This is a genomic window from Acidovorax soli, from assembly GCF_900107605.1.
Classification (GTDB): domain Bacteria; phylum Pseudomonadota; class Gammaproteobacteria; order Burkholderiales; family Burkholderiaceae_C; genus Acidovorax; species Acidovorax soli.
Genome location: NZ_FNQJ01000022.1, coordinates 1 through 57418 on the forward strand (window position 1 = coordinate 1; position 57418 = coordinate 57418).

The window sequence follows — 57418 nt, forward strand, 5'->3', positions numbered from 1 at the left end:
ATGATAGTGCGGGTTCCCGTGTGAAAGTAGGTCATCGTCAGGCTCTTACAGCCCAGTAACGCCCCGCTCAACATTTGAGTGGGGCGTTTCTGCTTTCAGCGCCGCTATCGCCGCCCGCCGCGAATCAATTCAAACCTTCTGTGCATGCCCAGTCCGGCAAAGGGGCAGCGGCCAGCAACAAGTGGGTTCTGTATTCGATGAGCGTGGCGTGGAAAAGCTAGCCCCTGCCCGCCTCGCTTCCCCCCGCAAATACCTTCAGTTCTCCCGAGCCGAACGCCTTCCATTCCTCATTGACCGTCAACGGCTCCGTCGCCAGCAATTGCACCTTGTCGGATGGTGTGGTGAGGGGGGCAAAATCAATGCAGAGATCTTCATCCGATAGCTGCGCAATGGCAAAAGGATGCCGCCTCTGCAGGTGATAAAGGTGGGTGGAGGCATGGGCCCACAGGGCTTCGCCATTGGACAACAGAAAATTGAAGGTGCCGTGCGCGGCAATTTGCGGTGTCAGCTCCCGCAGCGTGCGGGTGAGTTCGTCAATGCTGGGCATGCCCGCGTGCGATTTGGCAAGCTCTTGCAGCAACCAGCAAAACGCATGCTCGCTGTCGGTATTGCCCACCGGGTGAAAGTGCGCGTGCAGGCGCGGGCGAAACTCCTTCAGATCGCCGTTGTGCGCAAAAACCCAGTAGCGACCCCACAGTTCACGCACAAAAGGATGGCAGTTCTGGAGGCTGACAGGCCCCTGCGTAGCCTTGCGGATATGGGCAATGACGTTGAGGCTCTTGATGGGGTAGTGCCGGATGAGCTCGGCAATGGGTGAATCGGCCGCGCGCAGATGGTCCACGAAATGGCGCAGGCCCCGGTCTTCGAAGAACGCAATGCCCCACCCATCGGCGTGATCGGCGGTATTGCCGCCACGTTGCGCAAATCCCCGAAAGCTGAAGGTGATGTCCGTGGGGGTATTGCTGTTCATTCCAAGCAGCTGGCACATGAGAGGACCCGGTGATGATGTGAAGGCATGCGGTCAGGGTTGCTGAGCCGCGGTGGCCTGGCCTGGCGCACCGCGCAATTGCCATGCCGCAATAAGCGCCAGCAGGCAGAGTCCTGCCAGCATCAGGAAGGTTTCGCCAAACGCTGCGATGCGTGCGGGGCTCGTGGCTGCGGTCGTCAATGAGTCTCCATGCACGCCCAGGCGCCATTCGAGCACGATTCCGCAAAGACCGACTCCTGCAGCGCCCCCCAGCATGCGCACGAAGCCGATGATGCTCGATCCCTGGGAAATGAGCGTCTTGTCCAGCGGCCGCATGGCGCCCAGATTGAGCGAGGGCAGGATGAAGCCCAGCCCGATGCGGCCCAGCACGGCAAACAGCACCAGCGTCCACAGTGCAGACTGCAGCCCCACCAGCTTCATCAGCACAAAGGAAATGCCCAGCAGCGCCAGGCCGGTGCCGACCAGCCAGTGGGTGGGAGCCCTGTCGGCCAGCCGACCGACCAGAGGAATGGTGACCGCCAGCACGAGGCCAGAGGGCAGCATGATGGTGCCCACATGCGAGGCAGAAAGCTGCAACCCCAGTTGCATGAAAACCGGTAGCAGATACGTGGAGCCAAAGAGCGCAGTGCCGTAGATGAAGGCCACCACACTGCCCATGGCGAACTGCCGGTATTCAAAGACCCTCAGGTCCATCAGGGGCTTGTGGCCGCGCCGCGCAATGCGCCGTTGCCACCACAGGAACAGCACCACGAACAGCATGGCAGTGCCCAGCAGCAGGGTCGCCTGGGCGTAAGGCCCGCTGTGCAGCGCCACCAGGCCATTGAGCAGGCACAGCGTGCCCAGGGTACCCAGCGCCAGCCCGCGCCAGTCCAGTGGTTCGCCGCTGCGGTTCGCCGGCATTCCGCCGGGGGCGGTGGTGGGCACGAATTTGTAGGCCAGTGTGATGGAGGCCAGGCAAAATGGCACGACCATGAAAAAAATCGAGCGCCAGCCAAACCAGTCCACCAGCAGGCCTCCCAGGCTGGGCCCGATGGCGGGCGCCAGTACGACCCCCATGCCGAAAATGCCGCTGGCGCGCCCCTGTTCATGGGGTTGAAAAGCATAGAGGATGATCACTGCGGGAATCGGCTGTACCACCCCGGCGGCCAGCCCCTCGGCCACACGGGCGGCGAGCACCAGTCCGAAATCCCCGGCGATGCCGCCGCCAATGCCCCCTGCGAGCAGCAGCACCATGGCGCCTACGTAAGTGGCCCGGTAGCCATACCGCGACAGCAGCCACGGTGTGGTGAGCATCGACACTGTGGTGGCCACCATGAAGCCCGACGTGACCCATTGGGCGCGTTCCTGGCCGAGCGCGAAATAGTGGCTCATGTCCGGAATCGCCACATTGACGATGGTGGACGACATGATGGACGCCATGGTCCCCACCATCACCGAAAGCAGCACCAGCCAGCGGTACCGCTCGCCATGGCGCTCGCGCAGCATGGAGGGCGAGCCGCAGGGCTGTGTCATGGTGCGGTGCTCAGGAGCGTTCGGTCCAGAGTGTGCCGCCGGTGGCCCAGTTTTCGCGCTTGACGTCGGTGATGAGGATGTCCACCGATTCGGGCGAGCCGCCCAGGATCTCCACAGAAACACGCGTGATCTCGGCGACCAGCTTTTTCTTCTGCTCGATGGTGCGGCCTTCCATCATTTCAATGTGGTACGTTGGCATGTTCAATGGCTCCTTGCAATGCAATGCCTGATCATATCGGCGCCGCGGGTGGCGGCTGATCGGGGTTCTGTAGGGGCAAGGCCGCGCAAACCGGGCAGATGCACGCACGCCTTCGCAGCGCGTCCGGAACGGCCGCCAGGGCAGCGGCGGACAGGTGCGCCGACATGCACCAGCAGGTTTCGGCTGCTTGCCCGGCCACCACGGCGCACTGGTTGCCTTGCCCGCACAAAGGGCAGATGCTGGTATCAAGGGGTGGCTGGGACATAGGCAGATCATCAGGGCACGGGCCCGAAGGCAAGAAGACCAGTGTAAAGGTGCCGATCCCAAACGAAAGGCACCCCGCAGGGTGCCCATGTGCATAGAAAATGCAGACTATCGCTTGTCCATAAAGCGCTGGAAGCTATGAATTAACTAGCGAAAACGTGCCAATGCTGCCGGCGCTCTTATGCGGCTGCCTTGAGCTTCAGGCGCCAGGCGTGCAGCAGCGGCTCGGTATAGCCGCTGGGCTGCTCGGTGCCCTTGGTCACCAGCTCCACCGCGGCGCGGTAGGCGTAAGAGGTCTCGAAGTGGCCCGCCATGGGCTGGTACAGCGGGTCGCCGGCATTTTGCTGGTCGACCACCGCGGCCATGCGGCGGAAGGTTTCCTGCACCTGCGCCTCGGTCACCACGCCATGCAGCAGCCAGTTGGCCATGTGCTGGCTGCTGATGCGCAGCGTGGCGCGGTCTTCCATCAGGCCCACGTTGTGGATGTCGGGCACCTTGGAGCAACCCACGCCCTGGTCCACCCAGCGTACCACGTAGCCCAGGATGCCCTGGGCGTTGTTGTCCAGCTCCTGCTGCTTCTCGGCGTCGCTCCAGTTGGGGGCGGAGGCCACAGGCACGGTGAGCAGGCCGGTCAGCAGGTTGTCGCGCTCGGCATTGGCGTCGATCTTTTCCAGCGCGATCTGGATGTCGCTCACCTTCACCTGGAGGTAATGCAGCGCATGCAGCGTGGCGCCGGTGGGGCTGGGTACCCAGGCGGTGTTGGCGCCGGCCTGGGGGTGGGCGATCTTTTGCTTGAGCATGTCGGCCATCAGGTCGGGCATGGCCCACATGCCCTTGCCGATCTGTGCCTTGCCGCGCAGGCCGCACGACAGGCCGACCAGCACATTGCTGCGTTCGTAGGCGGGCAGCCAGGCGCTGGTTTTCATGTCGCCCTTGCGCACCATGGGGCCAGCGTGCATGGCGGTGTGCATTTCGTCGCCGGTACGGTCGAGGAAGCCGGTGTTGATGAAGGCCACGCGGCTGCTGGCGGCGGCGATGCAGGCCTTGAGGTTGACGCTGGTGCGGCGCTCCTCGTCCATGATGCCCAGCTTGACGGTGCTGTCAGGCAGGCCCAGCAACTGCTCCACGCGGCCGAACAATTCGGCGGCAAAGCCCACTTCGGCCGGGCCGTGCATCTTGGGCTTGACGATGTAGACCGAGCCCTTGCGCGAGTTGCGGATGCCGTTCTTGCCGTGGCCTTGCAGGTCGTGCAGTGCGATCGCGGTGGTCACCACCGCGTCCATGATGCCTTCGGGAATCTCGCGCTGCTGGCCCTGGGCGTCGGTCCACAGGATGGCCGGGTTGGTCATCAGGTGGCCCACGTTGCGCAGGAACATGAGCGAGCGGCCATGCAGGCGCACTTCGCCCTGGCCGCTGGCGGCCGTGTAGATGCGGTCCGGGTTCAGGCCGCGGGTCACGGTCTTGCCGCCCTTGTCGAACGACTCGGTCAGCGTGGCCTGCAGGATGCCCAGCCAGTTGGCGTAGCCCAGCACCTTGTCGTCGGCATCGACGGCGGCCACCGAGTCTTCGAGGTCGAGGATGGTGGACAGCGCCGCTTCCAGCACCAGGTCGCTCACGCCGGCGGCATCGGTCTGGCCGATGGGCGTGGCGCGGTTGATCTGGATATCGAGGTGCAGGCCGTTGTGCTGCAGCAGCACCGACGAGGGCTGGGCCGAGCTGCCCTGGTAGCCGGTGAACTGGGCCGGGTTCTTCAGGCCCGTGGTGCTGCCGTTCTTCAGGGCCACGACCAGCTGCCCACCCTCCACGCGGTAGCCCGTGGCGTCCTTGTGCGAGCCGGTGGCCAGCGGCGTGCTCTGGTCGAGCACATTGCGGGCGAACTCGATCACCCTGGCGCCGCGCACGGGGTTGTAGCCCTTGCCCTTTTCGGCGCCGTCGGTCTCGGGGATGGCATCGGTGCCATAGAGCGCGTCGTACAGGCTGCCCCAGCGGGCGTTGGCGGCGTTCAGCGCGTAGCGGGCGTTCAGGATGGGCACCACCAGCTGGGGACCGGCCTGGATGGCGAGCTCGTCGTCCACCTGGGTGGTGGTGGCCTGCACGTCGGCGGGCTGGGGCACCAGGTAGCCGATGGCTTCAAGAAACTTGCGGTAGGCCGCCATGTCGGTGATGGGGCCAGGGTGGGCCTTGTGCCAGGTGTCCAGCTCGGTCTGCAGGCGGTCGCGCTCGGCCAGCAGGGCGATGTTGCGCGGGGCCAGGTCGGACACGATGGCGTCAAAGCCTTTCCAGAAGGCGCTGCTCTGCACGCCGGTGCCGGGCAAGACCTTGTCTTCCACGAAGCGGAACAGGGAGGTGGCCACTTGCAGGCCGTGGACAGAGGTGCGTGCGGTCATGGTGCGATGCCTAAGGTAGAGAAATAAAGGGGAAAACCAGCCACTGGGCTCGCTGGCGCGAACCATGGAGAGACTGTATTGCAATTGTTTGGTGGCATAAAGCCTTTGAATATCTCGAAACCAATGACTTTTTTGCAAAAATAGCGTGACTGTCTCATGCAAAAACAATAGCTATTAACGCCTGTTGAATAGGCGATAGAGGCATTTTTGATGGAAATTTCTCGATCGCCACCACCCGGTGGCGCGGTCGCTACTTGTCTCCATAATCAGCGCCATGGACAAACTCAAGGCCTTCGAATCCTTTGTGTCGGTGGCCACGCGCGGCAGCCTCACCGCTGCTGCCAAGGCCGAAGGCGTGGCGCCCGCCATCATGGGGCGCCGGCTGGATGCGCTGGAAGAACACCTGGGCGTGAAGCTTCTGGTGCGCACCACGCGGCGCATCAGCCTCACGCACGAGGGCAGCGCCTTTCTGGAGGACTGCCAGCGCCTGCTGTCCGACGTGGCCAATGCCGAGGCCAGCGTGTCGGAAGGTGGGGTGAAGGCCACGGGCCACCTGCGCATCACCGCCCCCGCCGGCTTTGGCCGCCGCCATGTGGCGCCGCTGGTGCCGCGTTTTCGCACGGCGCATCCCGACGTGACGATCTCGCTCAACCTCAGCGACCGCGTGGTGGACCTGGCCGGCGAGGGTTTCGATTGCGCCGTGCGCGTGGGGGACTTGCCCGATTCGTCGCTGGTGAGCGTGCGCATCGCCGACAACCGCCGCCTGTGTGTGGCCACGCCCGCCTATCTGCAGCGCCATGGCACGCCGCGCCACCCCAGCGAGCTGGCGCAGCACGATTGCCTCACGCTGTCGAGCGAGGCCTCGCAGACGCGCGGCTGGGCGTTTCGCATGCCCGCCGAGGGGGGCGGCAGCGAGGTGGTGCACCTCAAGCCGGGCGGGCCGCTCGATTGTTCGGACGGCCAGGTGCTCCACGACTGGTGCCTGGCGGGCTATGGCCTGGCCTGGCGCAGCACCTGGGAGGTGGAGGCGGAAATCGCCGCGGGCCGTCTGGTGGAAGTGCTGGAGGAGTTTGCCGCGCCGCCCAATGGCATCTACGTGGTGTTTCCCCAGCGCAAGCACATGCCGCTGCGGGTGCGCCTGTGGATCGATTTCCTCAAGCACAATTACAGCCAGCCCGGTTTCTGGACGGCCGCGTAGCCCCCGCGCCGCCTTTTCTCTGAATCTGCAAGGCTTTCACAAGGAACTGACCCCATGACTCTCGAAGCCGTCCTGGCCGCCCTGCACCTGGTGGCCATACTGACCTTTGTGGTCTTTCTCTCGAGCCAGGCTGCGCTGTGCCGCATTGAATGGCTCAATGCCGCCGTGGTCGAGCGCCTGGTCCGGCTGGATGTGATCTATGCCGTGGCGGGGACGGTGATGATAGCCAGCGGCCTGGCGCGCCTCATCTGGGGCGTCAAGGGCGCGTCGTGGTATCTGTCGCAACCGCTGTTTCACCTCAAGATCACCCTCGTTGTGGCCATGGTCGTGTTGTCGTTTGTGCCTTCGCTGGCGTTTCGCCGCTGGCACCGGACGCTCCGCAGCACCGGCGCCCTGCCGGATGCCACGGAAGTCGCGCGGGTGCGCCGCCTCGTGATGATCCAGTCCCATGTGCTGCCGGTGGTGGCGGTGATTGCCGTCTTCTGGGCGCGCGGCTGGTAGGCTCGCCCGGCACCGGGCGGTGCAGTTCCTGGTTTCAAAAACTGGTGCGCAGCCGGCGTCCTCTGGAGCGTGCGTTACTTCATTCAACCAAGGTTTTGCTGTGAATCGATCCTATCTGGATGGCCGTGTGGGCACATCCATGGCCCCAGTGCGCAGGGGGCCGCAATTGCCACTGGCCATGGCCATGCTTTTGCTCCTGTTCGGCGCGGTGTGGCTGTGGCATCTGGACAGTGTTGCCCTGAGTCCGCCTGCGGACAACATTGAGCAGCTGACCTGGATGCGGTCGCTGGAGTGGGGGTACTACAAGCACCCTCCGCTGCCCACCTGGATCATGTGGGCGTTTGTGCAGTTGGCGGGCTGGTCCGCGTGGTCCAGCTATCTGCTGGGGAGCTTGTTCACGCTGGTCAGCCTCGCCATTTTCAGCGCGCTGCTGCATGAAATCCATGGTCGCCACTATGCCTGGGTGGGCCTGTTGGCCGCCCTGGGAATCACGTTCTACAACGGGCGGATGAACTACTACAACCACAACATCGTGCTCATGCTCTGGGTCGCGTTGAGCGCATGGCTGTGGTGGCGCATCCTCACCCGGCCGCAGCGGCGCTGGTGGCTGGCGCTGGGGGTGGTTGCCGGGCTGGGAATGCTCAGCAAATACCAGTATGCCGTGGCGGCGGTGTGCGGGCTGTGGCTGTTCGTGCGGCACGGACTGTGGCGCAGTCCGGCCCAGCGCCAGGGATTGCTGATGGCGCTGGCCATTGCGTTGGTGATCTTTTTGCCGCATGCGCTGTGGTTGCTGGAGCAGGAACGTGGGCCGATTGCCTACGCCATGCAGTCATCCCTGGGGGCTCAGTTCGGGCCCGGCCAGCGGCTGACCGCCACGGCCCGGTGGCTGCTGGACTGGCTGTTCAACCGGTGCTTGCCCGCCGTCCTGCTGTTGCTGCTGGTGTGGTGGGCGCAGCGCCGCGCGCGCCGTCAATTGCCTTCACCGTCGGGGCCGCAAGAGCCGCATGGGGCCGCGGTGCTGGGGCAGTCGCTGCTGTGGTGCTGGGGCCTGTTGCCGCCGGCGTTCATGGCGGCCATGGGGGTGCTGTGGGGGGTGGACCTGCAACTGCAGTGGGGCACGGCGTTTGCTCTCTGGACGGTACCGGCCTGCATGGCCGTTTTGGGTTTGCGCGAGGCGACTTTGCGCGCAGGATGGACATTGCCCGTGGCGGGCGTGGCGTTTGTGGCGCTGCAGGGCCTGCTGGTATGGCAGTCGTACGACACCTCCGCTTTTGGCCGCCATCCCCCGCGCTCGGCGCACTGGCGCGAATTTCGGTCCCAGGCGCTGGCGGAGGCGGTGGCACAGCCCGCGCGGCAGGAACTGGGCGGCCCCGTGCGCATCATCAGCGGGCCGGCAGCCGCCAGCGGCGCAGTGGCGCTGTGGCTGCCGGAGCAGCCACGGGTGCTCATTTATGGCGATCCGGCGTTGAGTCCGTGGATCACACCGCGCGAACTGGAGCGCGGGGGCATCCTGGAACTGTGGCCTCCCGGCGAGGGGCCGGCGGATGCGCACCGGGTGCTCGACGGCTGGGGCTGGCGGGTGCGGCCGCCGGCCGCTGCCAGTGGGGGTGGCGCCTGACATGGCGGCGCCCGGGGCGCCTTGCCCGCCAGCCTCTGGCAGACCCTGCCGGTGCGCTCGTTCACCAGGCAGGCCGGGCGGCGCTTGACCTCTTCGTGGGTGCGTCCCACGTACTCTGGTGGAATCTCGATCCGACTGCACCAATGGATGAGCCGGTAAAACACGCGTGTCCACCGGGCTTGCAGGCGCGAGTGGTCGTCGCGGGTAAGCCGCGCGGCGTACACCGGGTCGCTGTCTGGCGGCTATTCTGGTAGCGTTTCGGACAGCCTGGAGAAGGAGTGCGGGCCGTCGGCATCCATCACACCACCTTGCCACGCGCGGCCTCCTTTCGCGGCTGCCATCGTTGACCAGAACTGCCTCAACCTTGGGCGACAGGGCCTGCAGCGCCGCCAGCCCCTATGGCACGACAGTGGCCAGCTTGCGGCCCTCGTTGTAGGCCGGCATGACGCAGGAGACGGATGGTGTCTGGGCGGCGCGGGCAGCCATGGGAATCCAGCAAGGGTTTGGTGCGCATCGCCGGTAGGGCATGGAGATGCGAGGTGGAAACATAAAAAAACCCCGCCATGCTGGGCTGGCGGGGTTTGGGGCCGATGGCCGTGAGATCTTATTTCTTGAGGCATTCACTCATGAAGGCCTTGCGTTCATCGCCCTTCTTGCCGGCCGCTTCGGCGTTGCAGGTTTTCATCTTGCCTTGCTGCGTGGCCGGTTTGTTGCTCAGGCAGGTCTTCATGAAGGCCTTGCGTTCATCGCCCTTCATCTCGCCGGCATCCTTGTTGCAGGTCGCCATCTTGGATTGCTGCTTGGTGGGGGCAGGGGTGTTCTCTGCAGCGTGGGCGCTGAAACCCAGCGACAGGGCCAGACCGAGTGCAGTCAGGGAAAGAAGCTTTTGCATGGAATCTCCTGGTGTGAATGCGTTATGGGGGGTCCCGGCGGCATTGCACCATAAAACGTGCTGCGCGACAACGCGGACAAGCCATGAAAGCAACCGCGCGAACTGCGACGGAGGGCTGTGCACGTTGATTTCTCGGCGCACGCGGGGTCTTGGAACCGCTCTGCCCAGCGCCCCGGCGATACAAACCGCCACCAAAGCAGCGCACAAAAAGAATGCTGTGAAACAGGCTGCATCAGCCGCGTGCAAGGTACCTGAAACACCAGGGTCCAGCGGCGTGGGTACAGCCCGATGGGCTGGGGCGGCCTCCGCCAAATCTCCTCGGCAATGGGGGTGGGGCGCCATTCGGCCTGGGGCACCGCCAGCCTGCGCGCATGCCCGCCGGGGTGTGCTGGCGTGGGTGTTCGATGGTCTGTGCCGGCCGCCCCGTAAAATCTGCCGATGCTCACAGCCAAAAATGAATTGCTCGCAGCGCTTGCTGCCGAGCTGGAAATCCTGTCGCCCGGCGCTGGCGCCAAGGCGGCGTTTGAATCCCCCAAGGTCGCGGCCCATGGCGACTTCGCCTGTACCGCCGCCATGCAGCTGGCCAAGCCGCTCAAGCTCAACCCGCGTGCTCTGGGCGAGCAGCTCAAGACCGCGCTGGAGGCCACGCCTGCCTTCCAGCGCTGGGTGGCCGCCATCGAGATCGCCGGCCCCGGTTTTCTGAACATCCGCCTGCAACCCGCGGCCAAGCAGGAGGTGGTGCGCGAGGTGCTGGCCGCTGGAGCGCGCTTTGGTTACCAGGCCGATCGGGGCGAAAAGGTGCTGGTCGAGTTCGTCTCGGCCAACCCCACCGGCCCGCTGCATGTGGGCCATGGCCGCCAGGCGGCTTTGGGCGATGCCATCTGCAACCTGTTCGGCACGCAGGGCTGGAAGGTGCACCGTGAGTTCTATTACAACGACGCGGGCGTGCAGATCGACACGCTGACCAAGAGCACGCAGCTGCGCGCCAAGGGCTTCCAGCCGGGCGATGACTGCTGGCCCACCGACAGCGACAACCCACTGGCCAAGAACTTCTACAACGGCGACTACATCGCCGATATCGCCGAGGCCTTCAAGGCCCGGGCCACCGTGAAGGCCGATGACCGCGAGTTCACCGCCAACGGTGATGTGGAGGACTACGACAACATCCGCCAGTTCGCCGTGGCCTACCTGCGCAACGAACAGGACAAGGACCTGCAGGCTTTCGCCCTGCACTTCGACGAGTATTACCTCGAATCGAGCCTGTACACCAGCGGCCGCGTCGAGGCCACGGTGAACAAGCTCGTCGCCAACGGCAAGACCTACGAGCAGGACGGCGCGCTGTGGCTCAAGAGCACCGACTACGGCGACGACAAGGACCGCGTCATGCGCAAGCAGGACGGCACCTTCACCTACTTCGTGCCCGACGTGGCCTACCACATCGCCAAGTGGGAGCGCGGCTTTACCAAAGTCGTCAACATCCAGGGCACGGACCACCACGGCACCATCGCCCGCGTGCGCGCCGGCCTGCAGGCGGCCGATGTCGGCATTCCCCAGGGCTACCCCGACTATGTGCTGCACACCATGGTGCGCGTGGTCAAGGGCGGCGAGGAGGTCAAGATCAGCAAACGCGCGGGCAGCTACGTCACGCTGCGCGACCTGATCGAGTGGACCAGCAAGGACGCCGTGCGTTTCTTCCTGCTCAGCCGCAAGCCAGACACCGAGTACACCTTCGATGTGGACCTGGCCGTGGCGCAGAACAACGACAACCCGGTGTACTACGTGCAGTACGCGCATGCGCGCATCTGCTCGGTGCTGCGCGCCTGGCAGGAGGCGGGCGGTGGTGATGTGGCTGCGCTCAAGGATGTGGACTTGTCGGCGCTGGAAGGCCCGCAGGCCCAGGCGCTGATGCTGCAGCTGGCCAAGTACCCCGAGATGCTCACGGCCGCTGCCGAGGGCGAGGCGCCGCACGACGTGACCTTCTACCTGCGCGACCTGGCCGCCAGCTACCACAGCTATTACGATGCCGAGCGCATCCTGGTGGACGACGAGGCCGTGAAGAAGGCGCGCCTGGCCCTCGTCGCCGCCACCGCGCAGGTGTTGCACAATGGCCTGGCCGTGCTGGGCGTATCGGCTCCAGCCAGAATGTAAGCAGTTACTACCATGAAGAAAAAACAGACGGGTGGCACCATCATCGGGTTCATCGTCGGGGTTGTCGTGGGCCTGGGTGCCGCGCTGGCCGTGGCCGTGTATGTGACCAAGGTGCCTGTGCCTTTCCTGAACAAGGGCGGCCTGCGCGGCGTGGACCAGGATGCCGCCGAGGCCCAGAAGAACAAGAACTGGGACCCGAACTCGCCGCTCTACGGCAAGAACCCCGCGCGCCCGCCTGCTCCGGCCGCAGCCGCGTCGGTCAGTGCCAACGGCACGGCCCCGGCCGCTGAGGCCACCGCTGCGCGCACACCGGCCAGCAAGCCTGCAACGGCCGAGGCCAAGTCCGCCACGAAAGCTGACGCCAAGCCTGCCGCCTCGGCGGACCCGCTGGGCGACCTGGCCAAGGCCAAGTCGGCGGCGGTCGATCCGTTTGACTATTTCGTGCAGGCCGGGGCGTTCCCTACCCAGTCGGGGGCCGATGCGCAGCGCGCCAAACTGGCCATGCTGGGCTGGGAAGCCCGCGTGAGCGAGCGCGAACAGAATGGCCGCACCATGTACCGCGTGCGCGTGGGCCCGTTTGCCAAGCGCGACGATGCCGAGCAGCTGAAGGAAAAGCTGGAAGGCGCCGGCGTCGAGTCCGCGATGGTGCGTGTCCAGCGCTAGGATGTCCATCGCCATCGTCTGAACTTTTTCGTGGGGGCGTTCTCACACCCCCAGACCAGAACAAGGAGTGTCCACGTCATGAAACGCCGCGAGTTTTCCCTGTCCACCGCTTCGGTGGTTGCCGCTTCCGCCCTGACCCTGCCGCTGGCCACGCCAGCCATGGCGCAGGCGCGCCAGTTCAAGGAGGGCAAGGACTACACCAGGCTCGCCAAACCCCTGACGCCGGATGCCCCCGCCGGCAAGGTCGATGTGATCGAGTTCTTCTGGTACAGCTGCCCGCACTGCAACTCCTTTGAGCCGGCGCTCGATGCCTGGGTCAAGGCAGCCCCCAAGGATCTGAGCATCCGCCGCATTCCCGTGGCTTTCAATGCCAGCTTCGTACCCCAGCAAAAGCTGTATTTCACGCTCGAAGGCATGGGCAAGCTCGACACCTTGCACGCCAAGGTGTTCCGCGCCATTCACGTCGAAAAACTCAAGCTGGCCAAGGACGAGGACATCTTCGCCTGGGTGGCCCAGCAGGGTGTGGACGCCGCCAAGTTCAAGGAGGTCTACACCTCCTTCACGGTGTCCAGCCAGGTGCGCCGCGCCTCGGCGCTGCAGGAGGGTTATGGCGTGGAAGGCGTTCCTTCGATGGGCGTGGCCGGCCGGTTCTATACCGATGGCACCATGGCCGGCAGCATGCAGACCGTGCTGCAGGTGGTGGAGTATCTGGCGGGCGTGGCGCGCAAGGGCTGATGCCGCATTCGCCCCCGTGCGAGAGGCCCGCGTTTGCGGGCTTTTTCATGGGCGCTGGCGCTGTGCGTGGCTACAATGAAGGCAAGATTTGTGCCTCATGAAAAAAAGATACCTCCCGATCCTGCTGCTCTCGGCCCTGGCCTGTGCCCCTGGCGTGGGCCATGCCGAAAAGGCTGATCGCAACAAGCCCATGAACATCGAGTCCGATGCGCTGCGCCACGATGAGCTCAAGCAGACCAGCGTGTTCACGGGCCGGGTGGTCATGACCAAGGGCACCATCGTGCTGCGCGGTGCACAACTGGATGTACGCCAGGATGCCGATGGCTACCAGTACGGCGTGGTGACGGCAGAGCCCGGCAAGCGCGCGTTCTTCCGGCAAAAACGCGACAGCTTGGCCGGCGCCCCGGACGAGTTCATCGAAGGGGAGGGCGAGGTCATCGAATACGACGGCCGTGCCGACAATGTGCGCTTCATCACCCGTGCCGAAATGCGCCGCTACCGGGAATCGGTGGTGACCGATGAGGTCTCGGGCGCCGTCATCGTCTACAACAACCTCACCGATGTGTTCACCGTCGATGGGCAAAAGAAATCGCCCGCCAGCACAGCGGGGGATGCACCCGCCCCCGGCGGGCGCGTGCGCGCCGTGCTGTCGCCCAAGGAGCAACCTCCTGCCGCTGCCCCAGCCCCTGCTGCCAGCGGGCCGGTGCTGCGCCCCAGCAACACCCTCGGCGGCGCAAGCAAGTGAGTGCAGCGACCGTGAACACAAGCCCTGACACCCAGGCGGGCAGCCGCCTGGAAGTTGCGCACCTCGAAAAGTCCTATGGCAGCCGCAAGGTCGTCAAGGATGTGTCGCTGGTCGTGCAAAAGGGCGAGGTGGTGGGCTTGCTCGGTCCCAATGGCGCGGGCAAGACCACTTCGTTCTACATGATCGTGGGCCTGGTGCGCTGCGATGGCGGTGACATCCGCATCGATGGCCACTCGGTCGCGGACATGCCCATCCACCGGCGTTCGCGTCTGGGGCTGTCCTATCTGCCGCAAGAGGCGTCGATCTTTCGCAAGCTGAACGTCGAGGAAAACGTGCGCGCCGTGCTGGAGCTGCAACGGGGTGACGACGGCAAGCCGCTCGCCCGGAAGGAGATCGAAGCACGCCTCACCGCCTTGCTGCAGGAGTTGCGCGTGGACCATCTGCGCGATTCGCCGGCCCTGGCCCTGTCGGGCGGCGAGCGCCGCCGGGTCGAGATCGCCCGCGCGCTGGCCACCCAGCCGCGCTTCATCCTGCTCGACGAGCCCTTCGCTGGTATCGACCCGATTGCCGTCATCGAGATCCAGCGCATCATCGGTTTCCTGAAGGCACGCGGCATCGGTGTGCTGATCACCGACCACAACGTGCGCGAAACGCTGGGCATCTGCGACCACGCCTTCATCATCAGCGACGGCCATGTCCTGGCCCAGGGCACGCCGTCCGAAATCGTTGACAACGCCGAGGTGCGTCGCGTCTATCTCGGCGAGCACTTCCGGATGTGAGCATGGACCCCACGTTTCCTCGCTTCGTGTGGTCGCTGCCCCCCCAGAGGCACCAGCCCGCCTTCGGGCGGCCGGGCGACGGGCTGATTGGTGCCCTTGCGTTGGCAGTGGCATGAAGCCCGGCCTTTCGCTGCGCGTTTCGCAGCACCTGTCGCTCACGCCGCAGTTGCAGCAATCGATCCGGTTGTTGCAGCTGTCGACGCTGGAGCTGTCGCAGGAAGTCGAGCAGATGCTCGACGAGAACCCCTTTCTGGAGCGCACGGCCGATGAAGCGCCGCGCGAGGAGTTTGGCCTGGAAGCCGCCGACACGCCCGCACAGGCCGACGACTACAGCGCGGACGACGCTCTTTTTTCAGGGGCTGCCAGCGCAGGCAATACAAGCGCTGAAAACCCAAATGATGCTGAAACGGCCAGCGCCGGTGCGGACGAGCCCGACTGGAGCGGCGACGGCACGGTGGAAATGGCGCCCAATGACGCCGAGTGGGGCGGCGATGCGCCCGCCCGCAACCGCAACGACGCCGAAGGCGACGAGGCCGACGCCACCGAACTGGCCCGCTCGCACGAATCACTGACCGCCTTCCTGCACCGCCAGGCGCTGGCGCTGCGCCTGTCCGAGCTCGACCGCGCCGCGCTGCGCTTTCTCATCGAATCGCTCAATGATGACGGCTACCTCGAAGAGCTCGCCATCGGCCTGGCCGGGCCCGACGACCTGGAGCAGATCGAAGAACTGGTGCACCGCTTCACGGTGGCCCAGCACCTGCTGCAAAGCCTGGAGCCTGTGGGCGTGGGCGCGCGCGGCCTGGCCGAGTGCCTGACCTTGCAGCTCAAGGCCCTGGCCGCCGACGAAGACAGCGAGATCGACCCCGATACCGTGCAGACCGCGCTGCGCATCTGCCAGCAGCCGCTGGAGATGCTGGCCCGCCGCGACATCCGGCGCCTGACGCAGCTGTGCGGCGATGGCGAAGAGCGCACGCGTGCCGCCATGGCGCTGATCGCCCGCCTGGAGCCGCGCCCCGGCCGCCGCTTTGCCGATGTGGAGCGCAACATCATCGTGCCCGACGTCATCGTGCGCAAATCCGGGCGCGCCAATGGCGGGGGCCAGCAGAACTTCATCGTGCAGCTCAATCCCGACGTCATGCCCCGCCTGCGCGTGCACGACATCTACGCTGGCGCCCTGCGCGGCCACAAGGGTGGCGAGGGCCACCAGGGCATGCAGCAGCGCCTGCAGGAGGCGCGCTGGTTCATCAAGAACATCCAGCAGCGCTTCGACACCATTCTGCGCGTCTCGCGCGCCATCGTGGAGCGGCAGAAGAACTTCTTCACCCATGGCGAGCTGGCCATGCGCCCGCTGGTGCTGCGCGACATCGCCGACGAGCTGGGGCTGCACGAGTCCACCATCAGCCGCGTGACCACCGCCAAGTACATGGCGACGCCGATCGGCACCTACGAGCTCAAATACTTCTTTGGCTCGGGCCTGGGCACCGAAACCGGCGGCAACGCATCGAGCACGGCGGTGCGCGCGCTGATCAAGCAGTTCGTGGCGGCCGAAAGCCCCGCCAAGCCGCTGTCCGACAGCCAGATCGCCGAAATGCTCAAGGAGCAGGGCATCGAGTGCGCGCGCCGCACCGTGGCCAAGTACCGCGAGGCGCTCAAGATCGCGCCGGCCAATCTGCGCAAGGCGCTGTAGCCTTTGTGGGCGCGCGCGCCTGCCGCAGCGTGCCCTGTTGGCTGTTTTTTCACCCATCACCCCGCTTTCCACGCCATGGCCCGCATCGTCTTCGACCTTCCCGCGCATTTCGGCTTTGCCACCGAGCTGCAGATCTACATCAGCCACGTCAACCAGGGCGGTCACCTGGACAACGCGCAGTTGCTCACCCTGGTGTCCGAAGCGCGGGTGCGCTTTTTTCAGTCCTTGGGCTACCCCGAGGCGGATGTGGGTGGCCTGTCCATCGTGGTGGGCGATATCGTGGCGCAGTACAAGTCCGAAGGTTTCCATGGCGAAACCATGCGCGTGGAGATGGCGCCGGCGGACTTCAACCGCTACGGCTTCGACCTGGTGTTCTGCATGACCGAGACCACCTCGGGCCGCGAAGTGGCGCGCGGCAAGATCGGCATCGTCTTCATCGGCACGGCCGATCGCAAGGTGGCGGTTATCCCTGAATCCATCCGCCAGCTGCTGCTGGCCCGCGCGGGTGAGCCCGGTTCCCCCGCCGTGCCCGAGCGCGTATCCTCCCCATCGACATGAACCACCTCCAACTTTTTCTCCCTTGCGCCGCTGGCGTCGAGGGCTACCTGGCCGACGAGGTGCACGCCATCACCGGCCTCACCGGGCAAGACCTGCTGGTGGGCCGGGGCGGTGTGCTGCTGCGCGCCTCGTGGCGCCATGCGCTGCTGCTCAACCTGCACAGCCGCCTGGCCCAGCGTGTGCTGGTACAGCTGGCGCACCGGCCCTACCGTTCCGAGAACGACCTCTATGGCATGGCCAGCGACGTGGCCTGGGAGATCTGGTTCACCACGCGCCAGACCTTCAAGGTCGAGGTGACGGCGCAGCACAGCCCGCTGCAAAGCCTCAATTTTGCGGGCCTCAAGGTCAAGGATGCCGTGGCCGACCGCTTCCGCGCCAAGAGCGGCGTGCGGCCCGACGTGAATACGCAGTGGCCCGACGTGCGCATCCACCTGCACCTGACCACCGACGAGGCCACGATCTACATCGACACCTCGGGCGAGCCGCTGTTCAAGCGCGGCTGGCGCGAGGACAAGGGCGACGCTCCGCTGAAGGAAACCCTGGCCGCCGCCATGATCGCCGCCAGCGGCTGGGACCCGCTGGGCGACAACCCCCAGCCCCTGTACGACCCCTGCTGCGGCAGCGGCACCATCGTGGTCGAGGCCGCGCAGATCGCCTGCCGCATCCCGGCCGGCATGCTGCGCCGCTTTGCGTTCGAGAAACTGCTGCCGTTCCAGGCCCATGTCTGGACTGCTATCAAAAACGAGGCTGAAGGCGCCATACAGAAAAGCGCTGTGCCCATTTTTGGCAGTGATGTCGCCTTCCGCATGGTCGATTTTGCCCAGCGCAATGCCGAGCGCGCCGGCGTGGCCGATGCCGTGCAGCTGCGCGGTGGCGATGCCCTGCAGCGCATGCCGCCCTGCGAGCAGCCCGGCGTGATGCTGCTGAACCCGCCCTACGGCGAGCGCATCGCTGCCGCCGGCACGGCGGGCCGCAACGCCAGTGAGCGCGCGGCCGACCGCGCCCAGGGCCTGGCCGTGGGCCGCGAAGAGGCGCACACCGACGATGGTGGCGAGTTCTTCAGCCAGCTCGCCGCGCACTGGAAGAAGAACTACGCCGGCTGGCAGGCCTGGATGCTCACACCCGACCTCAAGCTGCCCGGCAAGATGCGCCTGAAGGAATCGCGCCGCGTGCCCATGTGGAACGGCCCCATCGAATGCCGGCTGTTCCGCTTCGACATGGTCAAAGGATCGGTGCGCGCGCCGCGTGCCGTCGATGGCGCAGCCCCCAAGGCCCATGGCGGCTAAGCCTCATCGCTGCGTGCTGCAGTGGCCCGAACGCGGGCAGAGTGATGCTGACGCGCGCCCGCTGGTGCTGGACACCAACATCGTGCTCGACCTGCTGGTGTTTGCCGACGCCGCCGTGGCGCCCGTGCGCCAGCTGCTGGACGCGCAGCGGCTGTGCTGGGTGGCCACACCGCCCATGCGCGACGAGCTGGCGCGGGTGCTGGCCTATCCGCAGATCGTGCCGCGGCTGGCTTTTTATGGGCTCACCGCCGGCCAGCTGTTGCAGACCTACGAAGCCCAGGTGCGCTGGGTTCAAGTCGCACCGCGCGTGTCCGCCGTGTGCAAGGATGCCGACGACCAGCATTTCATCGACCTGGCCGTGGCCCACCGCGCCATCCTGCTCAGCAAGGACAAGGCCGTTCTTTGCATGCAAAAACGGCTGCTGGCGCTGGGTGCGCATGCGGCGACAGCGATTGTTTTTGAAGCAGACGAGCTGCTGGAAATTGCGCCGGGGAGCGCCGCCGCCACGCCTGCTGCCGTGCAGATGGCTTGACTTGCCGCACCGGCTGGCGGCTACACTGGCCGCCTTTGCCCGGGGCCGCGGGCAGCATCCCAGCCCCGAGGCCCCGCCGACTGGAGCCCTGCCATGAACAACACCCCCCACCCAGCACCCGCGGACGCCGCCGCCGCATTGGCCGCCCCGGCCCTGGGCCCCGATGAACTCGACGAGATCGACACCCTGCTGGACGACCTGCGCACGCGCGGCGAGGAGATCCCGCAGTGGGAGTTCTGTGATGGCTTCCTCACGGCGCTGATCTGCAGCCGCCGCCCCATTCCGCCCTCGGAATACCTGCCCATGCTGCTGGGCGACGGCGCGGCCATCGACCTGGCCGAGGGTGAACCCCTGCCGCTGCTGCCGGCGTTTGCCGATGCGGCCCAGCAGGCGCGGTTCCTGGAGCTGTGGATGCTGCGCTGGAACGAGGTCGAGGCGCAGCTGGACGCCCCGGTAGAGTCGCTGGACGACGACCGCACCTTCCAGCCCGAGGCCATGGACATGCGCGGCGCCGTGGCCAGCCTGCCCGAAGACCAGCGCGCCGAAATGGCCGGCCAGGAGATCCCCTCGTTTGGTCAGGTGTGGGCGCTGGGCTTCATGTTCGCTGTCGAAAACTGGCCCGAGGACTGGGCCGCCCCGCGCGACAAGGAAGCCGCCAAGTGGCTCGACGATGCGCTGGACAGCATCGTCGCCCTGACCGAGGACGATACCGGCAAGCCCGAGGTCTGCATGTTCAGCGAGGACGGCCCGCCCAGCACCAGCCAGGCCCGCGTGGAAACCTTCGGCGAAGCCATCTGGGCCGTGTACGACCTGCGCCAGCTCTGGAAAAGCCTGGGCCCGCGCATCGAAACCGTGCGCAAGGTGGCCGAACCCGGCCGCAACGATCCCTGCTGGTGCGGCAGCGGCAAGAAATTCAAGAAGTGCCACGGGGCCTGACGCGGCGCTGCCGTGCCGTGCGCGGGTCTCCCTGCGGCGCGAGCACGGCCCTGTTGCGCCCGCCATCCTGGGCTTGGTAGAGGGCCGCGTCGGCACATCGGACCCGTGTTGTGGGGCCGCCATGTGCGGGTGCCGATGCGCACCGTCCTGCGCCCCGGGCCGGGGAAGACTGCCTCATCAGCGATCGTGGGGCGAATCTTCTGGTCCGCGGCCAGGGCGCCTTCACCGTCTGGCGTATGCGGTAGCAGCATGGCGGATTCCTCGCCGCATAGCATGCCATGCAATCGACCGAGCGCGTGTCGGCCGCGCAGACTCCGCAAGAGGGATACGCCGCGAGCGGCCATACGCTACCCCTTCCTCAGCAGCTGGATCAGTCGTGTCAGTGCATGCCGTGCCGTGGCCGTACGCACGGCGGCGCGGTGGCCCGGAAAGTGCCGCAGCTCGCTGTATATCTGTCCATCCACGCCCCAGGCCAGCCACACGGTGCCCACGGGCTTCTCGGCGCTGCCGCCCGTGGGCCCGGCCACGCCGGTCACGGCGACGCTGACCTGCGCGCGCGAATGCGCCACGGCGCCCTCGGCCATGGCGCGTGCCACGGGTTCGCTCACGGCGCCATGCGCTTCGATCAGCGCGGCGGGCACGCCCAGCATCTCGGTCTTGGCAGCGTTGGAATAGGTGACGAAACCGCGTTCAAACCACTGGCTGGAGCCCGCCAGGTCGGTGCAGGCGGCGGCGATCATGCCGCCGGTGCAGCTCTCGGCGGTGGCCAGCATCCAGCCGCGCGCCAGCAGCTGGGCGGAAATTTGAGTCAAAGTAGCCTCTGGCGCTTGTGCATCAGGCGCTGGCAGCGCATCTGTGGATCGTGATGACGGGCTCACCAGAAGAACCTCCACAGCGCGATCACCAGCAGGGTGCAGAACGCCGCCACGAAGTCGTCGAACAGGATGCCCCAGCCGCCGCGCCAGCCGAAGCCCTTGAACAGCTGGTCGGCCCAGCCCACGGGCCCGGGCTTGGCGGCATCAAAGTAGCGGAACAGGGCAAACGCCACGGCCTGGCCCCAGAAACCCATGGGCATGGCCAGCCACAGCACCAGCCAGAAGGCCACGACCTCGTCCCAGACGATGCTGCCGGGATCGGACACGCCCATGTGCCGCGCCGTGACGGTGCAGGCCCACCAGCCGACCAGCGTGCCCGCGCCGATCAGCAGGCCGATCTGCTGCGTGCCCAGCCAGTGCTGCAGGACCAGAAAGGCCAGCCAGGCCCACAGGGTGCCCACGGTGCCCGGCGCCTTGGGGCTCAGGCCAGCGCCAAAGCCCAGCGCAATGCAGTGCGCCGGGTGCTGCAGCATGAAAGTGGCGCTGGGCCGCCGTGGCGGCGGTGGCGTGCCGGGGGGGCGCGGCGTGGCATCGGTCACGTCGACCGGGTCAACCGGATCGCGCGGGGCGCCAGGGGGGGAGGGAATCACGCGGGGGCTCCGGGGCGTTGCATCAGGGGTGAGAATGCTAGCAGCCTGCCCCGCAGTCGCCTGTCTGCACGACTGCAGCGCCAGGAGCGTTCTCAGGCGGATGGGGCAGGCGCGGCCTCGGGCAGGCGCACCAGCAGCACCGGCACGGGGGAGGTGCGGGCGATCTGCTCGGCATCGCTGCCCAGGAACATGCGCGCCAGGCCGCGCCGTCCCTGGGTGCCCAGCACGATCAGGCGGGCGTCCCATTGCCGGGCCTCGTCGATCACCAGCGTGGCCACCTGGGCGTCCATGGCTTCCAGCAACCGGGTCTCGGCCTGGATGCCTTGCGCGGTGAGCTGCTCGCAGGCCTTGCGCAGCATGGTGTCAGCACCCTTCAGGGCCACGGGCAGGAAGTCGGTGCGATACACCTCGGGGCGCACGAAGCCAACCGCATGCGTCAGCGGATCGATGATGTGCAGCAGGCGCACCTGCGCACCCACCTTCAGCGCCAGGCCGGCGGCTTCTTTCAGCGCTTGTTCCGAGGTGGGGCTGCCGTCGAAGGGGACCAGGATTTTTTCGTACATGGAGAACTCTTTGTAAAAGTGGAAGGGTGAACTCAGTGGCCTGGCACGCTGACCAGCGCGAGGGCGCGCCAGGCGGCAATCCACTCTTCGTTGGTGGGCTCCACCGCCACGGGCACGTGGCTGGCGGCGTGGGAGATGAGGGGGGCGTTGCGTGCATTGGCATCGCCGTCGAGTGCCACGCCCAGGAAGGCCAGGTCGCGGCAAATGCGCTCGCGGATGGCGGCGTTGTGCTCGCCAATGCCGGCGGTGAAGACCAGCATGTCCAGCCCGCCCAGCACGGCGACCATGGCGCCGATCTCGCGCACGATGCGCCGCACATACAGCGCCAGCGCGGCCTGCACGCGTGCGTTGCCCGCCTCCTGCCGCAGCAGCACGCGCGGGTCGGACGACACGCCCGACAGGCCCAGCAGGCCCGACCCGTGGTACAGCACATGGCCCACCTGTTCGAGCGTGAGCTTTTCGATCTCCATCAGGTACAGCACCGCGCCGGGATCGAGCGCGCCGCAGCGCGTGCCCATCATCAGCCCGTCGAGCGCCGAAAACCCCATGGTGGTGGCCATGCTGCGCAGGCCCTGCATGGCGCACAGGCTGGCACCGCTGCCCAGGTGGGCCACGATGGTGCGCCCGCGTGCGGCATCGCCATGGCGCTCGGCCAGCGCGACCGACATGAATTCATACGACAGGCCGTGAAAGCCGTAGCGGCGCAGGCCGCGTTCCCAGGCGCCGTAGGGCAGGGGCAGCATTTTTTCGACATCGGGCAGCGTGTGGTGGAACGCCGTGTCAAAGCAGGCCACCTGGGGCAGGCCGGGTGCCGTGGAAAGCAGCGCCTCGATGGCTTCGAGCGCAAACGGCTGGTGCAGTGGCGCCAGCGGGATGTAGGTTTGCAGGTCGGCCAGCACGGCGGCGTCCACGCGCACCGGGTCGAAGTACTTGGCGCCGCCGTGCACCACGCGGTGCGCCACGGCGGCGATGCGGTGGCCGCCCAGCCGGGCCAGCACGCGGGCGCGGATGTGCTCCAGTGCCGCGTGGTAGGGCTGGGCGGCGTCCAGCGCTATCGGGCCGGGCGCGCTGCCCGTCTCGCCAAAGGTGGGTGCGGGGCCGGTGATGCCATCGACCTTGCCGTTCCACAGGGGCTTGCGTGGCAGTGGGCGGGTGCTGGCATCGAACAGCGCGAATTTGATGCTCGACGAGCCGCAGTTGAGCACCAGGATGAGGTCGCTCATGGCGGCAGCACCTTGTAGCGGTGCGCCAGCAGCACGGCCACGGCGCACGAGGCGATGCGGGTTTCGCGCGAGTCGGCGCGGCTGGTGAGCACGATGGGCACGCGCGCGCCCAGCACGATGCCGGCGCTGGCCGCGCTGCCCATGAATTCGAGCTGCTTGGCCAGCATGTTGCCGCTTTCCAGGTCGGGCACCACCAGAATGTCGGCCCGGCCCGCCACCTCGGAGACGATGCCCTTGGTGTGCGCGGCCGCCATCGACACGGCATTGTCGAAGGCCAGCGGCCCGTCGAGCAGGGCGCCGGTGATCTGGCCGCGATCGGCCATCTTGCACAGGGCCGCCGCATCCAGCGTGGCGGGCATGTGCGGGTTGACGGTTTCCACCGCCGCCAGGACGGCCACGCGCGGCTCGGCCACGCCGATGGCATGGGCCAGGTCGATGGCGTTGCGCACGATGTCGGCCTTGTCGTCCAGCGTGGGCGCGATGTTGATGGCGGCGTCGGTGATGATGAAGGGGCGCGGGTAGGCCGGTGTCTGCATCAGGTAGCAGTGGCTGATGCGCCGCTTGGTGCGCAGGCCGGTGCCGCTGGCCACCACGGCAGCCATGAGCTCGTCGGTGTGCAGGCTGCCTTTCATGAGGGCCTCCACACGCCCTTTCGCCACCAGCTCCACCGCGCGTGCGGCGGCCGCATGGCTGTGGGGCACGTCTTCGATGGCGATGCCGGCAATGTCCAGCCCGCTCTCTTGCGCCACCGCCAGGATGCGCGCGCGCGGGCCAATGAGCACGGGCGTGATCAGCCCGGCCGCGCGCGCATCCAGCGCACCCGAAAGGCTGAGCGCGTCGCAGGGGTGCACCACCGCCATGGGGCTTGCGCCCAGCGGGCGCACATGGTCCAGCAGCCGGTGCAGGCCGTCGCCGTTGACGGTCAGGCGCACCTCGGGCAGCGTGGTGCGCGCGCGTTCGATGCGCTCGGTGGGGGCGATCACATCGGCTTCGCCGCTGATCACGGCCACGCCGTCCTGGTTGGTGCAGCTGCAGGCAAGCTTCAGGCGTTTCTTGGCCTCGTCGCGTGCGGTTACCGTCACGCCCACGCGCAGGGTGTCACCCACGCGCACGGGGGCGAGAAATTGGAGCGTCTGCCCCAGGTAGATGGTGCCGGGGCCGGGCAGGCGCGTGCCCAGCACCGCCGAAATCAGGGCGCCGCCCAGCATGCCGTGGGCAATGACGCCCTGAAAGCGCGTGGAGGCGGCGTATTCCGCATCCAGGTGCTGCGGGTTCACGTCGCCCGAGAGCACCGCGAACAGCTGGATGTCTTCGGTGCAGAGCGTGCGCTCGAACGATGCGGTGTCGCCCACCGCGATCTCGTCGAAGGTGCGGTTGCGCACGGTGCCCAGGTCGTTGCCGGCAGCGATCGCGGGGGGGAGAGCGGGCAGGGTGTCTGGCATGGGACTCCGAAGGATGGGAAAGATGGAGATCAGGCCATCTGGCTGATGGTCTTGCGAAAACGCGCCAGAGAGGCGGTGAACAGCACAGCGCCAATGGCCAGTATGGCCAGCCATTGTGGCCAGACCATGTCGAGGCCCGCACCCCGGTACAGGATGGCCTGCGCGGCCGCCACGAAATGCGTGGTGGGCGCGGCCAGCATCACGTATTGCACCAGCTCCGGCATGCTTTCGCGCGGGGTCACGCCGCCCGACAGCATTTGCAGCGGCAGCAGGGTCAGCACCAGCAGCATGCCGAACTGCGGCATGGAGCGGGCCACGGTGGCCAGGAAGATGCCCATGGAGGTGGTGGCAAACAGGTGCAGCGCCGCCAGCCCCATGAACAGCGGCACCGAGCCCTGCACCGGCACCTGGAGGGCGCCCTGCACCACGAACACCAGCGCCACCAATGCCGCCAGCAGCACCACCAGCCCCATGGACCAGACCTTGGCCAGCATGATCTCGCCGGGCGTCACGGGCATGACCAACAGATGCTCGATGGTGCCGTGCTCGCGCTCGCGGATCAGCGCCGCGCCGGTCAGGATGATGGACAGCATGGTGACGTTGTTGATGATCTCCATCAGCGAGCCGAACCAGGCCTGCTCCAGGTTGGGATTGAAGCGCATGCGCACGTTCAGCTCGACCGGCAGCTGCGCATCGCCGCGGTGGCGCTGCACGAATTCGCCCACCTCACCCGCCACGATCTGCTGGATATAGCCGCTGCCGGTGAAGGCCTGGCTCATGCGCGTGGCATCCACATTGAGCTGCACCACAGGGGCCAGCCCGGCCAGCACCTCGCGCTGAAAATTGGGCGGAATGTCGAGCACAAAGGTGTAATTGCCGTTGTCCATGCCGGCATCCATCTCGGCCAGCGTGATCAGGCGCGGGGTGGTGAAGTACGGCGGGTAGAAGCTGGCCACGATGCGCGCCGACAGCGGTGAATCGTCTTCGTCCACGATGGCGATGGCCGCCTTGTGCAGGCTCTCGGGCATGGCCGTGGCGGCCACGTAGATCGACACGGTGAAGGTGTAGGCGATCAGCACCAGCATCATGGGGTCGCGCACCAGGCTCCACAGTTCCTTGATGCCCAGGCGCCAGATGTTGGCAAGGGATGCGGCGTGCATGCTCAGGCCTCCTGCTTGCGCAGCAGCAGTATCGCCGCGCTGACGATCACCGGCGCCGCGATCAGCAAGGGCCAGAACGACGGCAGCAGGCTGCCCAGGTCCAGTGCCTTGCTGAAAACGCCCCGGCTGATGGTCAGGAAATGCGTGGCCGGGAAAATGCGGCCCACGAAGGCGCCCACGCCTTCGAGCGAGGACACCGGGTTGATCAGCCCCGCGTACTGGATGGACGGAATCAGCGTGCCGATCATGGTGACGAACATCGCCGAAATCTGGCTGCGCGTGAAGGTGGAGGCCAGCAGGCCAATGCCCGTGGAAGACACCACGAACACCAGCGCCGCCAGCGCCAGGGTGGCAAAGCTGCCCTTGAGCGGCACGTCAAACACCGTGACGGCCATCGCGGTCATGAGCAGGAAGTTGAACATGGCCAGCACGATGTAGGGCAGCTGCTTGCCCAGCAGGAACTCGGCCCGCGTGACGGGCGTGACGTAGAGGTTGATGATGGAGCCCAGCTCTTTTTCGCGCACCACCGACAGCGCCGTGAGCATGGCCGGTATCAGCATCAGCAGCAGCGGAATCACGGCCGGCACCATGGCTGGCAGGCTCTTCACGTCGGGGTTGTAGCGAAAACGGGTCTCGACCGTGCTGGCCGTCGCCGGCCGCACGCCCAGCCGGTGCCGCGCCTGGTCGGCCAGCCACATCTGGTGCATGGCGCCGATGTAGCCGCGCACGGTTTCCGCACGCATGGGCATGGCGCCGTCCACCCAGGCGGCCACCTGCACCGGGCGCCCATGCTGCAGGTCGCGCGCAAAGCCGGGCGGGATCTCGATGACCAGCGCCAGCTCGCCGCTGCGCATGCGCTGGTCCAGCTCGGCGTGGCTGCGCACGGGCGGCTTTTCGATGAAGTAGCGCGAGCCCGCGAGGTTGAGGGTGTAGTTCTGGCTCAGCGTGGTCTGGTCCTGGTCGAGCACGGCGTAGCTGAGGTCTTCCACGTCCATGCTGATGCCGTAGCCGATGATGAACATCAGCAGGGCGGTGCCGAGCAGCGCCAGCGTGGCGCGCACCGGGTCGCGCCGCAGCTCCAGCGTCTCGCGCCACATGTAGCTCAGGGCGCGGCCCAGGTTGAAGAAGTCCCGGCGGCGCGGCGTGGCGGAGGGCGCGCTGTGCGGTGCGGGTTCGGTGGCGGCGGGTGCGGGCGTGCTTGGGGCGGGCGCGGCCCGCCGGGTGCCCGAGGCATCTTCCAGGTAGGCAATGAAGGCCTGCTCCAGCGAGCCCGCGCCGCGCTGCGCGGCAATGTCTGCCGGCGGCGCGCTGACCAGCACCTTGCCGGCATGCATGAGCGAGATGCGGTCGCAGCGTTCGGCCTCGTTCATGAAGTGGGTGGAGATGAAGATCGTCACACGGTCGCGCCGCGACAGTTCGATCAGCAGGCGCCAGAAATTGTCGCGCGCCACCGGGTCCACGCCCGAGGTGGGTTCGTCCAGGATCAGCAGCTCGGGCTGGTGCACCATGGCCACGGCCAGCGACAGGCGCTGGCGCAGGCCCAGGGGCAGGGCATCGGGCAGGCTGTCGATTTCGTCGTGCAGGCCAAAGCGCTCGACCATGGCCTGCACGCGAGCCTGCACCTGCGCCTCGGGCACATGGAACAGGCGCGCGTGCAGCACCAGGTTCTGCCGCACGGTCTGCTCGCCATACAGCGAAAACGCCTGCGACATGTAGCCCACGCGGCGGCGGGTTTCGATGTCGCGGGGGTCCACCTTCTGGCCGAACAGCCAGGCCTCGCCCTCGCTGGCCGGCAGCAGCCCGGTCAGCATCTTCATGGTGGTGGACTTGCCGCAGCCGTTGGAGCCCAGAAAGCCAAAAATCTCGCCACGGCGGATGCGGAAATCCACCTGGTCCACGGCCACGAAGTCGCCAAAGCGCATGGTCAGGCCCTGCGCCTCGATGGCCACCTGCGTGTTGTCGTCCAGTGCCAGCGGCGTGATCTCCACCGGCTGGTGGCCGCGTTTCTTTTCCTCGGGCAGCAGCGCGATGAAGGCGGCTTCGAGGTTGCGGGTGCCGGTGCGTTGCAGCAGCGCGTGGGGCGTGCCGGTGGCCAGCACCTGGCCGTCGTCCATGGCCACCAGCCAGTCAAAGCGCTGGGCTTCATCCATGTAGGCGGTGGCCACGACCACGCTCATCTGCGGGCGCTCTTGCCGGATGCTGGCGATCAGGTCCCAGAACTGGGCGCGTGCCAGCGGGTCCACGCCAGTGGTGGGCTCGTCCAGGATCAGCAGGTCGGGGTCGTGGATCAGCGCGCAGCACAGGCCGAGCTTTTGCTTCATGCCGCCCGAGAGCTTGCCGGCCGGGCGCGCCAGAAAGGGGTGCAGGCCGGTGCTGTGCGTCAGGTGGTCGATGCGCCGGCGCCGCTCGGCCGCGTCGTGGCCGAACAGGCGGGCGAAGAACTGCAGGTTTTCCTCGACCGAGAGCGTGGGGTACAGGTTTTTCCCCAGGCCCTGGGGCATGTAGGCGATGCGCGGGCAGACCGCATCGCGGTGCCGTTTGCTGCGCATGTCACCGTCCAGCACCTGCAGGCTGCCCTGCTGCAGCGCCCGCGCACCCGCCAGCAAGGCCAGCAGGCTGGACTTGCCCACGCCGTCCGGGCCGATGAGCCCGACCATGCGCTGGGCCGGCAGCTCCAGCTGTATGTCCGCCAGTGCCACGGTGGTGGCATAGCGCAGGCCCACACCGTCCAGACGGGCCACGCAGGGTAAAGCGGCCACGCCTTACTCCGGCAGCTTCACGGCCAGGTGGGCCGGCCACGGGGCCGCCGCATCGAGCTTGAGCCAGGCCATGCCGGGCAGGCCGGTCTTGACCAGCTGGGCATGCTTTTGCAGCAACTCGGGGGCGATCTGCGCCTTGACGCGGAACATCATCTTTTGCCGTTCGCTGGCGGTTTCCACCGTTTTGGGGGTGAATTGCGCGGTGCTGGCCACGAACGAAACCTTGGCCGGAATCACCAGCTGCGGCGCCGCATCGAGCACGATGCGCACCTCGCTGCCCAGGGCCAGCCTGCCGGCCACGGGTTCGGGCAGGAAGAAGGTCATGTAGACATCGGACAGGTCCACCAGATTCAGCACCTTGCCGCCACCGCCGATCACCTCTCCCGGCTGGGCAATGCGGTATTGCACGCGGCCGCTGCGGGGCGCCACGAGCGCGCTGTCGTCAATGTCGGCCTTGATGCGTGCCACGGATGCTTCGGCGGCCGTCACGGCGGCGCGCGCGCTGGCCACCTGGGTGCGTGCGGCGGTGATGGCGGCCTGCGCGGCGTCGGCCTGGGCCTTGGCCGCCACCACGGCGGCCTGCAGGCTGCGTTCGCGGGCGCGGTCGTCGTCCACTTCCTGGTCGGACGATGCGCCTTCGCGCACCAGCGTCTGCGAGCGGGCCAGACGCCGCTGCGCGGCCTCCAGCTCGCTCTGGCGTTGCGCCACCAGGGCCTGCACGGCCTGCCGGTCGCTTTCGCGCACTGCGACCTGGGCCTGGGCGCTGGCCACGGCGGCAACGGCCTGCTGGTGCCGTGCCTGGGCTTCGTCGCGCGAGGCTTCCAGCGTGCTGATCTGCATGTGGGCCAGGGTCTGGCCGGCGGTGACGAATTCGCCCTCTTTCACCACAATGCTCTGCACGCGGCCGCCCAGCTTGGCCGCCACGTCGATCTCGGTGGCTTCAATGCGGCCATTGCCGCTGACAAATCCGTCGCCGGGGCCCTGGGGGCGCAGCATGGACCAGGCGTAGGCGCCGCCGGCCAATACGGCGGCTGCAATGGCCAGGAGGATGAGCCGGTTCTTGAGGGTGGGGTTCATGGTGCTTTAACGAGGGGGCTCAGGGAACGGAGCCTGTGGGTGGCGTGGCCGTGGCCGGCGCGGCCAGCGCGCCACCGCCCAGCGCCGCATACAGGCCGACCTGGCTGGACAGGACGGCGCGGCGCATCTGCACCACCTGCTGCTCGGCAACCAGCAGGTCGCGTTGGGCATCGAGCACCTCCAGAAAGGCGGCGGCGCCATGGTCATAGCGCAACTGGGACAGGCGCGCGCGCTCGCTCTGGGCGGCCCGCGCATCCTGGGCAATGGCCAGCTGGCGGGCCAGTGCCTGGCGCGCCACCAGCGCGTCGGACACATCGCGGAAGGCGCCCTGCACGGTTTTTTCGTAGTTGGCCACGGCGATGTCGCGGCGCACCTCGGCCAGGTTCAGGTTGTTGCGCAGGCGCCCGCCGTTGAAGAGGGGCAGCGAAATGCTGGGCGAAAACGTCCAGGCCTGGCTGCCGCTGTCGAACAGGCCACCGAGCTCGGCGCTGGCGGTGCCCAACGAACCCGTGAGCGCCACGCGCGGGAAAAACGCCGCGCGCGCCGCGCCGATCTGCGCCTGGGCTGCGCGCAGCTGGTGCTCGGCCGCCATGATGTCGGGGCGCTGGGCGAGCAGGTCGGAGGGCAGGCCCGCGCGCAGTGGCGGCATCGACAGGCTGTCCAGCCGCACGGCTACGGCGGGCGGTGCCACGGGCGCACCCACCAGCAGCGCCAGGGCGTTGGCCTGCTGCGCGCGCGCCTGCTCCAGCTGGGCGCCCAGCGCCTGGGCCTGCGTGAGCAGTGTTTGCACCTGGGTCAGGTTCAGCCGCGAGGCCGAGCCCACATCCACGCGGCGCTGGAAGATGCGCAGGCTTTCCTGGCGGCTGGCGATGGCCTGGTGCGCCAGTTCCAGGCGCTCGTCGAGTTCCCGCAGTGCCAGTTCGCTCTGGGCGACCTGCGCGATCAGGCCCAGGGTGACGGCGTGGCGGGCCGCATCGGTGGCCAGGTAGTTTTGCAGTGCCGCATCGTTCAGGCTGCGCACCCGCCCCCAGAAGTCGATTTCCCAGCTGGCCAGGCCCAGGCCCGCCTGGTACTGGCTGCTCAGGAGGGGCTGGCCCGTCAGGTTCAGGTCGGCCGGCACGCGCGAGCGGTCCATGCCCGCCTGGGCGCCGAGGGTGGGCAGCAGATCGGCGCGCTGGATGCCATGGGCGGCGCGGGCCTCCTGCACGCGCAGCGCGGTGGCGCGCAGGTCGCGGTTGTTCGCCAGTGCCTGGGCCATCAGGGTTTGCAGGCGCGGGTCGGTGAAATAGTCGCGCCAGCCGGTGGTGGCGGCCGGGGTGCCCTCGTCTGGCGCGGGCAGGGCGTAATGCGCGGGCACCGGCAGGGCGGGCGTCTCATGGGGCGGCGCCATCGAGGCGCAGCCGGCTAGCGCCCCGATGGCGGCTGCCAGGGTGACGGCGCGCCGTGCAGTTGGATGACTGGTGTGGTGCGGGTGGCGATCCATGGCTATTTCTGCAGCACATAGGTGCCCGGAGCGTCGCCGACGGGCTTGTAGGCGCCCGACCCTGTGCGTGGGGGCTTGACCGGTGCGCCCGAGCGCGCCTTCAGCCACGCCAGCCAGGCCGGCCACCAGGAGTCGGGTGTTTCCGGTGCAGCGGCCAGCCACGCGTCGGGCGGCAGGTAGTTGCCGCCCGCCGGGCGGGTCAGCATCTGGAAATGCCGGCGCGGGTTGCCGGGCGGGCTGACGATGCCTGCATTGTGGCCGCCACTGGTGAGCACGAAGGTGGTTTCGGCGGAGCTCAGCTGTTGCAGCTTGAAGACCGAACGCCAGGGCGCCACATGGTCGGTGACGGTGCCGACCATGAAGGTGGGCAAGGTGATGTCGCCCAGGGTCACGGGCTTGCCGCCCACCGGGTAGCGGCCTTCGCTGAGGTCGTCGTCGAGGAACAGCCGGCGCAGGTACTGCGAGTGCATGGTGGCCGGCATGCGGGTGGTGTCGGCGTTCCAGGCCATCAGGTCGTTCATGGGGGCCCGCTCTCCCAGCAGGTATTCGTTGACCAGGCGCGACCACAGCAGGTCGTAGGAGCGCAGCATCTGGAACGCGCCGGCCATCTGGGCCCCGGTGAGGTAGCCGGTCTGGGCCATTTGCGCTTCCAGCAGGCTGATCTGGCTGTTATCGATGAACAGGGCCAGTTCGCCCGGCTCGGTGAAGTCGGTCTGCGCCGCGAAGAGCGTCATGGAGGCCAGGCGCTCGTCCCCGTCGCGCGCCATGGCGGCGGCCGCAATCGCCAGCAGCGTGCCCCCCAGGCAGTAGCCGGCGGCGTGCACCTTGGCCTGGGGCACGATGGTGTTGACGGCGTTCAGTGCGGCGTGAAAGCCCTGGTCCAGGTAATCGTCCATGCCCAGATCACGGTCCTCGGCGCCTGGGTTGATCCAGGAAATACAGAACACCGTGTGCCCCTGGTCCACCAGATATTTGATGAGCGAGTTGTGGGGCGACAGGTCGAGGATGTAGTACTTCATGATCCACGCCGGCACGATCAGGATCGGCTCGGGGTGCACGGCTGGGGTGGTGGGCGTGTACTGGATCAGCTCCATCACGCGGTTCTTCAGCACCACCTTGCCGGGCGTGATGCCCACGTCGCGGCCGACCACGAAGTTCTCGGCGCCAGCGGGTGGTGCGCCTGCAGCGTGGCGCCGGGCGTCCTCCAGCAGATGGAGCGCGCCACGCGCCAGGTTGGCGCCGCCTTGCGCGAGCGTGCGGTTCAGCACCACGGGATTGGTGGCCAGCTGATTGCCGGGCGAGAAAATGTCCAGGAACTGCCGGGCTGCGAAGGCCACCATGTCTTCGTGGTGCTTGTCCACACCCCAGACGCCGTGCGTTGCGGCGGCCCACCATTGCTCGGTGAGCACAAAAGACTGGTGCATGAGGTTGAACGGCCACTGCTGCCACGCGGGGTCGGCAAAGCGCCGGTCCTGGGCAGGGGTCGCCACGGCATGGCGGGCTTCCCTGTCGGGGCCGGCCGCCATCCGCGCCTGGGCATAGGCGGCCATCTCCTGCCCCTGGCGCAGCGCCAGGTGCGCCAGGTCCATGCACTTGCCTGGCGAGGCGGCCAGATGCAGGGCCCAGTCACTGCCCGCCATCAGGGCGGAGGCGTGGGACAGCGACGCAACGCTGCGGGCCAGTGCCGCATGGATGGCGGGGTCGAGCCGCTCGGCCATGAACAGGGGGGCATTGGCAGGGGGTGGCATGTCGGGAGTCTCCGGTGAAGAGCGGGCCAAGGGTGCTGGGATACTTTACGAAGTGGCGGCGCGCGTGAATTGACATGTGTCAATTTGTGGCGGATTGCCGACGGGACGGCCGCTGTCGGCGCACCAGCATAGGCAGGGACCAAGACACAACGATGTCCCCTGCCGAGCGTGCTGTTGCGCGAGGCCCTGCGGCGCGGGTGTAGGGGGTGGGTGCCGGGATGTGAATCCGGCCGCGAATTCAGCCGGTCGCGAAGTGATCGAATGAGGCGTAGCGCCGTGCGACCGGCTGCCCTTGCGCATCCACCAGCCGCAGGCCCGGCGCGGCCTCGATGCGACCGATGCGCGTGACGGGCGTGTCGCTGGCCAGGGCTGCGGAGGCCACCGCAGCGCGCCGGGCCTGCGGGGCGGTGAACGCCAGTTCGTAGTCGTCGCCGCCCGCCAGCGTGCACTGGCGAATCAGTTCAGGGCCAAATTGGCAGATGGGGCGTGATGGAGAGTCGCTGGCAGCTATTAGATTGGAAGTGATGTGGGTGTCGAGGCACGCCCCGACACCCGACGCTTTCAGGATGTGCGACAGGTCGCCCAGCAGCCCGTCGCTCACATCCAGGGCACTGCTGGCCACGCCGCGCAGGGCCTGGCCCAGGGCCACGCGGGGCGTGGGCTGCTCCAGCCGCAGGCGGCCGGCGGCCAGCACCTCGGGTGGCAGGGTGATATGCCCCTGCAGCGCCTCCAGCGCCAGGCGGGCGTCGCCCAGCGTGCCGCTCACATAGATGTCGTCGCCGGGCCGTGCGCCGCTGCGCAGCAGGGCCTGGCCGGCTGGCACTTCGCCGAACACGGTGATGCAGATATTGAGCGGGCCCTGCGTGGTGTCGCCACCCACCAGCTCGCAACCCTGCGCATCGGCCAGCGCCAGCAACCCGCTGGAGAAACCTGCCAGCCAGGCCTCATCCACGCGGGGCAGCGCCAGCGCCAGCGTGAAAGCCAGCGGGCGCGCGCCGCAGGCCGCCAGGTCCGACAGGTTCACGGCCAGCGCCTTGTGGCCCAGGCGTTCGGGGGCTACGTCGGCAAAGAAATGCCGGCCCTCCACCAGCATGTCGCTGGACACGGCCAGCTGCATGCCCGGTGCGGGCGCCAGCAGCGCGCAGTCGTCGCCCACGCCGAGCGCGGCGCGGTGCACGGGCCGCGTGAAATAGCGTGCGATCAGGTCGAATTCACCCATGGGTGAGGATTGTGCGGTGTATCGAGTGCAGAGCCGCCGCGCAAGGGCCGCCAGTGCGCGGTACGGGCGCTGGCGGCGTCCCCCTGGGGGAGGGCGCCGAAGGCGACTCAGGGGGGATCAGTTCGTGCCACGAAAGCGCAGCGCGGCCTGGCGGCTGACTTCGGCCAGCAACTGCTCTTCGCGCTGGCGCTCGCGCAGCCAGCGGGCGTCGTTGTGGCCGGCTTCGGCCTCGGTGCGCAGCATGTGCATGGCGTTCGACGCGCCTTGCATGGCGGCGTGTCCGGCGATCTGGTCCATGGTCATGCGGATATGGTCGCGCAGCGGCATGTGGCTGCCGGTGGCCGGGTCCACATACACGGCGTCCATGCCAAAGCGGCAGGCCTGAAAGCGGTTGTAGGTGTAGACGAGGTAGTCGTCCTCCTGGGGCATGAACGGCTGCTCGGCCAGGAACCAGGCGCCCAGCGACTGCACGAAACCGGCCAGCGCGGCGGCGCGCTCGATCGTCAGCGGGGTGTCGAACACGCGGATCTCGATGGTGCCGAACTCGGGCTTGGGGCGGATGTCCCAGTAAAAGTCCTTCATGCTCTTGACCACGCCGGTGCGGGTCATCTTGTTGAAATAGGCCGTGAAATCGTCCCAGGTCAGTGCAAACGGCGCACGGCCCGACAGCGGAAACGCAAACACCGAGTTGAGCCGTGCCGAATCGAACGCCGTGTCCTGCCCCTGCACGTAGGGGCTGGACGCCGACAGCGCAATGAAGTGCGGGATGTAGCGCGACATGCGGTGCAGCATCAGCAGCGCCGCGTCGGCATCGGGACAGCCGATGTGCACATGCTGACCAAAGATGGTGAACTGCTTGGAGAGGTAGCCATACAGCTGCGACAGTTCCTGAAAGCGCGGTTTGTCGTAGATGCGCCGCTCATGCCACTGCTGGAACGGGTGCGTGCCGCCACCCACCACGGCAATGTTGAGCTTGTCGGCGCTCTTGACCAGGGCCTCGCGGATGGGACTGAGCTGCCCCAGCACCTCGCTGGCCGAATGGCAGATGCCGGTGGAGATCTCGATCATGCTGTTGGTCATCTCGGGGACCACGCTGCCGGGCAGCGGCACCTTGCGCATCAGGCGCAGCATGTCTTCGGCGTAGGGCGCCAGATCGTAGTCGTGGGTGTTGACCAGCTGCAGTTCCAGCTCGACGCCCAGCGTCAGCGGCTCGGAATGGTGAAATGCTTCAAGACTCACTGCTGTCTCCATGGCCACCGCGCGCGAGCGGGGCCCAGGGTTTGGAACTCTCGCCCGCACGGTAGATGGCCACCGTGGCGATCACGGCACCCAGCACTTCCATGAGCAGGATGGCCGGCAGCGCCACGCGGGCGATCAGATGGCCCGTGGAGGGCGATGCCACCACGAACTGCGACGCGATCAGCAGCGCGATGGACGACATGGGCGTCATGGCGCAGCCCACCCACAGGGCCTGGCGCCAGCTGGCGCCGCTGCCCACATTGCCCAGTCCCACGCCCACGGCCTTGGCCACCAGGCGCACGGCGATCAACGCCAGCACCACGCCGGCCACGGGGCCGCTCCAGTCAGCCTGCGCCGCCACCGTGGACACCAGCACGAACATCAGCATGGTGAGCAGCGACGAGGCATTGCCCAACTGGCGCGGCCAGGCCCAGGGGCGCGGATTGAGCTGCTTGAGCAGCATGCCGCCCAGCAGCGCCGCCAGGGGGGCAGAGCCGCCCATGTGCGCGGCCACGGCCGTGGCCGCGGCGATCAGGGCCAGCAGCAGCATGGAGGTGTTCTCGCTGGTGGGGTTCATGAAGCGCAGGGCCATGCGCAGCACCAGCGACAACACGGCCGCCACGATGATCGACACGCCCAGCACCACCACCACGGGATACATGGTGTCGAACAGCGTGACGCTTTGGCGGTTGATCTGCTCTGCGCGGGCGCTGCCCAGCGTCAGCGCATACAGGGTGGACAGGGTGGCGAGCACGATGGCGCGTTCGGTCACCGGGCCGGCTGCGCGGGTGTCTGCCACCACGCGCGTGAGCACGGCGGGCGAAGCCGCCAGCGCCACCAGGGCCAGGGGGGCGGCCACATGCGCGGGCATGTCGAGCCACACCAGCACCCAATAGACGGCAAAGTAGGTCAGTGCCGATTCGGCGATGCTCTGCACCAGCACCATGGGGTTGTGGCGAAACCAGCGCAGCGGAATGCGTCCACCGCATTCGAACAGCACGATGGAGATGCCGAGCTCCAGCAGAAACAGCCCGATGCCCTGCAATGGCCACACTGCCCCACTGAAGCCCGCCAGGCCGGCGACGGTGCCGACCAGGGAATAGCCCACCACCTTGGGCAGACCCGTGTGGCGCTGGGTGAGGTAGCCCACCATGGCGGCCACCGCCAGCAGCAGCGACCACTGCACCGTGGGCAGCCCCGCCGAAGGGCGCAGCCATTGGGCCCAGAAGCTCAGGATTTCATTCATGTCATAAGTCCTCTCCATCAGACGGGCAGCGCCCGGTGGACGGGAAGAAAAGGCAGGGCGCCAGCTGGCGCCGCGGTCCTTCCCGGCGGTTGCCTGAATTTACCTGCGCAAACGCGAGGCCTCTGTAGGACAGGGGCGTTCATGCTGGCGCAGACCAGTCACGCCCGAATCAGGCGGCCCGGCGTTCAGGGGCGAAAAAGCTCAGAGGCGCCTTGCGCAGGCGGCGCCGCATCGCTGCATAGATGCGTGAACGGTCTACACCGCTCACGTTGTGGGCACGCAATGCCAGGCGAAAAGCCAGGTAAAAACTCACACTGACATTGAGGGCGCCCAGCAGGGGAAGGGTGGCAACGGCCCACCAGAACGCACTTTGGTGAAAGATGTCCCAGCCCAGTGCCGCCGTGGCCGCACCCAGCTGGCCCGAAGACAGTGTGACATGGCGCACATCCAGCCCCAGCCCGAAAAACCCTGCAAACGCCGGGACCAGGCCGAGCATGAAGCCCAGCGAGATGTTGGCGGCCAAGCCCGACAGGTTTTCGCGCAGGAAGCGCGCCCAGCGCGCGGCGCGTTCCTGGCCCAGGCGGGCGGTGATGCGCGGGTTGTAGCGCACGGCCGAGTCGAGCCGGTGCAGCACGAACCAGTTTTCGGTCCAGCCGGCGATGATGCTGGACGCGAACAGCAGCACGCCCGTGAAGGCGGCAAACAGCAGCGAGGGTCCCAGCAGGTGCAGGGACTCCAGCACCTGGCCCGCCTCGTCCGCACTGATGGCGGGAGAGCCCTTGGCCCAGGCGATCAGCAGTGCCAGGGCCAGAACCAGCGGGTACACCACCAGCACATTGCCCAGCACGGCCGCCACCTGCGAGCGCACCAGGTGGGTGACTTCGTCCACGAACGACTCGATGGCCTCGCCCGAAGCCAGTTCCTTGAGCTTGGCCGCCATGGCAGGTGCCGTCATTGCCGGCTGCTTGGTCGCCACGGTGAAATGCAGCAGCTGCACCAGCACAAAGCTCACCGCATAGTTCACACCGGCCCAGAAGCCGCCCCAGAACGCCGACAGGGCCAGCGCATACAGGCCAAACTTGGCCAGCGTGGTCAAGGCCATCACGGCGCCCCCACCGGCGGCTTTTTTCACCATCGAGCGGTACTCGGCCGCCGTGCGCGTGATGTAGTGCTCGCCCGTCTCGGCGCTGCGCTCGGCCACCTTGGCCGCCAGCAGCGAGGAGTTGGAGGCCAGCAGCGCCCGCAGGCTGCGCCGCTCCTGCCCCACCTCCACCAGGTGCGCCAGAAGGCGGGCCGCCGTGGCGGCGGGCTGGGGAGACAGCAGGCACTCGAGCAGCTCCCGCACCCGCAGGATGCGCGCGCGCAGCTGCCGCAGCCGAAACACCAGGTCCACGGAAATGCCGTTGTCCTCGAAGTGGGTGTACACGGTGGCCGCGGCGGCCCGGCAGGCTTCCAGGCGCTCGCGCAGACGCTGGGCGGCCTCCTGCAGCCGGTCGGGTGTGCGCAGCGCGTGCAGCACCTCGGTGCGCAGGCTCTCCACGTCGCGAATCAGCGCATGAAAGGGCTGTGCTTCGCGGGCCGATGCACTCATGTGCAGGCGCAAGCCGGGCGCGAAACCGGTCGAAAGGATCTGCCCTGCGCAGTAGGTGATGGCGTCGAGCAGCGCATGCTGCCAGCGCGACGCCCCCTGGGGGTTTTGCGGCATCAGCAGGGCTGCCAGCCGGTTCAGCAGGGTTTCGTCCAGCGCGCCGAGCCACTTGGCATCGAAAGCGCTGGGCAGGGCCAGTACGAAGAGTTCCGAGGCGTCAATGGTTTCGGGGCTGTGCGGCAGCAGCTGGTTGCGCAGTCGCTCGGCCGCTTCGCTGAGCACGGCCGTGTCCTTGGCGAAGCCAAAATCGGCCAGCAGCGTGGTGATGTCCACGGACTCCACGAGGGCGGCCCACCAGGCCTGCAGCCGGGGCTGTACGTCAGGGCGCGCCTCGACCGCTTCCAGGAACAGCTGTACGCGCGCCGTGGCGCCCGGCGCCGAATCGCGCGCGCCGCGCACCCAGTTCAGCAGGTCGATCAGCCACAGGTGGCGCTGTGCCATTCCTGCCTGCGGGTCCAGCGCCGCCAGCAGCCCTGCCAGCTCGGTGGCTGGCCGCTTCAATGCAGCACCCTGCCGGCCAGCGGTTGCCCCGAGGCCCCGGGATGGGTGGCCTCCAGCACAAACAAGGGTACCGGGCAGCTGAACGGCTCGCCGTCAACAGCTACGCAATGGAAGGTGCCATGCATGGTGCCGCTGGCGGTGCGCAGGCCGCATCCGCTGGTGTACTGGAACGACTGCCCGGGCTGGAGCAAAGGCTGCTGGCCCACCACGCCGAGGCCCTTGACTTCTTCCGTGTGGCCCCTGGCATCACTGATGACCCAGTGGCGCGAGATCAGTTGTGCGGGCGTATCGCCCGTATTGGTGATGGTGATGGTGTAGGCAAAGCTGAAGACGCCGGAGTCCGGGGAGGATTGTTCTGGCAGGTACTCAGGCTGCACCTGCACGTCAAACTGGTACTTGGACATGGACGGATGGTAACTGCGACAATCGCGCCATGAGCCGTACTTTTCGCATTGCCCCTTCGATCCTCTCTGCCGATTTCGCCCGCCTGGGTGAAGAGGTGCGCAGCGTCATTGCCGCCGGTGCCGACTGGATCCACTTTGACGTGATGGACAACCATTACGTGCCCAATCTCACCTTCGGCCCCATGGTCTGCCAGGCGCTCAAGCCGCATGCGAGGACGGCCGCCGGCGTGGCGGTGCCCGTGGACGTGCACCTGATGATCCAGCCCGTGGATGCCCTGGCCGCGGCGTTTGCCGAGGCGGGCGCAGACTACATCAGCTTTCACCCCGATGCCTCGGGCCATGTGCACCGCAGCATCCAGGCCATTCGCAGCAAGGGCGTGAAACCGGGCCTGGTGTTCAACCCGGCCGAGCCGCTGGATGTGCTGGATTGGGTGATCGATGACATCGACCTCATCCTGATCATGAGCGTGAACCCCGGCTTTGGCGGCCAGAGCTTCATCGATTCGGCCCTGCGCAAGATCGAAGCCGTGCGCAAGCGCATCGACGCATCGGGCAAGGACATCCGCCTGGAAGTGGATGGTGGCATTAAGGCGGACAACATCCGCCGCGTGGCCGATGCAGGTGCGGACACCTTTGTGGCGGGGAGTGCGATTTTCGGCAAACCCGATTACCAGGGCGTCATCGACGCCATGCGCGCGCAGCTGGCCTGAGGGCACTACCGGCTTTCATCGCAGGGTTCAGGACGCAGAAGCCAGTTGTTGTTGCACATGCGCCAGCAGCCCGTCACAGGCATCTTCCAGCAGGTCCAGCACATGCTCGAAACCCTGTGCATTGCCATAGTAGGGGTCGGGCACCACGGGGCTGTCATGGCGCAGGCAGAACTCGGTCAGGCGCCGCAGGCGGTGTTGCTGCCCGGGGGGGCAGCGGCGGTGCAGCTCTGACAGGTTGTCGTCATCCATGGCCAGCAGCAGGTCGAAGCGGTAGAAATCACCATCGGTGACCTGGCGCGACCGAAGATCGGCCAGTGCGTAGCCGCGCCGCCAGGCGTGGGCCTGTGCGCGCACGTCGGGTGGTTCGCCCAGGTGTGATCCGTGGGTTCCGGCGGAGTCGATGCGCACGCTTTCGACCAGCCCGGCGCGTGCGACACGCTGGCGAAACACACCGAGTGCGCTGGGGCTGCGGCAAATGTTGCCCATGCAGACGAAGAGAACAGAAAACTGGTTCATTTCCTTGAATGCCCCCGTCGTGTGAGGGCGCGATTGTAGGGGCGCTGCATTCGCCTGTTCCATCGAAATGTCACGGCTTGAGGCGCAAAACATTTGGAATAAGATGATCGGACAGCATGGCTTGCGGTGTGAAGCGCTGGCCATCCAGCAACGCCGCGTTGGTTCACGGTGAGACCCATGTCTGCAGATAAACGGGGGGCAAGCAAACCATGTTGATCCAGCCGGTGGTGTTGTCCGGCGGTTCGGGCACGCGCCTGTGGCCGCTGTCGCGTGAAAAATACCCCAAGCAATTGCTCGCGCTCATGGGCGACGATTCACTGCTGCAAGCGACCCTGCGTCGGGTGGAGGGGACGCCTGGCGCCGATATCGCACCACCGCTGGTGGTCTGCAACGAGGAATACCGTTTCGTGGTGGCGGAACAATTGCGTGTGATCGGCACGCAAGGCCGCATCGTGCTGGAGCCGGTGGGCCGCAACACCGCTCCGGCGCTGACGCTCGCGGCGCTGGCCGCGCAGTCTGGCGGTGCCGATCCGGTGTTGCTGGTCATGCCCTCGGACCACGTGGTTGCCCAGCCCGCAGTCTTCCAGGAAGGCGTGCGCCACGCCGCGAGGCTTGCGCAGGATGGCGCCATCGTCACTTTCGGCATCACCCCGGATCGCCCCGAAACGGGCTACGGTTATATCCAGGCGGGTGCCTCGGTGGGTGAAGGAGGTGCACGCACCATCACCCGTTTTGTGGAAAAACCCGATCTCGCCACGGCCGAAGGCTATCTGCAGGCGGGCGATTACCTCTGGAACAGCGGCCTGTTCGTGCTGCGTGCTTCCGTTTGGCTCCAAGCGCTGGAGCGGTGCCGTCCCGATATCCTGGCTGCATGCCAGGCGTCGTGGAAAGATGGCGTATCCGACCTGTCGTTTCTGCGGGTCGAGGCCGAGGCATTCGCTGCCTGTCCGAGCGATTCGATTGATTACGCCGTGATGGAGCGATTGGGCGGAGCGCAGTCTCTGCTGGATCTGCCATCGGGTGTGGTGGTGCCGTTGTCGGCAGGCTGGTCCGACGTGGGCGCCTGGGACGCATTGTGGCAAATCCTGCCCAAGGATGCGCAGGGCAATGTGGCGCAAGGGCGGACGCTGATGCAGGACAGCCGCAACACCTTGGCGCTGTCGTCGGGGCGCCTGCTGGCGTGTGTCGGCGTGCAAGGGCTGGTTGTGGTGGAGACGCCTGACGCAGTGCTCGTAGCCGATCAGCGCCACACCCAGGATGTGAAAAAAATCGTCGACCGTCTCAAACGTGACGGCCGAACCGAGGGATTGCTGCACCGCAAGGTATACCGCCCCTGGGGCTGGTACGACGGCGTTGACGCGGGTGAGCGCTTCCAGGTCAAGCGCATTCTGGTCAAGCCTGGCGGCAAGTTGTCGCTGCAGATGCACCACCACCGGGCCGAACACTGGATCGTCGTGCGTGGTACGGCCCGCGTGACCAAGGGCGATGAGGTGTTTCTGCTTTCTGAGAACCAGTCCACCTACATCCCTTTGGGGGTGACGCATCGCCTGGAAAATCCAGGCCAGGTCGATCTGGAGATGATCGAGGTGCAGTCCGGCTCGTATCTGGGGGAGGACGACATCGTGCGGTTCGACGACCTGTATGGGCGCTGATGACCGCGTTGACACCATTGGGCGGGAGCCACCTTGCATGAAGACCGAAAGAAAACCCCAGCATGTACTTGTGACCGGCGCGGCTGGTTTCATTGGCAGCCATGTGGCGGAGCGCCTGCTGGCGCGCGGCGACCGGGTTCTGGGCCTGGACAACCTCAATGATTACTATGATCCGGCGCTCAAGCAGGCCAGGCTCCGGCGACTCGAAGGGTCGCCAGGCTTTCGTTTTGTGCGGCTCGACCTGGCCGATCGCACCGGAATGGCCGAACTCTTTGCCACCGAACGTTTCGACGGCGTCATCCACCTTGCCGCCCAGGCTGGCGTGCGCTACAGCATCACCCATCCCAATGCCTACCTGGACTCCAACCTCACAGGTTTTGGCCATGTGCTGGAGGGGTGCCGCGCCCAGGGTGTCGCGCACCTGGTGTATGCGTCCAGCTCCAGCGTCTATGGCGGCAACACCAAGATGCCGTTTGCCGAAACCGACGCCGTCGACCACCCCGTGAGCCTGTATGCCGCCACCAAGAAAGCCAATGAGCTCATGGCCCATACCTACAGCCATCTCTATGGTTTTCCAACCACCGGGCTGCGCTTTTTCACGGTCTATGGCCCCTGGGGGCGGCCCGACATGGCTTACCACCTCTTTACCCGTGCCATCCTCGCTGGCGAACCCATTTCAGTTTTCAACCACGGGGACATGCGGCGCGACTTCACCTACATCGATGACATCACCGAGGGCGTGTTGCGCGTACTGGATAAACCCGCTACCCCAGAACGCATGGGTGCAGCCCCTTACCGTGTGTTCAACATCGGTAACAGCGAGCCGGTGCAATTGCTCGATTTCATCCGTTGCATAGAAAACGCGCTCGGCAAGGCGGCTGTCCGGCAGCTGCTTCCCATGCAGCCCGGGGATGTGCCGGCAACCTATGCCAGTACCCAGGCGCTGCGGGACTGGGTGGGTTTTGCGCCGTCGACGCCGCTGGCGGAAGGCATAGGGAATTTCGTGCGTTGGTACCGGGCGTATTACCGCTGCGCTTGAGTCTGCCGGCCAAGGGTTGCGAGAGGGGGCGTTCGGGAGTTGCCCTCCGGAGGGGCACGGGGGTTTGCCGTCAATATGTAACAACCCATGCGGGCATGGGCTTCCAGGTTGGGACAGGTTTTTTGCGGTCAAAAAGGCATTTACGCGTGACATTCGTTCGGGGTATGCTGCAGCGAGGCTAGGTTATTCGGACTGTGGCCGTGCAAATGATGTAAGGAGTTGTGTCATGCAGAAATACGTTTCGACGCTCCTGGATTCAATGGTTCGCGCCGTGGCAATGGCCGCATTGGCAATGGCGGTGGTTGGTTGCGCGAGTTGGGCGGGGGCCGGCCATCCGGCAGCGCCGGCCAAGGCATCCGTTCCGGATTACAACTACATCGTGGGGCCTGGCGATACGCTCAATATCATCGTCTGGCGCAATCCCGAGCTGTCGCAAGTGGTGCCCGTGCGTCCTGATGGGCAGGTGTCCACGCCGCTGGTTGACGGGCTCGTTGCGCAGGGTAAAACATCGGTGCAGATCGCCCGGGACGTTGAAAAGGAGCTGGGTAAATACGTGCGTGATCCGGTCGTCACGGTCATCGTGACGGGGTTCGTCGGTCCCTACAGTGAGCAGATACGCGTGGTGGGAGAGGCCGCCAAGCCGCAGTTCCTGCCCTACAAGCAAAAAATGACGGTCCTCGATGTGATGATCGCCGTGGGCGGCTTGACCGATTTTGCGGATGGCAACCGCGCAACCCTCGTGCGCTCGGCCGAGGGCAGCAAGCGCTACAACGTGCGCCTGAATGATTTGATCAAACATGGCGATATCGGCGCCAATGTGGAAGTGCTTCCCGGCGATATCCTCATCATCCCCCAAGGGTGGTTCTGACTTGCCTGAGTAAGGACTGGTGCCGGCGAGGCGCCCGGCGAACAGGACATGTGTGGAGGGGGATCGAATGGATGAGTTGCTAGGCCAGATCACCACAGCCGTTCGCGGCATGTGGATCTATCGCCGTTTAGCCATGCTGATCACCTGGCTGGTTGCTGCGGTGGGGGTGGGCGCGGTGCTCATGATGCCGGATCACTACCAGGCTTCGGCGCGCGTATTTGTCGATACGCAATCCATCCTGCGACCCCTCATGACGGGCATTGCCGTGCAGCCGAACATCGAGCAGCAGGTGGCCATGCTCAGCCGCACGCTCCTGAGTCGGCCGACCGTGGAGCGATTGGTCCGCACCGTTGACCTGGATCTGGGCGCGAATTCCAAGGCGGCCAAGGATGCGGTGGTCGACACCGTGACCAAATCCATCAGCATCCAGACCACGGGGCGGGACAACCTCTACACGTTGTCCTATCGCGACCAGAACCCCGAGAAAGCGCAGCGCGTCGTGCAGGCATTGCTGACCATCTTCGTCGAATCCAGCCTGGGTGCATCGCGCCAGGATTCGGACAGTGCGCGGCGTTTTCTGGACGAGCAGATCAAGAGCTATGAAGCCAAATTGACGGACGCCGAAGGTCGCCTCAAGGCATTCAAGCTGCGCAACATCGAATTGCAGTCCCAGAGCGGCCTGGACTCTGCGGGGCGGGCCGCAGAAATCGGCAACCTTCTCAGTCAGGCCAGGCTGGAACTGCGCGAGGCCGAGAGCGCGCGCGCGGCGGCAAGTCGCCAGTTGGAAATGCTGCGCGCGCAAACTGGCGAGTCACTCCTCGGTTCTGCGGTCGGCATACAGACGCCTGAACTGGACGCACGCCTTTATGAGCAGAAGCGCAATTTGGATACGCTGCTTCAGCGCTACACCGACGAGCACCCTGATGTGGCCAACACGCGCAGATTGATCGGGGAGCTTGAAACACAAAAGCGTCGCGAAATGGAAGAGCTGCGGCGCAAAGCCCAGGCGGCGCCCGGATCGCCGGCAGTTCAAACCAACCCGGCGGCGGTGGAGCTCAGCCGCATCTACTCTGCCGCCGAGGTTCAAGTGGCTTCGCTGCGCGCGCGGGTGGTCGAGTACGAGTCACGCGCCAACCGTGTTCAGCAGCAACTCAAGGTGGCTCCGCAGTTGGAGGCAGAGTTGGCGCAGCTCAACCGGGACTATCAGATCAATCAAAAGAACTACGCTGATCTGGTGTCGCGCCGTGAGTCGGCCATGATGTCGGGGCAGCTGGAAAACACATCCAATGTGGCCGAATTTCGCGTCATCGACCCGCCGCGCGTGGCTCCCAAGCCCGTTGCGCCCAATCGGGTGCTGCTGATGCCAATCACCTTGCTGGTGGCCTTGGGTGCGGGGCTGGGCATGGCGTTTCTCATGAGCCAGATCAGGCCGGTGTTCTTCGATGGGGTTGCCTTGCGCCAGTTGACCCAGCTGCCGTTGCTGGGGGTGGTGGATCTGATCCCCAGTGACGATTTCCGCCAGCGCGAGTCGAGAAGTCTCAAACGCTTCATCATGGCCTTGCTGGCGCTCGTTTTCCTCTACGCGGGCGGCATGCTTGCGCTGTCCTACCTGTCGGGCCTTCTGGGGTGACATGCCATCATGACAAGTTCCATTGAAAAAGCGGCCCAGCGGCTAGAGCAATTGCGCAAGGCGGGGGCGCCCATGCCAGGCAACGGCGTGCCATCTGAAGGGCCTGCCGCGCCGGGCACCTTGCCGCAGTTCACACCAACGGACTCGCCCGCAGAAGATGTGGCCGTCGATGTGCAGCGCAGCGAGCCGGCTTCCAGGCCGGGGTCCAAGAGCGTGCATATCGATTTGACGGCCTTGGCTGCGGCAGGCTTTGTCACGCCTCATGCGCCTCGATCCGCCACGACGGACCAGTTTCGTGTCATCAAACGGCCACTCCTGGAAAATGCAACGGGCAAAGGTGCATCGGTGGTGGCCAATGGCAACCTCATCATGGTCACCAGTTCGTTGCCCAGAGAAGGCAAGACCTTCACTGCCATCAACCTGGCCATGAGTCTGGCCATGGAGCTGAACCACACGGTGATGCTGGTGGATGCCGATGTCGCACGCCAGTCCGTCATGAAAACGCTGGGTTTGCAGCCAGCACCCGGGCTGCTGGACTTGTTGCTGGACGACAAGATCGGACTGCCCGACGTACTGTTGCGCACCAACATCGACAATTTCACGCTGTTGCCGACGGGGCTGCCGAACCCGCGTGCGACCGAATTGCTGGCCAGTGATGCCATGGTCGCCCTGCTCAACGACATGGGCAAACGCTACAGTGACCGCATCATCGTTTTCGATTCGCCTCCCTTGCTGCTGACCACCGAAGCGCGGGTGCTGGCCAGTCACATGGGCCAGGTCGTCATCGTGGTGCAGGCAGAGAAAACGCTCCAGTCCCAAGTCCAGTATGCCCTGTCCACCATCGAAGCCTGCCCCATCAGGCTCATGGTGCTGAACCAGGCGCGCAGCCGTGGCCTGGGTGCCTATGGTTATGGATACGGTCATGGCTTTGGTTACGACCAGAACGTCGGCGAGCCCAGGCCAGCCAACGCCGTGGCATGACTTAAAAGGAGAACGCGCGTGAACCTGTCGCAGCGGCGCACCGCAAGTATTTCCCTTCGCCGCGCCTCGTTGGTGCTGGCAATGGGGCCGATACTTCTGCCTGGCACGGCCACGGCGCAACAGGAAGATGCGCAGGCAGCAGCACGCCAACCCAGCCTGGTCTTTGAGCCGCGGGTTTCGGTGCAGCACACCATCACCAACAATGCCCGGCTGAATGCCACCGGCATCAGCGACCAGGTGACGGAGGTGATTCCAGGGTTTCAGCTGATCAGCAACACGGCCCGTGTCAAAGGGTTTGTCGATTACTCGCTGCACGATACCTATTACGCACGGGAGTCAGGCTTTAATCAGATCCGGCACAGTCTGAATGCCCGCGCTGTCGTCGAGGCGATCGAGCAATGGGCCTTTATCGATGTGTCCGGCGTCGTCGCTTCACAGCCCATATCGGCTTTTGGTGCGCCGGTGGATGGTTCTCCCGCCAACCCCAACACTTCTCAAACTTCGAGTTTCCGCTTGTCGCCGTACCTGCGAGGTCGTCTCGGGTCCGCGGTGGATTACGAGGCGCGTTATAGCGTGCAAGACACGCAGACCAAGACAGGCAGTCGTTCCGATGTCACGGCGCAAGACTGGCTCTTGCATCTGGGCAACAGGGGAAGCGGTAAATTACTGGGCTGGTCCGCAGATGCCACCCATCAGGTTGTCGATTATTCGCTCGGTCGGAGTATCGAAACCACGGCGCTGCGGGCGCGGGTGAGTTGGGCTGTCACGCCGCAATGGGTTCTCACAGGGATTGGTGGAACCGAATCTACCAATCAGCTCTCGCCGACACAGGAGTCTCACCGCATCTCGGGTTTTGGCGTCAACTGGCAGCCATCGGAGCGCTCGCGACTGTCTTTTGAACGTGAGAGCCGTTACTTCGGTGAATCCCACAACGCTGCACTGGAGCACCGCACCGGGCGCACCGTCTGGCGCTACACCGATGTCAAGGCCATTTCCAACGGGTTGGGCGCGCAGTCGGCGTCGCTGGGGTCTCTGTTCGATCTGCTGGAGGGCTTCTACACCCCCCTGGAGCCTGACCCCATTCGGCGTACACAGCTCGTACTGGCAGAAATTGAACGCTTGGGTTTGCCTGCCAACGTCCAGGTTTTTCAGGATTTCCTCCGGTCATCGACCGCGTTGCGGCGGGTGCAGCAACTTTCCCTGGCACTGCTGGGTCAGCGCAGCACCATCACGCTGGCCGTTTCGCGTTCGGATACGCGTTCAATTGGCGGTGTGCTCCAGCTGGGCGATGATTTCGACGCCAATTCCCGCATTCGCCAGCACGGCTGGAACCTGTGGCTTGCGCACCGTCTCACGCCAAATTCCTCGGTCCATGCGAATCTGGGAGTGCAGCGCAGTGAAGGCAGTTTGCCAGGGCTGGAAACCCGGGTGCGCTCACTCGTGTTGGGCTGGAATACGCTGTTGGCCCCTCGCACCAGTGGGGGGCTCCAGATACGCCGCATTGTGTCTGATGGCGTCACCAGCCCCTACCGCGAATCGGCCATCGTCGGAACGATCACACACCGGTTTTGATCCATGTATGAAGCGTTCTATGGGTTGAACAGCAAACCCTTCCAGCTCAATCCCGATCCCGGCTTCTATTTCAGTAGCAAGCAGCACCAGCGTGCACGCGCATATTTGGAATATGGCGTGATGCGCTGCGAGGGGTTCATCGTGATTACGGGGGAGGTCGGGGCGGGCAAGACCACGATTGTCCGCGGTCTGATCGACAGCCTGGATCCTGAAACCGTCGTGGCAGCCCATCTGGTGAGCACGCAGTTGGGTGCCGAAGATACCTTGCGTTTGGTGGGCGCCGCTTTCGGGATCCATGTGCGGGGTGTCTCCAAAGCAGACCTGCTGCTGGCACTGGAGGCCTTTTTCGTCGCCCAGACGCTGCAAGGAAAACGATGCCTGCTGATCGTTGATGAAGCGCAGAACCTTCAGCCGCAGGCGGTGGAAGAGCTGCGCATGCTGTCGAATTTCCAGAATGGCCAGGACGCACTGCTGCAGACTTTTCTGGTGGGCCAGCCCGAGTTCCGCGAAATCCTGCAAAGCCCTGGCATGGTGCAACTGCGCCAGCGCGTGACTGCCACATGCCACCTGGGGCCCCTGGAGGCGGATGAAACCCGTGAATACATCCAGCATCGCCTGAAATGTGCGGGTGCCAGCGACAAGCCTACCTTCGACCCCGCAATATTCGATGGCATCTACCGCTACACAGGCGGAATTCCGCGGCGCATCAATACCTTGTTTGACCGCATCCTGTTGCAGGGTTTCCTGACGGACCGGACACACATTGATCAGGAGCTGGTCGACGAGATCATTCAAGAAGTTCAATCTGAAATGCTGGTGTCGTCCAAGGCCGCATCCCCGTGGGAAATGCCATTGAGAGCTGCGACCCGCAGCGCTGCACACGAAGAACTGGTGGATGGCGAACTGGAATCGGAGACCTTGGGCCTGGATCTGGAGAGTTCTCTCGCGGACAGCATGTCCCAGCAACTTGCGCACATGACGACCGAACAACTGAGTGCACATTTATTGCGGATAGAGCGCAGCGTATTGCGCCAGGAGCGCGTGATCCTGGAAATCTTGGTGAACCTGCAAAAGCTGGTGGTTGCAAGCCGGCATTCGCGCTCAGACAGCGCCTCCGGCTAGAACAGGGAGTCCACCGCCATGCGCAGCATGCCCTCCATCACCAACGCGCTGACCATCGACGTTGAGGACTACTTTCAGGTGTCGGCTTTCGCACCCTATATTGAACGCAGTGAATGGGACTTGCGTGAATGCCGGGTGGAGCGCAACGTGGACCGCATACTGGCCTTGCTGCAAGAGAACAACGCCCATGCCACTTTCTTCACGCTGGGCTGGATTGCCGAGCGGTATCCGGCTCTGGTGCGCCGCATCGTGGACGGTGGACATGAGCTGGCCAGCCATGGCTACGGCCATGAGCGTGTGAGTGATTTGTCCGAGGAGGCGTTCTTCAACGACATCCACCACGCCAAAGGCCTGCTGGAAGATATCGCAGGTGTCCGTGTGCAGGGGTACCGTGCACCCAGCTTTTCCATCGGTTCCGGAAATTTGTGGGCGCTAGACACGCTGCAGCGCGCGGGCTACCGCTACAGCTCCAGCATTTACCCCATCCGGCACGACCATTATGGAATGCCGGATGCACCGCGGTTTGCCTATCAGGTACGCGACGGACTGATGGAGGTGCCGCCGACCACCCTGCGCATTTTCCACCGCAACTTGCCTTCGAGTGGCGGGGGGTACTTTCGCCTCCTCCCCTACGCGTTGTCGCGCTGGATGCTGCGTGAGGTGCATCGCCAGGACCATTCACCGGCCGTTTTTTATTTTCATCCTTGGGAAGTGGATGTCGAACAGCCGCGCGTCCAGGGCATCAGTTTCAAGACCCACTTCAGACACTATGTGAACATCGGTCGCATGGAGCGGCGGCTGGGCCACCTGCTGCGGGACTTTCACTGGGGTCGCATGGACCACATTTTTCTTTCCCCGCAAGCGCAAGCGCAAGCGCAAGCGCAAGAGCAAGAGGTGCCCCTTGTCTGACGTTGCCGCCAGGCTCTCCATTGGCCGCCTGGACGTGCACAGCGCCGCTGACGCTGCACGTTGGGACGCGTTTGTGCTGGGTTGTCCGCAAGCCACTTTTTTCCACCGCGCCGGCTGGCAGACGCTGATTCGCGAGGTGTTTCGCCACGACACCTACTTTCTCTACGCACAGGCCGGAGAAAGCATCCGGGGGATATTGCCGCTGGGACATGTCAGGAGCCGCCTGTTCGGCAATGCGCTCACCAGCCTGCCTTTTGCTGTTTATGGAGGCGTTGCTGCGCTGGACGAGGAAGCAGCGGCTGCGCTGGAGCGGGAGGCCGAGCAACTGGCCCAGCGCCTGGGTGTGGACCACCTGGAGTTGCGCCATGTGCAGCGCCGGCACACGGACTGGCCGCTGCAAGAACTGTATGTGACGTTTCGCAAGTCCATTGCACCGAAAGAAGAGGACAACCTGCTGGCCATCCCGCGCAAGCAACGCGCCATGGTGCGCAAAGGCATCAAGAATGGGTTGACGTCCCATATCGACACCACCGTAGATCGGTTTTTTGCGCTCTATGCCGACAATGTGCACCGCCATGGAACGCCCGCTTTTCCCAAGGCCTACTTCAGCGGGTTGCGTCGCGTTTTTGGGTCTGATTGCGAGGTGCTCACCGTGTGCGCGCCCGATGGCCGCCCCATCAGCAGCGTGCTGAGCTTCTATTTCCGCGACGAGGTGCTGCCCTACTACGCCGGTGACGACGAGGCGGCCAGGGAGCTGGCCGCCAACGATTTCAAGTATTGGGAGCTGATGCGCCTGGCCTGCGCCCGGGGTCTGAAGGTGTTCGACTATGGGCGCAGCAAGCAGGGCACGGGTTCGTACGCGTTCAAGAAGAACTGGGGCTTTGAACCCACCCCGCTGCACTACGAATACCGGCTGTACAAGAGCGACAGCGTGCCCCAGAACAACCCCGCGAACGCAAAGTACCGCTGGCTGATCGCTGCATGGCGGCGCATGCCCATTGGACTGGCCAACTGGCTCGGGCCAAAAATCGTGCGCAACCTTGGCTGAGCACCACCCACGCATCACCGCCATGGGCAACATCCTCTACCTGGTGCACAGATTGCCGTACCCACCCAACAAGGGTGACAAGGTGCGCTCGTACCACCTGCTGCGCCACTTGCAGCAGAACCACCGCGTTTTTCTGGGCACCTTCATCGACGATCCGGACGATGTGCAGCACCTGCCCGCACTGCGGGCCATGTGTCCAGACCTGCATGTGGAGCACATTCATTCAGGCAGCGCCAAGGTCAAAAGCCTCCGCGGTCTCCTGTCGCGGGAAGCGCTCACACTGGCCTACTACCGCAACCCCGGTATGCGGCGCTGGGTGGAGCAGACAACAGCGGGGCACCAGCTGCAGGCCAGCGTGGTTTTTTCCTCGGCCATGGCGCAGTATGCGCAGCCACTGTTGCCGCAGGTGCCCATGCTGGTGGACTTTGTCGACGTGGACTCTGCCAAATGGACCCAGTACGCTCCCGCACACCGCTGGCCCCTTTCCACGCTGTACCGCATGGAGGGAAGGCGCTTGCTCGCCTACGAGCGTGCGATGGCCATGCTGGCGCGTCGCTCGTACTTCGTGACGTCCCATGAGACCGCTTTGTTCTTGTCCCAGGCGCCGGAATGCGAGGGGCGTGTGCAGTCCATGGGCAACGGGGTGGACGCCGATTTTTTCATGCCAGACCCCCGGCGGCCCAACCCCTTTCAGGCCAATGAGCAGGCGGTGGTGTTCACCGGCGCCATGGACTACTGGCCCAACATCGACGGCGTCAGCTGGTTCGTGACCGACGTGCTGCCGCTGTTGCGCACGCGCTGGCCGCAGGTGCGCTTCTACATCGTTGGCCGCAGCCCCTCGGCTCAAGTGCAGGCGCTGGCATGTGGGCATGTGGTGGTCACCGGAACCGTGCCGGACGTGCGGCCCTATTTGCAATACGCCAGTGCGGTGGTGGCGCCGTTGCGGGTTGCGCGTGGCATTCAAAACAAAATTCTGGAAGCCATGGCCATGCAAAGGCCAGTGGTCACGGTCAGCAGCTGTGCGGATGCCATCGGCGCCACCGCGGGGCAGGGGCTGCTGCGCGCAGACTCGCCAGAAGAATTTGTGCAGGCCTTGCAGCCGCTGCTGGAGTCCCCTTACAACGCCGTCGCATTGGGGCACCAGGCCCGCCGCTACGTGGCGCAGGAATGCAGCTGGCAGGCACATCTGAGTGGCATCGACCATTGCCTGGCCGGTATGCGTGCCCAGCATTCCCGCGATGTCGTCGCATGAGAGGCCGAACGTGACTGGCCGCACCCAACTCATTCCCGGCCATTGGCGTCGGCCCCTGGCTGCGCTGGTATTGCTGCATGCAGTCATCCTGATCGCCTACTGGCATTCGGCCTGGGGCATGGCGATGATCTGGGCGCGTTCCGACACCTACGCGCATGGTTTTGTGGTGCCCATCATTTCGCTCTGGCTGGTTTGGCGCCAACGCGCGGTGCTCGCACCCATGGTTCCCCGCCCTGGGCGGTTGGCCTGGTTGCTGATGGCGGGCGCTGCGGCGCTCTGGCTGGCCGGTGATCTGGTGGCCGTGAATGCCGCCACGCAACTGGCGTTGGTAACGCTGATCGTGCTGTCCGTACCTGCAGTGTGCGGTTGGCGCGTCGCCAGAGCACTGGCGTTTCCTTTGGGTTTTCTTTTCTTTGCTGTGCCCATCGGGGATTTCCTGTTGCCACGCCTGATGGAGTGGACCGCCGACTTCACCGTGATGGCCCTGCGTGCGAGCGGAATTCCGGTCTACCGGGAAGGCCTGCAATTCATCGTTCCCTCAGGAGCCTGGTCGGTCGTGGAGGCGTGCAGCGGAATTCGCTATCTGATCGCTTCAGTGACCGTGGGCTGCCTGTTCGCGTACCTCAGCTACCAAGGTACGCGCAAGCGCATGGTGTTCATGGTGGTGGCCATCCTGGTCCCGCTGGTGGCCAATTGGGTGCGCGCCTATCTGATCGTGATGCTGGGGCACCTCTCGGGCAACACCATCGCGACAGGGGTGGATCACCTCGTGTACGGGTGGTTGTTTTTCGGGATCGTGATCGGCGTGATGTTCCTCATCGGGGCGCGCTGGGTGGACCCAGCGCCATCCGCTTCTCAGGCAATGGTTCCCGCTGGCCGGGTTGAAGGAAGCATCCCGAAAGGAACGCCGTGGCTTGCGTTGGTGCTCGCTTTTTCTGTGGTGCTGGCGCCGCATGGCCTGCTGGCCGCAATGGACCTGGGCACACAGGCCAAGCCTGTTCAGCTGGTCGCGCCTGTAGTTGCAGCTCCTTGGCATGCCACGGCGATGCCACCCAGCCACTGGCTGCCGGCTTTTGAACATGCCTCTGACACGCTGGACATGGGCCTGACCGATGGTCAGAACCAGCCGCTGGGACTGCATGTCAGCTATTACCGCCAGCAAGACTACCAGCGCAAGCTCGTCAGTTCAGAGAGTGTGCTGGTGAAGAGCCAGGACCCGGTCTGGGCGCGTGTGGCCAGCGGTTCTGTCAATGCGCGGCTTCAAGGTCGGCCCCTGCGTGTGGCAAGTGCCGTGCTGCGCCAGCATGCGCCTGGCACGGTTGCCGATGCGCAGCGGCTGTTGGCTTGGCGCTTTTACTGGGTCCGCGGCACCTTCACCGCCAGCGACTACGCCGGCAAGATCCAGGGTGCTCTGGGGCGCATCAGCGGATGGGGCGATGACGGGGCCCATATCGTGATCTATACACCCTTGTCGGATGCCAAGGAGTCCGAGATCGACGCTTCTGCACGCCTGCAGTCCTATCTGGACAGCCAGGGCGACGCGCTGGTGGCGGCGCTGGAGCAAACGCGAGGGCGCGACTGACCATGTGCGGCATATCCGGACTTTTCGATACCCAGGGTATGCGCGCCTTCTCGCGCGACCTGATCTCACGGATCAATGACGTCCAGGCCCATCGCGGGCCCGACGAAGACGACGTGCACCTGGAGCCCGGTTTGGCACTGGGCCATCGGCGCCTGTCCGTCATCGACCTGGCCACAGGCAAGCAGCCCTTGTTCAATGAAAGCGGCACCGTGGGCATCGTCTTCAACGGCGAGATCTACAACTACCGTGAACTGATGTCCGAGCTCAAGGCCCTGGGCTACCACTTCAGGACACGCAGCGACACCGAGGTGATCGTGCACGCCTGGCAAGCCTGGGGCGAGGCCTGTCTGCAACGGCTGCGGGGCATGTTCGCCTTTGCCCTGTGGGATCGCACCCGGCAAACCCTGTTTCTTGCGCGCGACCGCATGGGCGTCAAGCCCATGCACTACGCCTGGTTGCCCGACGGCAGTTTCATCTTTGGCTCTGAACTCAAGGTGCTGACCGCACACCCGGGCTTTGTGCGTGCTATCGACCCGCTGGCGGTGGAAGACTATTTCTCGTTTGGCTACGTTCCTGATCCGCGCTGCATTTACCGCAACGCCCACAAGCTGCCAGCGGCCCATTCCCTCACGCTGCGCCGCGGCGCCTCTGCCCCCGCACAGCCGGTGCCCTATTGGGATGTGCGTTTCAGCAATGACAACCCCATCGGCCTGGCCGACGCAGCTGCCGAGCTGCGCGAGCGGGTCAGGGAATCGGTGCGGCTGCGCATGATCGCCGATGTGCCTCTGGGGGCCTTCCTCTCCGGCGGGGTGGACTCCAGTGCCGTGGTGGCCACCATGGCCGGTCTTTCGGACACGCCGGTTCACACCTGCGCCATCGGTTTCGACGATCCGCGCTTCAACGAATCCGCCTTTGCCCAGCAGGTGGCGGACCGTTGCCACACCGACCACAAGCTCGAAGTCGTCAGCAGTGAAGACTTCGATCTCATCGACACGCTGGCAGGGCTCTACGATGAGCCTTTTGCCGACAGCTCGGCCATACCCACTTACCGCGTCTGCCAGATGGCGCGCAAGCACGTCACCGTGGCGCTGTCTGGCGACGGCGGGGACGAGAGTCTGGGCGGCTACCGGCGCTACCGCATGCACCAGGGCGAGGAGGCCGTGCGCAACTGCCTGCCGCACGGCTTGCGCCGTCCGCTGTTTGGCGCGCTGGGCCAGATGTACCCCAAGGCCGACTGGGCGCCGCGCCCGCTGCGCGCCAAGACCACCTTGCAGGCCTTGGCCATGGACACGGTGCAGGCCTACCACCACAGCATGTCGCACCTGCGGGCCGATCAGCGCCAGGCACTGTTTTCGTCCGCATTCCAGCGCAGCCTGGGCGGTTACAGCGCGCTCGACGTGTTCCGCCAATACGCCCTGCAGGCCCAGACCGACGATCCGCTGGCCCTGATCCAGTACCTGGACTACAAAACCTGGCTGGTCGGCGACATCAACACCAAGGTGGACCGTGCCAGCATGGCGCACTCGCTCGAAGTGCGCGAGCCCTTGATGGACCATCCACTCGTCGAATGGCTCGCCACGTTGCCCAGCGACTTGAAGATCCGGAACGGAGAGGGCAAATATGTGTTCAAGAAAGCTTTCGAGCCTTTGCTGCCGCACGACGTCCTGTACCGGCCCAAGATGGGGTTTTCGGTGCCATTGGCCAGCTGGCTGCGCGGCCCGCTGGCGCAACGCATGCAGGAATCGGTGCTGAGCCCGCGCATGCTGGCATCGGGCTACTTCAATGCGGGAACGCTGCAGACCCTCATCAACCAACACCTGGGCGGGCATCACGACCATTCGACGGCCTTGTGGATGCTCATCATGTTTGATGCATTTTTGCGGCAAGCGCTGGCGCCGGTCCGATCCGTCGCGCATGCCGCCACCGCCGACGTGGTCGCGGTATGAGCACCGCACCGCGCCGCCGGCGCATCGTTCATGTGGTGTACAGCTTCGGGGTGGGGGGGCTGGAAAACGTCATCGTTCAGCTGATCAACCGCCTGCCTGCGGAACGGTTTGAGCACGTGGTGCTGTCACTCACCACCATCGGTGATTTCAAGCGCCGCATCACCCAGCCCGACGTGCGCTTCATTGAGCTATGCAAGCCAACGGGCCACGCCGTGCCGCTCTATCCTCGCATCTACCGTCTGCTGCGGGAGCTCCAGCCCGACGTGGTGCACACCTGCAACCTCGCCGCACTGGAGATCACTCCGCTGGCCTGGCTGGCCCGCGTGCCGCTGCGCATCCATGCCGAGCACGGCTGGGATGTGCACGACCCCCAGGGGCACAACATGCGCTATCAGCGCCTGCGCAGGCTGTACAAACCCTTCGTCAGCCATTACGTGGCGGTGTCGAAAGACCTGGATGAATACCTGGCGCGGGCCATCCGCGTGCCCACCCGCCGCCGTTCGCTCATTGCCAATGGGGTGGATACCCAAACGTTTGCACCACCACACCATGGGGCGGCGCAATCCGTGCCCGGCTGCCCCTTTGTCCCCGGTCAACACTGGATAGTGGGCACGGTGGGGCGGTTGCAAACGGTCAAAAACCAGCCCTTGCTGGCCCGCGCTTTCGTGAAACTGCTGGAAATCCACCCGGAAGCCAGATCACGCATGCGCCTGGTGGTGGTGGGGGCGGGGCCATTGCAGGCGGAAGTGGAGGCGGTGCTTGCTGCAGCCCATGTCCAGCATCTGGCGTGGTTGGCTGGCGCACGGGATGATGTGGCCGACATCTTGCGCATGCTGGGCTGTTTTGTGCTGCCTTCCCAGGCCGAAGGAACGTCCTGCACCTTGCAAGAAGCCATGGCCAGCGGTCTGCCTGTGGTAGCGACAGCGGTGGGTGGTACCCCCGATGTGGTGGAAGACGGCGTTACCGGACTGCTTGTTCCTTCTGACGATGCCAACGCCATGGCGAACGCTCTGTGGAGTGTTTACACCAACGCGGCCAGAGCACGCTTATTTGGCCAGGCAGCACGTCGGCAGGCATTGAAAAAATTGGGCATTGATGCGATGGTGCATTCCTACCAGCGACTCTTTTCCGGTCAGCACTTGGGTGAGCCGGTACCCAGCGCTCCGGGTTATTCCGCAGAGTCATGAGAATCCTCTACCACCACCGCACCGCTTCGAAAGATGGACAAGCCGTCCACATCGAAGAAATGATTGAGGCCCTGCGCAGCCAAGGGCACGAAGTGCGCGTGGTGGCGCCGGGGGCGCCCCAGGCCCCTGCGGATGTGCCAGCACAGGGTGTTGGCCGCATGGGTCGCGACATGGATTGGGTGCATCGCCTCAAGGCCTTGCTGCCCAAGGCCGCCTACGAGGGGATGGAACTGGCCTACAACCTGGTGGCCTATCGCAAGCTGATGGCCGCCGCGCGCGAATTTCAGCCGCACTTGATTTACGAGCGGTACAACCTGTTCCTGCTGGCAGGCCTGCTGGTCAAAAAGCGCTTGGGTATTCCGCTGCTGCTGGAGGTGAATTCTCCCCTGGTGCTGGAGCGCTCGCAGCACAGCGGAGGGCTGGCCCTGCGCCGACTTGCGCGCTGGGCCGAGGGCACTGCATGGCGCGGTGCAGATGCCGTGCTGCCTGTCACGCAAGTGCTGGGCGATCATGTGCGTGCATATGGTGTGCCCGGTGATCGCATCCATGTGATACCCAACGGCATCAATCGCGCACACTTCGCCGATGCGCCCACGCCC

50 protein-coding genes (1 of these 50 cut by a window edge) are annotated in these 57418 nt (G+C 65.7%); 28 read left to right on the forward strand and 22 right to left on the reverse strand.

Going from position 1 to position 57418, the window contains the following annotated elements:
• Positions 1 to 217: 217 nt before the first annotated feature.
• The 5 genes from BLW02_RS13730 to BLW02_RS13750 all read right to left on the reverse strand — a co-directional run bounded on the left by BLW02_RS13730 (position 218) and on the right by BLW02_RS13750 (position 5350).
• A complete protein-coding gene (locus tag BLW02_RS13730; protein ID WP_092699428.1) occupies positions 218 to 988 on the reverse strand; it encodes a class II glutamine amidotransferase in 771 nt (256 codons plus the stop codon).
• 33 nt (positions 989 to 1021) lie between these two features.
• Positions 1022 to 2500 (reverse strand): DHA2 family efflux MFS transporter permease subunit, encoded by a 1479-nt coding sequence (locus BLW02_RS13735; RefSeq protein ID WP_092699430.1) that lies wholly within the window; start codon positions 2498 to 2500, stop codon positions 1022 to 1024.
• 10 nt (positions 2501 to 2510) lie between these two features.
• Positions 2511 to 2699, reverse strand: a complete 189-nt coding sequence (locus BLW02_RS13740; protein ID WP_092699432.1) for a 4-oxalocrotonate tautomerase — start codon at positions 2697 to 2699, stop codon at positions 2511 to 2513.
• 31 nt (positions 2700 to 2730) lie between these two features.
• Entirely contained in the window at positions 2731 to 2964 is a 234-nt protein-coding gene (locus BLW02_RS13745) for a cysteine-rich CWC family protein (RefSeq protein WP_092699433.1), read from the reverse strand.
• Between the two features lie 178 nt (positions 2965 to 3142).
• A complete protein-coding gene (locus BLW02_RS13750) occupies positions 3143 to 5350 on the reverse strand; it encodes a malate synthase G (RefSeq protein WP_092699435.1) in 2208 nt (735 codons plus the stop codon).
• Positions 5351 to 5624: 274 nt separating this feature from the next.
• Here BLW02_RS13750 and BLW02_RS13755 point away from each other — a divergent pair, with 274 nt between their 5' ends.
• The 3 genes from BLW02_RS13755 to BLW02_RS13765 all read left to right on the forward strand — a co-directional run bounded on the left by BLW02_RS13755 (position 5625) and on the right by BLW02_RS13765 (position 8667).
• Positions 5625 to 6548: a LysR family transcriptional regulator gene (locus tag BLW02_RS13755; RefSeq protein ID WP_092699437.1), complete on the forward strand. Its 924-nt coding sequence runs from the start codon at positions 5625 to 5627 to the stop codon at positions 6546 to 6548.
• 54 nt (positions 6549 to 6602) lie between these two features.
• Positions 6603 to 7049, forward strand: a complete 447-nt coding sequence (locus BLW02_RS13760) for a DUF2214 family protein (RefSeq protein WP_092699439.1) — start codon at positions 6603 to 6605, stop codon at positions 7047 to 7049.
• 100 nt (positions 7050 to 7149) lie between these two features.
• Entirely contained in the window at positions 7150 to 8667 is a 1518-nt protein-coding gene (locus BLW02_RS13765; RefSeq protein ID WP_139285383.1) for a glycosyltransferase family 39 protein, read from the forward strand.
• A 604-nt stretch (positions 8668 to 9271) separates the two neighbouring features.
• Here BLW02_RS13765 and BLW02_RS13770 read toward each other — a convergent pair.
• The gene (locus BLW02_RS13770) at positions 9272 to 9559 is read right to left on the reverse strand and encodes a PsiF family protein (RefSeq protein ID WP_092699442.1); all 288 of its coding nucleotides are present in this window, start codon (positions 9557 to 9559) and stop codon (positions 9272 to 9274) included.
• 438 nt (positions 9560 to 9997) lie between these two features.
• Here BLW02_RS13770 and argS point away from each other — a divergent pair, with 438 nt between their 5' ends.
• The 10 genes from argS (at position 9998) to BLW02_RS13820 (ending at position 19628) form a co-directional block, all read left to right on the forward strand.
• A complete protein-coding gene (gene argS, locus BLW02_RS13775) occupies positions 9998 to 11707 on the forward strand; it encodes an arginine--tRNA ligase (protein WP_092699444.1) in 1710 nt (569 codons plus the stop codon).
• Between the two features lie 12 nt (positions 11708 to 11719).
• Positions 11720 to 12370, forward strand: coding sequence for an SPOR domain-containing protein (locus BLW02_RS13780; protein WP_092699446.1), 651 nt, complete (start codon positions 11720 to 11722; stop codon positions 12368 to 12370).
• Positions 12371 to 12448: 78 nt separating this feature from the next.
• Positions 12449 to 13105, forward strand: coding sequence for a thiol:disulfide interchange protein DsbA/DsbL (locus BLW02_RS13785; RefSeq protein ID WP_092699448.1), 657 nt, complete (start codon positions 12449 to 12451; stop codon positions 13103 to 13105).
• A 97-nt stretch (positions 13106 to 13202) separates the two neighbouring features.
• A complete protein-coding gene (gene lptA / locus BLW02_RS13790) occupies positions 13203 to 13850 on the forward strand; it encodes a lipopolysaccharide transport periplasmic protein LptA (protein ID WP_092699450.1) in 648 nt (215 codons plus the stop codon).
• An 11-nt stretch (positions 13851 to 13861) separates the two neighbouring features.
• A complete protein-coding gene (gene lptB / locus BLW02_RS13795) occupies positions 13862 to 14629 on the forward strand; it encodes an LPS export ABC transporter ATP-binding protein (protein ID WP_425285662.1) in 768 nt (255 codons plus the stop codon).
• Between the two features lie 112 nt (positions 14630 to 14741).
• Positions 14742 to 16316, forward strand: a complete 1575-nt coding sequence (locus BLW02_RS13800) for an RNA polymerase factor sigma-54 (protein ID WP_092699454.1) — start codon at positions 14742 to 14744, stop codon at positions 16314 to 16316.
• 75 nt (positions 16317 to 16391) lie between these two features.
• Positions 16392 to 16874, forward strand: coding sequence for an acyl-CoA thioesterase (locus tag BLW02_RS13805; RefSeq protein WP_092699456.1), 483 nt, complete (start codon positions 16392 to 16394; stop codon positions 16872 to 16874).
• Entirely contained in the window at positions 16871 to 18160 is a 1290-nt protein-coding gene (locus BLW02_RS13810; RefSeq protein WP_092699458.1) for a THUMP domain-containing class I SAM-dependent RNA methyltransferase, read from the forward strand. The genes BLW02_RS13805 and BLW02_RS13810 overlap by 4 nt, the downstream gene beginning before the upstream one ends.
• Positions 18150 to 18692 carry a putative toxin-antitoxin system toxin component, PIN family gene (locus BLW02_RS13815; protein WP_092699460.1) on the forward strand — a complete coding sequence of 181 codons (543 nt, stop codon included), beginning with the start codon at positions 18150 to 18152 and terminating at the stop codon, positions 18690 to 18692. Before BLW02_RS13810 ends, BLW02_RS13815 begins: the two co-directional genes overlap by 11 nt.
• Positions 18693 to 18785: 93 nt before the next feature.
• Entirely contained in the window at positions 18786 to 19628 is an 843-nt protein-coding gene (locus BLW02_RS13820; protein WP_092699462.1) for a YecA/YgfB family protein, read from the forward strand.
• 347 nt (positions 19629 to 19975) lie between these two features.
• Here the strand turns inward: BLW02_RS13820 and BLW02_RS13825 are convergent, their stop codons facing one another.
• From BLW02_RS13825 to apaG, 15 genes are all read right to left on the reverse strand, one after another.
• Positions 19976 to 20440, reverse strand: coding sequence for a CinA family protein (locus BLW02_RS13825; protein WP_425285663.1), 465 nt, complete (start codon positions 20438 to 20440; stop codon positions 19976 to 19978).
• A 62-nt stretch (positions 20441 to 20502) separates the two neighbouring features.
• Positions 20503 to 20976 (reverse strand): phosphatidylglycerophosphatase A family protein, encoded by a 474-nt coding sequence (locus BLW02_RS13830; protein ID WP_244273701.1) that lies wholly within the window; start codon positions 20974 to 20976, stop codon positions 20503 to 20505.
• Positions 20977 to 21185: 209 nt separating this feature from the next.
• The gene (locus BLW02_RS13835; protein WP_092699466.1) at positions 21186 to 21656 is read right to left on the reverse strand and encodes a universal stress protein; all 471 of its coding nucleotides are present in this window, start codon (positions 21654 to 21656) and stop codon (positions 21186 to 21188) included.
• Positions 21657 to 21688: 32 nt separating this feature from the next.
• On the reverse strand, positions 21689 to 22879 hold the full coding sequence (locus tag BLW02_RS13840) for an acetate/propionate family kinase (RefSeq protein WP_092699468.1): 1191 nt from the start codon (positions 22877 to 22879) through the stop codon (positions 21689 to 21691).
• The gene (locus BLW02_RS13845) at positions 22876 to 24321 is read right to left on the reverse strand and encodes a bifunctional enoyl-CoA hydratase/phosphate acetyltransferase (RefSeq protein WP_092699470.1); all 1446 of its coding nucleotides are present in this window, start codon (positions 24319 to 24321) and stop codon (positions 22876 to 22878) included. Before BLW02_RS13845 ends, BLW02_RS13840 begins: the two co-directional genes overlap by 4 nt.
• A gap of 29 nt (positions 24322 to 24350) precedes the next feature.
• The gene (locus tag BLW02_RS13850; protein WP_092699472.1) at positions 24351 to 25481 is read right to left on the reverse strand and encodes an ABC transporter permease; all 1131 of its coding nucleotides are present in this window, start codon (positions 25479 to 25481) and stop codon (positions 24351 to 24353) included.
• Positions 25482 to 25483: 2 nt separating this feature from the next.
• Complete coding sequence (gene rbbA / locus BLW02_RS13855) at positions 25484 to 28240, reverse strand: ribosome-associated ATPase/putative transporter RbbA (RefSeq protein ID WP_092699474.1); 2757 nt, start codon at positions 28238 to 28240, stop codon at positions 25484 to 25486.
• Positions 28241 to 28243: 3 nt separating this feature from the next.
• Positions 28244 to 29317: an HlyD family secretion protein gene (locus BLW02_RS13860; RefSeq protein ID WP_092699476.1), complete on the reverse strand. Its 1074-nt coding sequence runs from the start codon at positions 29315 to 29317 to the stop codon at positions 28244 to 28246.
• A gap of 19 nt (positions 29318 to 29336) precedes the next feature.
• On the reverse strand, positions 29337 to 30800 hold the full coding sequence (locus BLW02_RS13865; protein ID WP_092699478.1) for an efflux transporter outer membrane subunit: 1464 nt from the start codon (positions 30798 to 30800) through the stop codon (positions 29337 to 29339).
• Between the two features lie 2 nt (positions 30801 to 30802).
• Entirely contained in the window at positions 30803 to 32548 is a 1746-nt protein-coding gene (locus BLW02_RS13870) for an alpha/beta fold hydrolase (protein ID WP_092699480.1), read from the reverse strand.
• A 238-nt stretch (positions 32549 to 32786) separates the two neighbouring features.
• Complete coding sequence (gene thiL, locus BLW02_RS13875) at positions 32787 to 33767, reverse strand: thiamine-phosphate kinase (RefSeq protein ID WP_092699482.1); 981 nt, start codon at positions 33765 to 33767, stop codon at positions 32787 to 32789.
• A 117-nt stretch (positions 33768 to 33884) separates the two neighbouring features.
• A complete protein-coding gene (locus tag BLW02_RS13880) occupies positions 33885 to 35006 on the reverse strand; it encodes a YbdK family carboxylate-amine ligase (protein ID WP_092699484.1) in 1122 nt (373 codons plus the stop codon).
• Positions 34996 to 36252 (reverse strand): cation:proton antiporter domain-containing protein, encoded by a 1257-nt coding sequence (locus BLW02_RS13885; RefSeq protein WP_092699486.1) that lies wholly within the window; start codon positions 36250 to 36252, stop codon positions 34996 to 34998. Before BLW02_RS13885 ends, BLW02_RS13880 begins: the two co-directional genes overlap by 11 nt.
• A gap of 169 nt (positions 36253 to 36421) precedes the next feature.
• Positions 36422 to 38341, reverse strand: a complete 1920-nt coding sequence (locus BLW02_RS13890; protein ID WP_092699532.1) for a site-specific recombinase — start codon at positions 38339 to 38341, stop codon at positions 36422 to 36424.
• Between the two features lie 56 nt (positions 38342 to 38397).
• The gene (apaG, locus tag BLW02_RS13895) at positions 38398 to 38805 is read right to left on the reverse strand and encodes a Co2+/Mg2+ efflux protein ApaG (RefSeq protein ID WP_092699488.1); all 408 of its coding nucleotides are present in this window, start codon (positions 38803 to 38805) and stop codon (positions 38398 to 38400) included.
• Positions 38806 to 38834: 29 nt separating this feature from the next.
• On the opposite strand from apaG, the gene rpe reads away from it, so the two are divergent.
• Positions 38835 to 39515 (forward strand): ribulose-phosphate 3-epimerase, encoded by a 681-nt coding sequence (rpe, locus tag BLW02_RS13900; protein WP_092699490.1) that lies wholly within the window; start codon positions 38835 to 38837, stop codon positions 39513 to 39515.
• 27 nt (positions 39516 to 39542) lie between these two features.
• Here rpe and BLW02_RS13905 read toward each other — a convergent pair whose 3' ends face one another.
• On the reverse strand, positions 39543 to 40031 hold the full coding sequence (locus BLW02_RS13905; RefSeq protein ID WP_092699492.1) for a low molecular weight protein-tyrosine-phosphatase: 489 nt from the start codon (positions 40029 to 40031) through the stop codon (positions 39543 to 39545).
• Positions 40032 to 40240: 209 nt separating this feature from the next.
• Here BLW02_RS13905 and BLW02_RS13910 point away from each other — a divergent pair, with 209 nt between their 5' ends.
• The 14 genes from BLW02_RS13910 to BLW02_RS13975 all read left to right on the forward strand — a co-directional run.
• Entirely contained in the window at positions 40241 to 41683 is a 1443-nt protein-coding gene (locus BLW02_RS13910) for a mannose-1-phosphate guanylyltransferase/mannose-6-phosphate isomerase (RefSeq protein WP_092699493.1), read from the forward strand.
• A 37-nt stretch (positions 41684 to 41720) separates the two neighbouring features.
• Positions 41721 to 42722 carry an NAD-dependent epimerase gene (locus tag BLW02_RS13915; protein ID WP_092699494.1) on the forward strand — a complete coding sequence of 334 codons (1002 nt, stop codon included), beginning with the start codon at positions 41721 to 41723 and terminating at the stop codon, positions 42720 to 42722.
• A gap of 226 nt (positions 42723 to 42948) precedes the next feature.
• Positions 42949 to 43590: an XrtA/PEP-CTERM system exopolysaccharide export protein gene (locus BLW02_RS13920; RefSeq protein WP_092699496.1), complete on the forward strand. Its 642-nt coding sequence runs from the start codon at positions 42949 to 42951 to the stop codon at positions 43588 to 43590.
• A gap of 67 nt (positions 43591 to 43657) precedes the next feature.
• Positions 43658 to 45220: an XrtA system polysaccharide chain length determinant gene (locus BLW02_RS13925; RefSeq protein WP_092699498.1), complete on the forward strand. Its 1563-nt coding sequence runs from the start codon at positions 43658 to 43660 to the stop codon at positions 45218 to 45220.
• A 9-nt stretch (positions 45221 to 45229) separates the two neighbouring features.
• Positions 45230 to 46201: an XrtA-associated tyrosine autokinase gene (locus tag BLW02_RS13930; protein WP_092699500.1), complete on the forward strand. Its 972-nt coding sequence runs from the start codon at positions 45230 to 45232 to the stop codon at positions 46199 to 46201.
• A gap of 18 nt (positions 46202 to 46219) precedes the next feature.
• Positions 46220 to 47773 carry a TIGR03016 family PEP-CTERM system-associated outer membrane protein gene (locus BLW02_RS13935; protein WP_244273697.1) on the forward strand — a complete coding sequence of 518 codons (1554 nt, stop codon included), beginning with the start codon at positions 46220 to 46222 and terminating at the stop codon, positions 47771 to 47773.
• 3 nt (positions 47774 to 47776) lie between these two features.
• A complete protein-coding gene (locus BLW02_RS13940) occupies positions 47777 to 48895 on the forward strand; it encodes an XrtA/PEP-CTERM system-associated ATPase (protein ID WP_092699504.1) in 1119 nt (372 codons plus the stop codon).
• Positions 48896 to 48913: 18 nt separating this feature from the next.
• Entirely contained in the window at positions 48914 to 49804 is an 891-nt protein-coding gene (locus BLW02_RS13945) for an XrtA system polysaccharide deacetylase (protein ID WP_092699506.1), read from the forward strand.
• On the forward strand, positions 49797 to 50852 hold the full coding sequence (locus BLW02_RS13950) for a FemAB family XrtA/PEP-CTERM system-associated protein (protein WP_092699508.1): 1056 nt from the start codon (positions 49797 to 49799) through the stop codon (positions 50850 to 50852). Before BLW02_RS13945 ends, BLW02_RS13950 begins: the two co-directional genes overlap by 8 nt.
• Positions 50853 to 50874: 22 nt before the next feature.
• Positions 50875 to 52104: a TIGR03087 family PEP-CTERM/XrtA system glycosyltransferase gene (locus tag BLW02_RS13955; RefSeq protein ID WP_208859737.1), complete on the forward strand. Its 1230-nt coding sequence runs from the start codon at positions 50875 to 50877 to the stop codon at positions 52102 to 52104.
• 10 nt (positions 52105 to 52114) lie between these two features.
• Positions 52115 to 53686: an exosortase A gene (gene xrtA, locus BLW02_RS13960; RefSeq protein WP_244273698.1), complete on the forward strand. Its 1572-nt coding sequence runs from the start codon at positions 52115 to 52117 to the stop codon at positions 53684 to 53686.
• 2 nt (positions 53687 to 53688) lie between these two features.
• Positions 53689 to 55632: an XrtA/PEP-CTERM system amidotransferase gene (locus BLW02_RS13965; protein ID WP_092699512.1), complete on the forward strand. Its 1944-nt coding sequence runs from the start codon at positions 53689 to 53691 to the stop codon at positions 55630 to 55632.
• Positions 55629 to 56819, forward strand: a complete 1191-nt coding sequence (locus BLW02_RS13970; RefSeq protein ID WP_092699514.1) for a TIGR03088 family PEP-CTERM/XrtA system glycosyltransferase — start codon at positions 55629 to 55631, stop codon at positions 56817 to 56819. Before BLW02_RS13965 ends, BLW02_RS13970 begins: the two co-directional genes overlap by 4 nt.
• Positions 56816 to 57418: the 5' portion of a glycosyltransferase family 4 protein gene (locus BLW02_RS13975; RefSeq protein WP_092699516.1), read on the forward strand. Its footprint extends 576 nt past the window's final position; only the first 603 of its 1179 coding nucleotides appear in the window; the start codon lies at positions 56816 to 56818; its stop codon lies off the right edge, out of view. The genes BLW02_RS13970 and BLW02_RS13975 overlap by 4 nt, the downstream gene beginning before the upstream one ends.

What these genes read in the sequence shown, in the direction of transcription:
- BLW02_RS13730 (WP_092699428.1), bottom strand. Translation starts at nt 988, where the DNA reads ATGTGCCAGCTGCTTGGAATGAACAGCAATACCCCCACGGACATCACC.
- BLW02_RS13735 (WP_092699430.1), bottom strand. Translation starts at nt 2,500, where the DNA reads ATGACACAGCCCTGCGGCTCGCCCTCCATGCTGCGCGAGCGCCATGGC.
- BLW02_RS13740 (WP_092699432.1), bottom strand. Translation starts at nt 2,699, where the DNA reads ATGCCAACGTACCACATTGAAATGATGGAAGGCCGCACCATCGAGCAG.
- BLW02_RS13745 (WP_092699433.1), bottom strand. Translation starts at nt 2,964, where the DNA reads ATGTCCCAGCCACCCCTTGATACCAGCATCTGCCCTTTGTGCGGGCAA.
- BLW02_RS13750 (WP_092699435.1), bottom strand. Translation starts at nt 5,350, where the DNA reads ATGACCGCACGCACCTCTGTCCACGGCCTGCAAGTGGCCACCTCCCTG.
- BLW02_RS13755 (WP_092699437.1), top strand. Translation starts at nt 5,625, where the DNA reads ATGGACAAACTCAAGGCCTTCGAATCCTTTGTGTCGGTGGCCACGCGC.
- BLW02_RS13760 (WP_092699439.1), top strand. Translation starts at nt 6,603, where the DNA reads ATGACTCTCGAAGCCGTCCTGGCCGCCCTGCACCTGGTGGCCATACTG.
- BLW02_RS13770 (WP_092699442.1), bottom strand. Translation starts at nt 9,559, where the DNA reads ATGCAAAAGCTTCTTTCCCTGACTGCACTCGGTCTGGCCCTGTCGCTG.
- argS (WP_092699444.1), top strand. Translation starts at nt 9,998, where the DNA reads ATGCTCACAGCCAAAAATGAATTGCTCGCAGCGCTTGCTGCCGAGCTG.
- BLW02_RS13780 (WP_092699446.1), top strand. Translation starts at nt 11,720, where the DNA reads ATGAAGAAAAAACAGACGGGTGGCACCATCATCGGGTTCATCGTCGGG.
- BLW02_RS13785 (WP_092699448.1), top strand. Translation starts at nt 12,449, where the DNA reads ATGAAACGCCGCGAGTTTTCCCTGTCCACCGCTTCGGTGGTTGCCGCT.
- lptA (WP_092699450.1), top strand. Translation starts at nt 13,203, where the DNA reads ATGAAAAAAAGATACCTCCCGATCCTGCTGCTCTCGGCCCTGGCCTGT.
- BLW02_RS13800 (WP_092699454.1), top strand. Translation starts at nt 14,742, where the DNA reads ATGAAGCCCGGCCTTTCGCTGCGCGTTTCGCAGCACCTGTCGCTCACG.
- BLW02_RS13805 (WP_092699456.1), top strand. Translation starts at nt 16,392, where the DNA reads ATGGCCCGCATCGTCTTCGACCTTCCCGCGCATTTCGGCTTTGCCACC.
- BLW02_RS13810 (WP_092699458.1), top strand. Translation starts at nt 16,871, where the DNA reads ATGAACCACCTCCAACTTTTTCTCCCTTGCGCCGCTGGCGTCGAGGGC.
- BLW02_RS13815 (WP_092699460.1), top strand. Translation starts at nt 18,150, where the DNA reads ATGGCGGCTAAGCCTCATCGCTGCGTGCTGCAGTGGCCCGAACGCGGG.
- BLW02_RS13820 (WP_092699462.1), top strand. Translation starts at nt 18,786, where the DNA reads ATGAACAACACCCCCCACCCAGCACCCGCGGACGCCGCCGCCGCATTG.
- BLW02_RS13830 (WP_244273701.1), bottom strand. Translation starts at nt 20,976, where the DNA reads ATGCTGCAGCACCCGGCGCACTGCATTGCGCTGGGCTTTGGCGCTGGC.
- BLW02_RS13835 (WP_092699466.1), bottom strand. Translation starts at nt 21,656, where the DNA reads ATGTACGAAAAAATCCTGGTCCCCTTCGACGGCAGCCCCACCTCGGAA.
- BLW02_RS13840 (WP_092699468.1), bottom strand. Translation starts at nt 22,879, where the DNA reads ATGAGCGACCTCATCCTGGTGCTCAACTGCGGCTCGTCGAGCATCAAA.
- BLW02_RS13845 (WP_092699470.1), bottom strand. Translation starts at nt 24,321, where the DNA reads ATGCCAGACACCCTGCCCGCTCTCCCCCCCGCGATCGCTGCCGGCAAC.
- BLW02_RS13850 (WP_092699472.1), bottom strand. Translation starts at nt 25,481, where the DNA reads ATGCACGCCGCATCCCTTGCCAACATCTGGCGCCTGGGCATCAAGGAA.
- BLW02_RS13860 (WP_092699476.1), bottom strand. Translation starts at nt 29,317, where the DNA reads ATGAACCCCACCCTCAAGAACCGGCTCATCCTCCTGGCCATTGCAGCC.
- BLW02_RS13865 (WP_092699478.1), bottom strand. Translation starts at nt 30,800, where the DNA reads ATGGATCGCCACCCGCACCACACCAGTCATCCAACTGCACGGCGCGCC.
- BLW02_RS13870 (WP_092699480.1), bottom strand. Translation starts at nt 32,548, where the DNA reads ATGCCACCCCCTGCCAATGCCCCCCTGTTCATGGCCGAGCGGCTCGAC.
- thiL (WP_092699482.1), bottom strand. Translation starts at nt 33,767, where the DNA reads ATGGGTGAATTCGACCTGATCGCACGCTATTTCACGCGGCCCGTGCAC.
- BLW02_RS13885 (WP_092699486.1), bottom strand. Translation starts at nt 36,252, where the DNA reads ATGAATGAAATCCTGAGCTTCTGGGCCCAATGGCTGCGCCCTTCGGCG.
- BLW02_RS13890 (WP_092699532.1), bottom strand. Translation starts at nt 38,341, where the DNA reads ATGGCACAGCGCCACCTGTGGCTGATCGACCTGCTGAACTGGGTGCGC.
- apaG (WP_092699488.1), bottom strand. Translation starts at nt 38,805, where the DNA reads ATGTCCAAGTACCAGTTTGACGTGCAGGTGCAGCCTGAGTACCTGCCA.
- rpe (WP_092699490.1), top strand. Translation starts at nt 38,835, where the DNA reads ATGAGCCGTACTTTTCGCATTGCCCCTTCGATCCTCTCTGCCGATTTC.
- BLW02_RS13905 (WP_092699492.1), bottom strand. Translation starts at nt 40,031, where the DNA reads ATGAACCAGTTTTCTGTTCTCTTCGTCTGCATGGGCAACATTTGCCGC.
- BLW02_RS13910 (WP_092699493.1), top strand. Translation starts at nt 40,241, where the DNA reads ATGTTGATCCAGCCGGTGGTGTTGTCCGGCGGTTCGGGCACGCGCCTG.
- BLW02_RS13915 (WP_092699494.1), top strand. Translation starts at nt 41,721, where the DNA reads ATGAAGACCGAAAGAAAACCCCAGCATGTACTTGTGACCGGCGCGGCT.
- BLW02_RS13920 (WP_092699496.1), top strand. Translation starts at nt 42,949, where the DNA reads ATGCAGAAATACGTTTCGACGCTCCTGGATTCAATGGTTCGCGCCGTG.
- BLW02_RS13925 (WP_092699498.1), top strand. Translation starts at nt 43,658, where the DNA reads ATGGATGAGTTGCTAGGCCAGATCACCACAGCCGTTCGCGGCATGTGG.
- BLW02_RS13930 (WP_092699500.1), top strand. Translation starts at nt 45,230, where the DNA reads ATGACAAGTTCCATTGAAAAAGCGGCCCAGCGGCTAGAGCAATTGCGC.
- BLW02_RS13940 (WP_092699504.1), top strand. Translation starts at nt 47,777, where the DNA reads ATGTATGAAGCGTTCTATGGGTTGAACAGCAAACCCTTCCAGCTCAAT.
- BLW02_RS13945 (WP_092699506.1), top strand. Translation starts at nt 48,914, where the DNA reads ATGCGCAGCATGCCCTCCATCACCAACGCGCTGACCATCGACGTTGAG.
- BLW02_RS13955 (WP_208859737.1), top strand. Translation starts at nt 50,875, where the DNA reads ATGGGCAACATCCTCTACCTGGTGCACAGATTGCCGTACCCACCCAAC.
- BLW02_RS13965 (WP_092699512.1), top strand. Translation starts at nt 53,689, where the DNA reads ATGTGCGGCATATCCGGACTTTTCGATACCCAGGGTATGCGCGCCTTC.
- BLW02_RS13970 (WP_092699514.1), top strand. Translation starts at nt 55,629, where the DNA reads ATGAGCACCGCACCGCGCCGCCGGCGCATCGTTCATGTGGTGTACAGC.